Origin of the sequence: Micromonospora sp. NPDC048830 (assembly GCF_043198215.1) — a bacterium.
Classification (GTDB): domain Bacteria; phylum Actinomycetota; class Actinomycetes; order Mycobacteriales; family Micromonosporaceae; genus Micromonospora.
The window spans coordinates 1-49560 of record NZ_JBICUP010000046.1 but is presented as its reverse complement, the minus strand read 5'-3'; the positions used below and the strand labels follow the sequence as shown (position 1 = coordinate 49560).

Annotated in this window: 47 protein-coding genes and 6 pseudogenes; 29 read left to right on the top strand and 24 right to left on the bottom strand. The window is 70.9% G+C overall.

Translation table 11 applies throughout. From position 1 onward, the window contains the following. From ACGFIZ_RS28535 to ACGFIZ_RS28510, 6 genes are all read right to left on the bottom strand, one after another. The coding region (locus tag ACGFIZ_RS28535; RefSeq protein ID WP_393424473.1) for a hypothetical protein at positions 1 to 463 on the bottom strand (463 nt) is incomplete at its 3' end. After that, positions 460 to 1197, bottom strand: coding sequence for an ATP-binding cassette domain-containing protein (locus ACGFIZ_RS28530; protein WP_393424471.1), 738 nt, complete (start codon positions 1195 to 1197; stop codon positions 460 to 462). The genes ACGFIZ_RS28530 and ACGFIZ_RS28535, both read right to left, overlap by 4 nt. A gap of 104 nt (positions 1198 to 1301) precedes the next feature. Next, positions 1302 to 2732: an FtsX-like permease family protein gene (locus ACGFIZ_RS28525; RefSeq protein WP_393424468.1), complete on the bottom strand. Its 1431-nt coding sequence runs from the start codon at positions 2730 to 2732 to the stop codon at positions 1302 to 1304. Next, entirely contained in the window at positions 2729 to 3511 is a 783-nt protein-coding gene (locus ACGFIZ_RS28520; protein WP_393424465.1) for an ABC transporter ATP-binding protein, read from the bottom strand. Before ACGFIZ_RS28520 ends, ACGFIZ_RS28525 begins: the two co-directional genes overlap by 4 nt. Next, positions 3508 to 4044: a PadR family transcriptional regulator gene (locus ACGFIZ_RS28515; protein ID WP_393424462.1), complete on the bottom strand. Its 537-nt coding sequence runs from the start codon at positions 4042 to 4044 to the stop codon at positions 3508 to 3510. Before ACGFIZ_RS28515 ends, ACGFIZ_RS28520 begins: the two co-directional genes overlap by 4 nt. A 45-nt stretch (positions 4045 to 4089) precedes the next feature. Beyond that, positions 4090 to 4662 carry a TIGR03086 family metal-binding protein gene (locus ACGFIZ_RS28510; protein ID WP_393424459.1) on the bottom strand — a complete coding sequence of 191 codons (573 nt, stop codon included), beginning with the start codon at positions 4660 to 4662 and terminating at the stop codon, positions 4090 to 4092. Between the two features lie 31 nt (positions 4663 to 4693). Between ACGFIZ_RS28510 and ACGFIZ_RS28505 the strand changes: the two genes are divergently transcribed. Next, on the top strand, positions 4694 to 5497 hold the full coding sequence (locus ACGFIZ_RS28505; RefSeq protein WP_393424456.1) for a DUF6597 domain-containing transcriptional factor: 804 nt from the start codon (positions 4694 to 4696) through the stop codon (positions 5495 to 5497). Here the strand turns inward: ACGFIZ_RS28505 and ACGFIZ_RS28500 are convergent. The 3 genes from ACGFIZ_RS28500 to ACGFIZ_RS28490 all read right to left on the bottom strand — a co-directional run bounded on the left by ACGFIZ_RS28500 (position 5478) and on the right by ACGFIZ_RS28490 (position 8213). Continuing rightward, positions 5478 to 5663, bottom strand: coding sequence for a DUF397 domain-containing protein (locus tag ACGFIZ_RS28500; RefSeq protein ID WP_393424482.1), 186 nt, complete (start codon positions 5661 to 5663; stop codon positions 5478 to 5480). The genes ACGFIZ_RS28505 and ACGFIZ_RS28500 overlap by 20 nt on opposite strands. A 20-nt stretch (positions 5664 to 5683) precedes the next feature. Continuing rightward, a complete protein-coding gene (locus ACGFIZ_RS28495) occupies positions 5684 to 6493 on the bottom strand; it encodes a Scr1 family TA system antitoxin-like transcriptional regulator (protein ID WP_393424453.1) in 810 nt (269 codons plus the stop codon). Between the two features lie 178 nt (positions 6494 to 6671). Next, positions 6672 to 8213 carry a SpoIIE family protein phosphatase gene (locus ACGFIZ_RS28490; RefSeq protein WP_393424450.1) on the bottom strand — a complete coding sequence of 514 codons (1542 nt, stop codon included), beginning with the start codon at positions 8211 to 8213 and terminating at the stop codon, positions 6672 to 6674. Positions 8214 to 8485: 272 nt separating this feature from the next. On the opposite strand from ACGFIZ_RS28490, the gene ACGFIZ_RS28485 reads away from it, so the two are divergent. Next, a complete protein-coding gene (locus ACGFIZ_RS28485; protein ID WP_393424447.1) occupies positions 8486 to 8842 on the top strand; it encodes an STAS domain-containing protein in 357 nt (118 codons plus the stop codon). Between the two features lie 7 nt (positions 8843 to 8849). On the opposite strand, the gene ACGFIZ_RS28480 is transcribed toward ACGFIZ_RS28485, so the two are convergent. Next, on the bottom strand, positions 8850 to 10271 hold the full coding sequence (locus ACGFIZ_RS28480) for an MFS transporter (protein ID WP_393424444.1): 1422 nt from the start codon (positions 10269 to 10271) through the stop codon (positions 8850 to 8852). A gap of 50 nt (positions 10272 to 10321) precedes the next feature. Between ACGFIZ_RS28480 and ACGFIZ_RS28475 the strand changes: the two genes are divergently transcribed. The 4 genes from ACGFIZ_RS28475 to ACGFIZ_RS28460 all read left to right on the top strand — a co-directional run bounded on the left by ACGFIZ_RS28475 (position 10322) and on the right by ACGFIZ_RS28460 (position 12287). After that, the gene (locus tag ACGFIZ_RS28475; protein ID WP_393424441.1) at positions 10322 to 11014 is read left to right on the top strand and encodes a FadR/GntR family transcriptional regulator; all 693 of its coding nucleotides are present in this window, start codon (positions 10322 to 10324) and stop codon (positions 11012 to 11014) included. Positions 11015 to 11053: 39 nt separating this feature from the next. Next, positions 11054 to 11527: a large conductance mechanosensitive channel protein MscL gene (gene mscL, locus ACGFIZ_RS28470; protein ID WP_393424438.1), complete on the top strand. Its 474-nt coding sequence runs from the start codon at positions 11054 to 11056 to the stop codon at positions 11525 to 11527. A 79-nt stretch (positions 11528 to 11606) separates the two neighbouring features. Continuing rightward, a complete protein-coding gene (locus ACGFIZ_RS28465) occupies positions 11607 to 11867 on the top strand; it encodes a hypothetical protein (RefSeq protein ID WP_393424435.1) in 261 nt (86 codons plus the stop codon). Positions 11868 to 11912: 45 nt separating this feature from the next. Continuing rightward, complete coding sequence (locus tag ACGFIZ_RS28460) at positions 11913 to 12287, top strand: hypothetical protein (RefSeq protein WP_387228442.1); 375 nt, start codon at positions 11913 to 11915, stop codon at positions 12285 to 12287. On the opposite strand, the gene ACGFIZ_RS28455 is transcribed toward ACGFIZ_RS28460, so the two are convergent. Continuing rightward, positions 12229 to 13554, bottom strand: coding sequence for a benzoate/H(+) symporter BenE family transporter (locus ACGFIZ_RS28455; RefSeq protein ID WP_393424432.1), 1326 nt, complete (start codon positions 13552 to 13554; stop codon positions 12229 to 12231). The two genes, ACGFIZ_RS28460 and ACGFIZ_RS28455, sit on opposite strands and share 59 nt — an antisense overlap. Positions 13555 to 13612: 58 nt before the next feature. Here ACGFIZ_RS28455 and ACGFIZ_RS28450 point away from each other — a divergent pair, with 58 nt between their 5' ends. Beyond that, the gene (locus ACGFIZ_RS28450; RefSeq protein WP_393424429.1) at positions 13613 to 14173 is read left to right on the top strand and encodes a helix-turn-helix domain-containing protein; all 561 of its coding nucleotides are present in this window, start codon (positions 13613 to 13615) and stop codon (positions 14171 to 14173) included. Positions 14174 to 14306: 133 nt separating this feature from the next. Here the strand turns inward: ACGFIZ_RS28450 and ACGFIZ_RS28445 are convergent, their stop codons facing one another. Beyond that, positions 14307 to 15332 carry an AAA family ATPase gene (locus ACGFIZ_RS28445; RefSeq protein WP_393424426.1) on the bottom strand — a complete coding sequence of 342 codons (1026 nt, stop codon included), beginning with the start codon at positions 15330 to 15332 and terminating at the stop codon, positions 14307 to 14309. Between the two features lie 63 nt (positions 15333 to 15395). On the opposite strand from ACGFIZ_RS28445, the gene ACGFIZ_RS28440 reads away from it, so the two are divergent. The 5 genes from ACGFIZ_RS28440 (at position 15396) to eis (ending at position 19530) form a co-directional block, all read left to right on the top strand. Then, positions 15396 to 16115 carry a PP2C family protein-serine/threonine phosphatase gene (locus ACGFIZ_RS28440; protein WP_393424423.1) on the top strand — a complete coding sequence of 240 codons (720 nt, stop codon included), beginning with the start codon at positions 15396 to 15398 and terminating at the stop codon, positions 16113 to 16115. A gap of 238 nt (positions 16116 to 16353) precedes the next feature. Beyond that, complete coding sequence (locus tag ACGFIZ_RS28435; protein WP_393424420.1) at positions 16354 to 16692, top strand: PadR family transcriptional regulator; 339 nt, start codon at positions 16354 to 16356, stop codon at positions 16690 to 16692. Then, complete coding sequence (locus tag ACGFIZ_RS28430; protein ID WP_393424417.1) at positions 16689 to 17540, top strand: ATP-binding cassette domain-containing protein; 852 nt, start codon at positions 16689 to 16691, stop codon at positions 17538 to 17540. The genes ACGFIZ_RS28435 and ACGFIZ_RS28430 overlap by 4 nt, the downstream gene beginning before the upstream one ends. A gap of 55 nt (positions 17541 to 17595) precedes the next feature. After that, positions 17596 to 18225, top strand: coding sequence for an ABC transporter permease (locus tag ACGFIZ_RS28425; protein WP_393424414.1), 630 nt, complete (start codon positions 17596 to 17598; stop codon positions 18223 to 18225). Between the two features lie 126 nt (positions 18226 to 18351). After that, positions 18352 to 19530 carry an enhanced intracellular survival protein Eis gene (gene eis, locus ACGFIZ_RS28420; RefSeq protein WP_393424411.1) on the top strand — a complete coding sequence of 393 codons (1179 nt, stop codon included), beginning with the start codon at positions 18352 to 18354 and terminating at the stop codon, positions 19528 to 19530. A gap of 101 nt (positions 19531 to 19631) precedes the next feature. Here eis and ACGFIZ_RS28415 read toward each other — a convergent pair whose 3' ends face one another. The 3 genes and pseudogenes from ACGFIZ_RS28415 to ACGFIZ_RS28405 form a co-directional block, all read right to left on the bottom strand. Then, on the bottom strand, positions 19632 to 20714 hold the full coding sequence (locus ACGFIZ_RS28415) for an NAD-dependent epimerase/dehydratase family protein (RefSeq protein WP_393424408.1): 1083 nt from the start codon (positions 20712 to 20714) through the stop codon (positions 19632 to 19634). A gap of 45 nt (positions 20715 to 20759) precedes the next feature. Next, positions 20760 to 21059, bottom strand: a complete 300-nt coding sequence (locus ACGFIZ_RS28410) for a hypothetical protein (protein ID WP_393424406.1) — start codon at positions 21057 to 21059, stop codon at positions 20760 to 20762. Positions 21060 to 21515: 456 nt separating this feature from the next. Further along, positions 21516 to 22121 (bottom strand): annotated as a pseudogene (locus tag ACGFIZ_RS28405) (exo-alpha-sialidase); the annotation flags it as partial. Between the two features lie 38 nt (positions 22122 to 22159). On the opposite strand from ACGFIZ_RS28405, the gene ACGFIZ_RS28400 reads away from it, so the two are divergent. Together ACGFIZ_RS28400 and ACGFIZ_RS28395 are read left to right on the top strand one after the other, a co-directional pair. Further along, entirely contained in the window at positions 22160 to 22498 is a 339-nt protein-coding gene (locus ACGFIZ_RS28400; RefSeq protein WP_393424479.1) for a nucleotide-binding domain containing protein, read from the top strand. Positions 22499 to 22613: 115 nt separating this feature from the next. After that, positions 22614 to 23318, top strand: a pseudogene (locus tag ACGFIZ_RS28395) (PdxA family protein); the annotation flags it as partial. A 44-nt stretch (positions 23319 to 23362) separates the two neighbouring features. Here the strand turns inward: ACGFIZ_RS28395 and ACGFIZ_RS28390 are convergent. Further along, on the bottom strand, positions 23363 to 24205 hold the full coding sequence (locus ACGFIZ_RS28390) for a hypothetical protein (RefSeq protein ID WP_393424403.1): 843 nt from the start codon (positions 24203 to 24205) through the stop codon (positions 23363 to 23365). Positions 24206 to 25164: 959 nt separating this feature from the next. On the opposite strand from ACGFIZ_RS28390, the gene ACGFIZ_RS28385 reads away from it, so the two are divergent. The 5 genes and pseudogenes from ACGFIZ_RS28385 to ACGFIZ_RS28365 all read left to right on the top strand — a co-directional run bounded on the left by ACGFIZ_RS28385 (position 25165) and on the right by ACGFIZ_RS28365 (position 27438). Beyond that, a complete protein-coding gene (locus ACGFIZ_RS28385) occupies positions 25165 to 25815 on the top strand; it encodes a type IV toxin-antitoxin system AbiEi family antitoxin domain-containing protein (protein WP_393424401.1) in 651 nt (216 codons plus the stop codon). Then, a pseudogene (locus tag ACGFIZ_RS28380) lies at positions 25812 to 26252 on the top strand (nucleotidyl transferase AbiEii/AbiGii toxin family protein); the annotation flags it as partial. The gene ACGFIZ_RS28385 and the pseudogene ACGFIZ_RS28380, both read left to right, overlap by 4 nt. A 74-nt stretch (positions 26253 to 26326) precedes the next feature. After that, positions 26327 to 26734, top strand: a pseudogene (locus tag ACGFIZ_RS28375) (nucleotidyl transferase AbiEii/AbiGii toxin family protein); the annotation flags it as partial. 63 nt (positions 26735 to 26797) lie between these two features. Next, positions 26798 to 27133 carry a type II toxin-antitoxin system RelE/ParE family toxin gene (locus tag ACGFIZ_RS28370; protein ID WP_393424398.1) on the top strand — a complete coding sequence of 112 codons (336 nt, stop codon included), beginning with the start codon at positions 26798 to 26800 and terminating at the stop codon, positions 27131 to 27133. Between the two features lie 32 nt (positions 27134 to 27165). After that, positions 27166 to 27438, top strand: a complete 273-nt coding sequence (locus ACGFIZ_RS28365) for a helix-turn-helix domain-containing protein (RefSeq protein WP_393424395.1) — start codon at positions 27166 to 27168, stop codon at positions 27436 to 27438. Positions 27439 to 27810: 372 nt separating this feature from the next. On the opposite strand, the gene ACGFIZ_RS28360 is transcribed toward ACGFIZ_RS28365, so the two are convergent. Next, the gene (locus ACGFIZ_RS28360) at positions 27811 to 28947 is read right to left on the bottom strand and encodes a hypothetical protein (RefSeq protein ID WP_393424392.1); all 1137 of its coding nucleotides are present in this window, start codon (positions 28945 to 28947) and stop codon (positions 27811 to 27813) included. Between the two features lie 24 nt (positions 28948 to 28971). Next, positions 28972 to 29283 (bottom strand): calcium-binding protein, encoded by a 312-nt coding sequence (locus tag ACGFIZ_RS28355; protein WP_393424389.1) that lies wholly within the window; start codon positions 29281 to 29283, stop codon positions 28972 to 28974. Between the two features lie 102 nt (positions 29284 to 29385). Here ACGFIZ_RS28355 and ACGFIZ_RS28350 point away from each other — a divergent pair, with 102 nt between their 5' ends. Both ACGFIZ_RS28350 and ACGFIZ_RS28345 read left to right on the top strand, forming a co-directional pair. Continuing rightward, a complete protein-coding gene (locus ACGFIZ_RS28350; protein WP_393424386.1) occupies positions 29386 to 29880 on the top strand; it encodes a DUF6933 domain-containing protein in 495 nt (164 codons plus the stop codon). A gap of 160 nt (positions 29881 to 30040) precedes the next feature. Then, positions 30041 to 31099: a DUF2293 domain-containing protein gene (locus tag ACGFIZ_RS28345; protein WP_393424383.1), complete on the top strand. Its 1059-nt coding sequence runs from the start codon at positions 30041 to 30043 to the stop codon at positions 31097 to 31099. 157 nt (positions 31100 to 31256) lie between these two features. Here ACGFIZ_RS28345 and ACGFIZ_RS28340 read toward each other — a convergent pair whose 3' ends face one another. Continuing rightward, positions 31257 to 33332, bottom strand: coding sequence for a helicase-associated domain-containing protein (locus ACGFIZ_RS28340; protein WP_393424380.1), 2076 nt, complete (start codon positions 33330 to 33332; stop codon positions 31257 to 31259). A 2457-nt stretch (positions 33333 to 35789) separates the two neighbouring features. On the opposite strand from ACGFIZ_RS28340, the gene ACGFIZ_RS28335 reads away from it, so the two are divergent. Next, entirely contained in the window at positions 35790 to 36257 is a 468-nt protein-coding gene (locus tag ACGFIZ_RS28335) for a hypothetical protein (protein ID WP_393424377.1), read from the top strand. Positions 36258 to 36518: 261 nt separating this feature from the next. On the opposite strand, the gene ACGFIZ_RS28330 is transcribed toward ACGFIZ_RS28335, so the two are convergent. Next, positions 36519 to 37898, bottom strand: coding sequence for an IS1380 family transposase (locus ACGFIZ_RS28330; RefSeq protein ID WP_393424374.1), 1380 nt, complete (start codon positions 37896 to 37898; stop codon positions 36519 to 36521). A gap of 304 nt (positions 37899 to 38202) precedes the next feature. Here ACGFIZ_RS28330 and ACGFIZ_RS28325 point away from each other — a divergent pair, with 304 nt between their 5' ends. The 6 genes from ACGFIZ_RS28325 (at position 38203) to ACGFIZ_RS28300 (ending at position 43878) form a co-directional block, all read left to right on the top strand. Next, positions 38203 to 39744 (top strand): hypothetical protein, encoded by a 1542-nt coding sequence (locus tag ACGFIZ_RS28325; protein ID WP_393424371.1) that lies wholly within the window; start codon positions 38203 to 38205, stop codon positions 39742 to 39744. 8 nt (positions 39745 to 39752) lie between these two features. Then, positions 39753 to 40136, top strand: coding sequence for a hypothetical protein (locus ACGFIZ_RS28320; RefSeq protein ID WP_393424368.1), 384 nt, complete (start codon positions 39753 to 39755; stop codon positions 40134 to 40136). Positions 40137 to 40334: 198 nt separating this feature from the next. Next, positions 40335 to 41390, top strand: a complete 1056-nt coding sequence (locus ACGFIZ_RS28315) for a Swt1 family HEPN domain-containing protein (protein ID WP_393424365.1) — start codon at positions 40335 to 40337, stop codon at positions 41388 to 41390. A gap of 407 nt (positions 41391 to 41797) precedes the next feature. Further along, entirely contained in the window at positions 41798 to 42070 is a 273-nt protein-coding gene (locus ACGFIZ_RS28310; protein WP_393424362.1) for a helix-turn-helix domain-containing protein, read from the top strand. A gap of 101 nt (positions 42071 to 42171) precedes the next feature. Then, positions 42172 to 42552 carry a DUF6933 domain-containing protein gene (locus ACGFIZ_RS28305; RefSeq protein WP_393424476.1) on the top strand — a complete coding sequence of 127 codons (381 nt, stop codon included), beginning with the start codon at positions 42172 to 42174 and terminating at the stop codon, positions 42550 to 42552. 201 nt (positions 42553 to 42753) lie between these two features. Continuing rightward, a complete protein-coding gene (locus ACGFIZ_RS28300) occupies positions 42754 to 43878 on the top strand; it encodes a reverse transcriptase family protein (protein ID WP_393424359.1) in 1125 nt (374 codons plus the stop codon). A gap of 123 nt (positions 43879 to 44001) precedes the next feature. On the opposite strand, the gene ACGFIZ_RS28295 is transcribed toward ACGFIZ_RS28300, so the two are convergent. From ACGFIZ_RS28295 to ACGFIZ_RS28280, 4 genes and pseudogenes are all read right to left on the bottom strand, one after another. After that, positions 44002 to 44955 (bottom strand): hypothetical protein, encoded by a 954-nt coding sequence (locus ACGFIZ_RS28295; protein ID WP_393424356.1) that lies wholly within the window; start codon positions 44953 to 44955, stop codon positions 44002 to 44004. A 242-nt stretch (positions 44956 to 45197) separates the two neighbouring features. Continuing rightward, entirely contained in the window at positions 45198 to 46724 is a 1527-nt protein-coding gene (locus ACGFIZ_RS28290; RefSeq protein ID WP_393424353.1) for a hypothetical protein, read from the bottom strand. A gap of 248 nt (positions 46725 to 46972) precedes the next feature. Continuing rightward, positions 46973 to 47424, bottom strand: a pseudogene (locus tag ACGFIZ_RS28285) (SitI3 family protein). A 15-nt stretch (positions 47425 to 47439) separates the two neighbouring features. Then, positions 47440 to 47598, bottom strand: a pseudogene (locus ACGFIZ_RS28280) (hypothetical protein); the annotation flags it as partial. Between the two features lie 408 nt (positions 47599 to 48006). On the opposite strand from ACGFIZ_RS28280, the gene gltX reads away from it, so the two are divergent. Continuing rightward, positions 48007 to 49416 (top strand): glutamate--tRNA ligase, encoded by a 1410-nt coding sequence (gene gltX / locus ACGFIZ_RS28275; protein WP_393424350.1) that lies wholly within the window; start codon positions 48007 to 48009, stop codon positions 49414 to 49416. Positions 49417 to 49560: the final 144 nt, after the last annotated feature.

Below are 49560 nucleotides of genomic sequence, written 5' to 3'. Positions count from 1 at the left end.
TTGGCGGCGAATGGGCTATCCCTGACCTGCTCCGCAGGGGTTCCGTTTCCTCCCCACGGCTAAAGCCGGGGGTTTCCACGGAAGACATTCGATGAGTGGCCTTCGGTGCCGTCTTCGCGGTCACGAACCCGAGTACGGCGAGGTAGCCGAGAAGACTTCCCGCACCCACGGAAAGGAGTGCAGCCGCGTAGATCCGCGCCTGCGAACGGGCGGCGGCCTGCACAAGCGGGAGGCATCCGTGTCGACGAGGGGCCGCCACCACCCAGGCCGCGGCGGCCGCGGCGATGCAGGTGCCCCAGATGGTCGCCCACCCGACAACGGCGCTACTGCTCGCCCAGTTTCCTTCCCATCGTTCCGCCTTTCCCGCCACCAGGAAAATGCCCTGAGCGGCAGTAAGGGCAGCGACGGCCGCGGCTACCAGGATTTCCTGGTAGCCGAGTCTCCCTGGAGTGAAACTCCTCATGATGCGCCACTCACCACCTTGTGGAAGGCGGTGCGTAGCGCGGCCAGATTCGAGTCCTCGCCGCCCAGCAGCGACAACTCGGGCAGACTCCCCGACCACCGCACTGCACCCTGATCGATGATGACCACCCGACCGGCAAGGGCCTCGACATCTTCGAGAAGGTGGGTCGCTACGATGACGGTTTTGTGTTCCTTGAGGCGTTGCACCAATTGGTGGAACGTGTCTCGCTGCTCAGGATCCAGCCCGGCCGTCGGCTCGTCGAGGATCAGTACGGCCGGGTCGCCCGCCAGCGCCGCGGCCAGCCCCGCACGCCGCAACTGCCCACCCGAGAGCGAACCCAGGCTGCAACCGGCTCGGTCTCCGAGGTCCACGACCTGCAGTGCGAAATCGACCTTCTGCGGGATGGTCTTCGGCGGGGCCGCCTTGAGCCAGGCGGCATATGCGGCGAACTCGCGCACGGTCATCCGCGGCGGATAGCCGAAGTCCTGCGGTAGCCATCCGATGTTTCCCAGCAGACGCCGTCCGAGCCGGGTGGAACCGCCTGACAACTGCCCGTTCAGGAGAACCGTGCCAGCGGTGGGCGCCATGGCGCCCGCGAGGATCCTCAGGAGCGTTGTCTTGCCGGCGCCGTTGCGTCCGAGCAGGAGGTTGGCACCCGTGGCGAACTGGAGTGAGACGTCCGCCAGGACCGACCGGGCTCCGTAACGGAACCCCACACCTTTGACTTCAAGCACGCAAACCCTCTTTACAAAACCGGATCTGTACCGAAAAGCTCATCAGGGCTTGTAGATGGTGGACAACCGCGAGCTATGAAGCCGTGCATCGCGGCCACCACCTGTCAGGTCGCCCGCAGTTCCTCCAAGGCCGTGCTGGCGCGCAGGAAGAACAGCCCGACCGCGACCGTGAGCGCCACCGCGAGCAGAGCGCCGCCGCCGACCAGCGCGAGCTGCTCGATCGGTACGGCCGGCATGACGTCACCGCCCCCGGCGTGCACCTCGCCCGTCAGGCTTCGCCCGAGCAGCAGCCCCACGGCCAGCGCGAGGAGCACCGCCGGCACCGCCGGGGCCAGCGCCTGCCAGGCGACCGAGCGGCCCAGCACCGGCCGGGGCACGCCGGTGGCGACGAGCGCCGCGTACGCCCGGCGGCGGGCCACGATCCCCTCGACCAGGGCCACCAGGAGCCCGCCGGCGGCGATCGTCACGGCCACCGCGACCGCCAGGTCCACGAGGTTCATAGTGTCGAGGTAGAACCGGTTCGGCTCGCTGACGCGGTCGACCAGCCGGGACTCGGCGCGCAGGACGTCGTACCGGGTCTGGAAGTTGGCCCGGAAGGCCGCCGCGCCGCCGCCGACCAGCACCGCGGCCAGCAGCGCGGCGAACGTCCGGCTGCCCGCCCACGGGTCGGCCATGAGCCGGCGGGCGGCCAGCAGCGCGGCCGGCCCCCGGGCGAGGCGGTGCAGCCAGCGGCCGGCGGTGTACGAGAACCAGCCGGCGGCGACCACCACCCCGATCGTCGGGGCGAGCCCGCCGACGACGAGCAGCGCCGGCGGGAGCAGCAGCGGCGGCTCGACATGTCGGTTGTCGTACCAGTTCAGAACCGGGAAGAAGGAGGCGAGCGCGCCCACGCCGGCCGGGATGAGCACCGCGAACCAGGGGCGGGGCGGGCGGTCCCGGCGGGCCCGGCGGACCACGCCGAACGGGGTGGTGGTGACCCGGCGCAGGAGCAGCGCGGTGCCGGCCGCCGCGACGGCGGGCAGCCCGAGCACCACCGCCGCCAGCGCGAGCGGGGCGGGCAGCACGTCGGTGGGGAGGGCGAGCAGGCCGCGCTCGTCGGGCCGGTGCAGCAGCTCCCGGGCGGCCAGATAGGCCGCCAGCGCGACGGACGTGCCGAGCAGGCCGGCCGCCCCTGTCTCCAGCGCGGCGATCCGGGTGACCTGCCCGGGGGTGGCCCCGGCCAGCCGCAGGGCGGCCAGCCGGCGGTCGCGGGCCGGGGCGCCGAGCCGGGCGCACTGCCCGGCCAGCGCCAGCACCGGTACGGCGAGGAGCAGCAGCGTGAACGCCGTCCCGCCGCGCAGCCCCGGCTCGCGCAGCAGCGCGTTGGCGTACTGGCTGGACTCGGCGCCGCCGGGCGGCTGCGGGATGGCCAGCACGGTCAGCGCGGCAAGCCCGGCGAGGGCGGCCAGCGCGGCGCTGAACGCGGTCAGTGTCACCCGCACCGTGTCGGCCCGGGTGCCGGCGAGGGCGAACCGGACGAGGACCGCCGGCCTCACCGGTGACCGCCCGCCAGCGGCAGCCGTGGGCCGCCGGTCACCGACAGGTCCGTTCCGACGCCGCCGGTCGGCAGGCCCACCCCCGGGCCGCCCGCCACGGGCGGGTCCAGCCCCAGGCCGGTGCCGTCGACCGCGCCGTCGCGCAGCGTCACCTCGCGGTCGGCGTACCCGGCGATCCGCGGCTCGTGGGTGACCAGCACGACCGACGTCCGCTGCTCGCGGGCCAGCCGGACCAGCTGGGTGAGCACCTGCTCCCCCGCGAGCGTGTCGAGCGCGCCGGTGGGCTCGTCGGCGAAGAGCACCCGGGGCTCGGTGACCAGGGCCCGGGCGAGGGCGCAGCGCTGCTGCTGACCGCCGGACATCTCGCCCGGCCGGACGGCGGCGACGTCCGCCACGCCCAGCCGCTCCAGCCAGGCGAGTGCCGCCGTCCGCGCCGCTCGCCGCCCCGTGCCGGCGAGCAGTAGGGGAAGTGCGACGTTCTCCGCCGCGGTCAGCTCGGCGACGAGCTGGCCGAACTGGAACAGCACCCCGAACTCCGTACGCCGCAGCCGGGACCGGGCCGCCTCGGACCAGGTGTCGATCCGTTCGCCACGCCAGGTGACCTGCCCGGCGTCGGGGCGCAGTATGCCGGCCAGGCAGTGCAGCAGGGTGGACTTGCCGCAGCCGCTCGGGCCGGTGACGGCGACGATCTCCCCCTCGGCGACGTCGAGGGTGACCCCGCGCAGCGCGGGTGTCGGCCCGTACGCCTTGACCACGCCGCGAGCCTGAAGTTGCGTCACGAGTGCACCTCCCGGTGCCAGTCGACGACCCGCTCCAGGGTGGTGTGCAACCACCTCAGGTCCGCGTCGAGGTGGGCGATGGCGAAGTCGGCCGCCACGACGTCGTCGAGGGTGGCCGAGGGGTCCGTCTTGACCGCGGTCAGCTCGCGGAGCCGTTCGGTGTGCGCCCGGCGCTGGGCGGCCAGGTACGTCCTGGCACGGTCGGCGTCGGCGACCAGCAGCGCCACCACGACCTTGGCGAAGAGGCTGCTGCTGACGTACGGCAGGGGCGGCTCGACCTCCGCGAGCCAGGCGTCGAGCGCGTCCCGGCCGGCGCCCGTGAGCGCGTACGCCGTGCGGTCCGGGCCGCCGTCGCGATCCTGGCCCGCGGGCGCCACCAGCCCGTCCCGCTGCAACCGGCCGAGCGTGGCGTAGACCTGGCCGAACGCCAGTGGACGGGCCCGGGGCAGCCGCCGGTCGTGAGCCCGTTTCAGCTCGTAGCCGTGCCGGCTGCCCTGGGCGAGCAGGGCGAGCAACACGTGTGGGGTCGACACCCCGCCACTATTCACTGAGCGAATAGCGGGCGTCAACCCCGTCCGTCACGCCGGCGGCGACCAGCCCGGGTGGCGGCCCATGCGGGCGAGGAGTCGATCGAGCGGCGTGGCGTCCGGCGGGGCGTCGACCGGCGCGCCGAAGGCGCCCATCTTCTGCCCGGTCTCGCCCATCGCGTCCATGAAGCCGTGCAGCGTGTCCATCGCGGCCGGCTCGGCGTCGTACGGCTGGCCGGTGGCCCGGGCCAGGTCCCACCCGTGCACGGTGAGGTCGACCAGCGCCATCGCGCCGACGGTCCGCTGCGGCAGCCCCATGCCGGGCGACACGCCCTCCTCGGCGGCCGGATCGGCCCACGCCTCGACGAGCCGTTCGGCCTCGGCGGCGAACCGCTCCCGCCAGCCGTCGTCCAGGTAGTCCGGCTTCTCCGACCAGTCCACCGCCTGCCGCGCGGCCATCGTCTGGAAGTTGACCACCACCTGGTAGATGTGGTTGAGCAGTTCCCGGACGGTGTACTCCACGCAGGGGGTCGGCAGGTCGAGCTGGTCGTCGCTGATCGCGCGGACCACCGCGACGGTGCGCGGCGCCGCGGCCGCCAGCAGATCGCTAGTCTTCGTACCCATAAGGGCAGCGTACGAGGGCAGTCTTGAAGAAATGCGACACGAACCGCGCGCGGACAGCCGGGGCATCCTCGATCCCGGCCGGCTGCGACGCGAGGTCCGCTTCCGGCGCCGCCTGCCGGCCGTCGCCCTGCGCCCGTACGTCGAGCACTACTGGCTGATCGACTGGGAGCTGGACGAGCCGTTCGAGCAGCGGGTGGTGCCGCACCCGGCGGTCAACGCGGTGTTCCAGCGCGTCGGCGCCGGCCCGGAGACCGCCGAGGTGGCGGGCGTCGGGCGGGAGCTGTTCCGGATCACGCTGGCCGGCGCCGGTCGGGTCAGCGGCGTGCAGTTCCGCCCGGGCGCGTTCCGCCCGTTCTGGCGGCGGCCCGTCGCCGAGCTGACCGGCCGGCGCCGCCCGCTGCCGGCCGGCCTCGTCGCGGGCCGGCAGGCCTGCGCGGGTACGGACGACGAGCGCTGCGCCACCCTCGACGAACTGCTGCTCGCCTGGGATCCCCGGCCCGACCCGGCCGCGGCGGAGGCGACGGCGCTGGCCGAGGAGATCCGCGTCGACCGGGGACTGCTGCGGGTCGCCGACCTGGCCCGCCGGCACGATCTTTCGGTACGCCGGCTGCAACGCCTCTTCCTCGACCACGTGGGCGTCGGGCCGAAGTGGGTGATCCGCCGGTACCGGGTGCAGGAGGCGATCGAGCAGGCCGCCGGCGGGCCGGTCGACTGGGCGCGGCTCGCCGCCGACCTGGGCTACGCCGACCAGGCCCACCTGGTCCGCGAGTTCACCGCCGCGACGGGGATGGCCCCGGCCGCGTACGCGCGGTCGGTCAGCGGCCGAACTCCGTGAGGAAGGCCCGCCAGGCGGCCGGCCGGAACGCCAGCACCGGCCCGCCGCGATCCTTGGAGTCGCGTACGGCCACCACGCCCGACAGGTTGCCGGCCACCTCGACGCAGTTGCCGCCCGTGCCGTTGCTGCGGCTGCTGGTGCGCCACCGCGCGCTCGTCAGGTCCACGCCGCCCACGCTCACGCCGGTCAGGTCCACGATTCCGCCTCCGTCATCCGCCTGATCAGCTCGATCGACTGCTGGTGGGGCAGCGCCTCGCCCCGGATCGACTCCCAGACGTCGACGATCCGGCGCAGGTCCTCGGGGCGGTCCGTCACCTTCCCGCCGAGCTGATCCTCGACATAGACCATATCCTCCCCGACCGGAGGCGTGGCGATCACGAACGGGCCTTCGAGCCCGGCGTAGGCCCCGACCGCGAGCGGCACCACGTGGACGCGCACCCGGGGCAGCGACTCCCCGGCCTTGACCAGGTGCCGCGCCTGCTCCCGCATCACCTCCGGGCTGCCAACGGTGCGGCGCAGCACCGACTCGTCGAGCACCACGGTCAGCGTCGGCGGGTGCTCCCGGGTGAGGATCTCCTGCCGCTCCAGCCGGGCCGCCACCTGCCGCTCGACCTCCTCGGTCGAGAGCAGTCCGCTTCCCGAAAGAACCGCGCGGGCGTACGCCTCGGTCTGGAGCAGGCCCGGGACGTACAGCGGCTCGTACCCGCGCAGCGCGACCGCCTCATCCTCGATCCCGGCGTACTCGCGGAAGTACGGCACCACGGTCTCGCGGCTGATCCGGCGCTGGATGCGTGCGAGGCGGCCCTCCGTGCCAAGCACCGTGTCGCAGCGCCGGGCGAAGTCGGCGCTCGGCCGGCGGTCCCCCTGCTCGATCTTGGCGACCAGCGCGGCCGAGTAGCTGACCGCCTCGGCCAGGGCCGCCTGGGACAGCCCGGTGACCGCCCGGGCCAGCCGCAACTCCTCGGCGAAGTGCTCGAGCATGGGCGACAGTTCCACGAACAGCCTCCGTACCGGGTCGGGACGTGCGGGGATGACGGCCCCGACGCGCCGGCGATGCGCGCGTGGCCGTGCGCCCACGGTAACCGTCCGATGAGCACGGCGTGACCCCGACGCGCCCGCACGGCGTGCCGCCGCCGGGATGGCGGCGGGTGTCAGGAAGGGGCCCTTCCGCCGCTCAGCGGCGGCGGACGGCGACGACCGCCACGTCGTCCTGGATCTCCGTGGGGGCCAGGTCGACCACCAGCCGCTGGCAGAACGCGTCCAGGTCCTCGTCCACCCGCTCGGCGCAGCGGGCCAGCGCGGCCAGCCCCTCGTCGATGGTGGCGTCCCGGCGCTCGATCAGCCCGTCGGTGTAGAACACCAGCGTCGCCCCGGCCGGCAGGAAGAACTCCAGGTCGGCGGGGCGCTCGGCGCGGACCCCGAGCAGCGGCGCGGCGTGCCGGACGTACTCCACCGCGCCGTCGGAGATCAGCAGCGGCGGCAGGTGCCCGGCGCTGGCCAGCCGGATCCGGCCGGTGCCGGGGTGCAGCAGCAGCACGCAGACCGTGGCCAGCTCACCCGGCAGCAGGGCCCGCATCAGCTCGTCGACCCGGTCCAGGATCACCCCGGGCTGGTGACCCTCGATCGCGTACGCCCGCACGGCGTGCCGCAGCTCGGCCATCACCGTCGCGGCGTGCAGCGAGTGGCCGGCGACGTCGCCGATCGCCACCAGCAACTCGTCGCCGAGCATCACCAGCTCGTAGAAGTCCCCGCCCACCTCGGTCTCGGCGCTCGCCGGCTCGTACCGGACGGCGAGGTCCAGCCCGGCCACCTGCGGCAGCCGGCGGGGCAGCAGGCTGCGTTGCAGCGTCACCGCGATCCGGTGCTCCTCGTGCAGCGACCGCTGCGCCTCCACCGCCGCGGCCAGGGCCTGGGCGAGTTGGCGCACCACCGGTGCCTCCTCCACCAGCGCCCGGGGCGGCACCGCCACGTAGATCGGGGGGCGGTCGGCGCGCGGCCGGGCCACGCCGACCGCCAACTCCTTCTCCCCCTCCCAGTCGTGCATCGGCCACTCGGCCGGGTCCACCCCCTCGCGCAGGGTCGACCCGATCGGGGCGTCGTCCTCCTCCAGCGGCCAGGGACGCAGCACCGGGACCGCACCCGGGCCCCTGATCGTCGCGGCGAGGGACATGCCGTCGATCGTCTCGGCCAGCACCACGGCCGGGGTGCCGAACATGTCGGCGGCGCCGGCCGCCGCGGCGGTCATCAGCTGCGGAAAGTTCGGCGCCGAGTTGACCGCCAGGGTGGTCTGCGCAAGTCTGGTGAGCCGGTCGGCGAGCAGCTCGGCCCGCTGCCGGGCCTGGTAGTAGCGCAGCACCGCCTGGACCGTGGCGACCAGTTCCTCCGGCTCGATCGGCTCAGCCAGGTACGCGTCCGCGCCCCGGGCCAGACCCTGGGCGCGGTCCGCCACCCCGACGGCGTGCGCGGAGACGTAGATCACCGGTGTCGCCGGGTGGTCCGTCTTGATCCGCTCGCAGACCTCGTATCCGCTCAGGTCGGGCAGTAGAACGTCGAGCACGACCAGGTCGATCGGGTCCGCACCGATCCGGGCCAGCGCCTCGGCGCCGGTCTCCGCCTCCAGCGTCGCGAACCCCGCCTGGCTGAGCCAGCTCACCAGCACGTACCGCCTGGCGCTGCTGTCGTTGACCACCAGCACGGTCGCCAGGCCGTGCGCCACGTCACGCACCGCGCGCCGGCAGGGCGACCGTGACAGTGCTGCCCGAGCCCGGCTCGCCGGCCAGCTTCCGGGTGCCGCCGAGCCGGCGCTTCGCCTCCGTACTCAAGGCCACGGCAAACCCCCTCCGGCCTGGGTCGGGCGGACTCTACCACCGGGCACCCGCCAACTACTTGCCGCGCTGCAACGGAATGGCGTCGAGCACCCGCACCCGCGCCAGTTCTGCGGCACACCCCCGTTGTGGGATACGGTTTCCACCGATAACAGGAGGTCGAATGTCCCTGACGGTGCACACGGAACAGCGCGGCGACGTGGTCGTCGTGTCGGTCGCGGGCGAGCTGGACATGGCGACGGCACCGCAGCTCCAGGACCAGATCACGGATCTGCTCGACAAGAACCGCAGTCGCCTCGTCTTCGACCTGTCGGACGTCTCGTTCTGCGACTCGACCGGGCTGTCCGTGTTCGTGCGGGCCAAGAACAGCTGCGACGAGGCCGGCGGCGTGGTCCGGCTGGCCGCCCCGCAGCGCGGGGTGCTGCGCATCCTGGAGGTCAGCGGGCTGGTCGAGGTGCTGCACACGTACCCGACGGTCGAGCAGGCCGTCGCCGGCGACGCCACGCCCGCCTCCTCCTGAGCCGTCCTCAGCGCTCGTCCTCGATGAATCGGGGACGGGCGATGACCAGGCCCGCGGCCGTCTGCACGGCGAGGGCGACGAGTAGGAACCCGATCGGGGCTGTCCAGCCGCCGGTGGCCTCGTAGAGGACGCCGACGAGCAGCGGGCCGAGCGCCGCGATCAGGTACCCGGTGCTCTGCGCGAAGGCCGACAGCGCGACCGTCCCCTCCGCAGTCCGGGCGCGCAGCCCGATGGTGGTCAGGATCAGCGGGAACGCGCCCTGGCCGAGGGCGAGCAGAGCGACCCAGAGCAGCGCCGCGCCGTGCGGCGCGACCGCCAGCCCGAGGTAGGCGGCCGTGGAGGCGGCGGTCAGCCCGAGCACGAGCGGGCGCAGCGTGCGCATCCGGCCGGCGAGCGCCGGCATCAGCAGCGCCACCGGCACACCGAGGGCGGTCACCCCGGCGAGCAGCAGCCCGGCCGTCTGCGGGTGGAAGTCGGCGTCCCGGAAGAGCTGGGCCAGCCAGCCCATGATCGCGTACCCGCTCAGCGACTGCGCGCCGAAGTAGACCGCCATCGCCCAGCCGAGCCGGGTCCGTCCCGGCCGGATCCAGGCCGGCGCGGCGGCCTCCGTCCGGGTTCCGCCCCGCCGCGCGGCGCGGGCCCGCAGCGCCAGCGGCACCCACGGCAGTACGGCCAGCGCGGCCAGCGCGGCCCAGACCCCGAGCCCGGCCCGCCACGAGCCGAACGCGTGCGCCACCGGCACCGCCGACGCGGCGGCCACCGACGTCCCCAGCGTCAGAGCCATCGTGTACGCCCCGGTGACCAGCCCGGTGCGGTGCGGGAAGTACTGCTTGACCAGCATCGGCAGCAGGATGTTCGCCACCGCGATGCCGGCCAGCGCGAGCGCGCTGGCGACCAGGAAGACCGGCGCCGAGCCGGTGAGCACCCGCAGCACCTGCCCGGCGGCCAGCGCCAGCATGGCGACCACCAGCACCCGGGCCGGGGCGACCCGGCGGACCAGCCACGGGGTCAGCGCGCCCAGGCCGGCGAACGCGATCGTCGGCAGGGTGGTGACGAACCCGGCCATCGCGCCGGACAGCCCCAGCCCGGTGCGCACCTCGTCGAGCAGGGCGCCGAGGCTGGTGACGGCGGCGCGCAGGTTCACCGCGACCAGCAGCATGCCGACCAGCACGAGCAGGCCGGCCCGCACCGGCCCCGCCTTCGCCGCGGCGGCGTCCGCCGCCGTCTCCGTCGACGCTGCTCCTGTCGAGGCGTCGTCCGTCGACCCGGCATCCGTCGAGGCGGCATCCGTCGAGGCGGCTCCTGTGGGGGCTGCCCCGAGGGCCTGGCCGGGAGCGACGCCGACAGCGTGCGCGGGACGGTCGGTGGCGGTGGGCGCAGGACGGTCGGTGGCGGTGGGCTCCGCGAGGGCGGTCGGTGGCGGGGTCATGACCTCGAACCTACAATCATGGGATGAATTTGGGGCAGGGGATGTAACCAGTGACACCGTCTGTGGATTCCGTGGGTTCCGTCCCCGTGCCGCCCCGCGGTCACCGGGTCCGGCAGACCATCGAGCAGCTCCGGGCCCGCATCCTCGGCGGCGAGTGGCCCGTCGGCGGGCGCATCCCGACCGAGCCGCAGCTCGTCGCCGCGCTCGGCGTCGGGCGCAACACGGTCCGGGAGGCGGTGCGCGCCCTGGTGCACGCCGGGGTGCTGGAGTGCCGTCAGGGCTCCGGGACGTACGTGGTGTCGACCGACGAGCTGGCCCCCGTGGTGGCCCGCCGGCTCACCGACGACCGGATCGCCGAGGTGACCGAGGTCCGCCGCGCGTTCGAGGTGGAGGCGGCCCGGCTGGCGGCGCTGCGGCGTACCCCCGAGGACCTGGCGGCGCTCGACGCCGCGCTCGACGCCCGGGACACCGCCTGGCGCGCCGGCCGGGTCGACGAGTTCGTGGAGGCCGACGCGGCGCTGCACACGGCCGTGGTGGCCGCCGCGCACAATGGCATGCTCGCCGAACTGTACGCCTCGGTCGGCGCGGCGCTGCGCTGCACGGTCGCGCAGGCGATGGGCGACGCGCTGGAGCCCGAGCGGTACGTCGACCACGCCCGGCTGGTCGCCGCGATCCGCGCCGGCGACCCGGCCGGGGCGGCCCGGGAGGCCGGTGCTTTTCTGGAGCCGGCCCCCGGGGCATAGGTTGCTCCCGACGGTAAACCGGACAGCACGGGAGTACGGATGCTCAAGGGCTTCAAGGACTTCATCATGCGCGGAAACGTCGTCGACCTCGCGGTCGGCGTCGTCATCGGCGCGGCGTTCACCGGGGTGGTCACGCAGCTGACCAAGTCGTTCCTCGAACCGCTGGTCAGGGTCTTCATCGCGCTGATCACCCGCAGCAAGAACGGGATCACCGGCTCGACCCCGAAATTCCGGGACGTCCCGTTCGACTGGGTGGCCTTCGTCAACGCGGCGATCACCTTCCTGCTGACCGCGGCGGCCCTGTACTTCCTCGTGGTGTTCCCGATGAACAAGCTGGCCGAGCGGCGGCAGCGGGGCGAGGAACCGCCGCCGAAGGCGCCGAGCGAGGAGATCAAGCTGCTGACCGAGATCCGGGACGCCCTGGTCGCCGCCGGTCACGCCACCCCCGCCCAGCAGCGCGGCGCCCTGGACGACGTGCTCGGTCGCCGCGCGGAGCCGCCCGCCCCGCGCTGACGCGCCCCCGCACACCGGCCCCCGTGGGATTCCCGCGGGGGCCGACTCGTGTCGTACACGTGTTCGGTAGAGTCCGGGGGTGGAGCAGCGCAGGCACTGGTGGAACGGCAGGTGGGGGCGGCTGGCCCGGCGGGACGTCTTCCTCCGGGTGGACGCCGACCGGTGGCACGTCGAGCAGCGGGCCGGCGGCGCCGAGGGAGTCTCCCGGTTCTACGAGTACGACAGCGTGGAGGAGGCGGAGGAGACCGTACGCGCGCTGCTCGCCGGCACGGACGGCTGGCGCGAACTCTCCCCCCGCCCGCCGGGCGCGTGGACCCCGACCTCCGACGGGCACGCCTGACCGGCCCGGCGTTTAGCGGGGCGGCCGGTCGGGAACCGCGCCTGGATGAAGCAGCGCGGCATCGATCAGCAGGCGGGCATCTCCCGCGTCACCACCGGGATGCCGGTGGTCGACGTGACCGGCGCCGAGATCGGCACGGTGGACCTCGTCCAGCGGGGCGACCCGAACGCGGTGACGGTCCAGGCGCCGACCGTCGACCCGGGCGGCAGCCTGGACGAGTTGATCGGGGCAACGGCCGTCGAGGAGCCGGACGTCCCGGCCGACCTGGCCGCCCGCCTGCTGCGTACGGGCTATCTGAAGGTCTCCACCGACCTCGCCCCGACGGGCGCCGTGTACGTGCTCGCGGACCAGATCACCGCCGTCACCGACGGCCGGGTACGCCTCGACGTCCCCGCCGCGAGCCTGCCCCGGGAGGAGTGACCCGCCACGACGCCGACGCCCCGGCGGTCGGCGCGGCGTTGATCGACTCCAGGTCGCCGTCATCGCGGTGTCCGGGCGCCCCGGATACCGCCATGTCGCCGACATGGCGCGCCGGGTTCGCGCGGCGGCGGAAGAGCAGCAGCACGACCCACCCTGCGACCAGTCCCCAGAACGCGCCGCCGACGCCGAACAGGCTCACCCCGGAGGCGGTGACCACGAAGGTCACCACGGCTGCCTCCCGGGCGTCCGGATCGGCGACCGCCGCGGACACCGCCCCGGCCAGCGCGGCGAGCAGCGCGAGCCCGGCCACCGCCTCGATGAGCACGGGCGGGGACAGCAGCACCAGCGCCGTGGCGACCCCGGCGGTGAGGCCCAGCAGGGCCAGGCCGACGCCGGCGGTGACCGAGGCGACCCAGCGGCGCTCCGGGTCGGGGTGGGCGTCCGGGCCGGCCGCGAGCGCGGCGGTGATCGCGGCGAGGTTCACCGCGTGCCCACCGACCGGGGCGCCGAGCGCGCTCGCCAGGCCGGTGACCCGCAGCGCCGAACCGAGCGGCGGGCGGTAGCCGTACCCGGCGAGCACCGCCATGCCGGGGACGTTCTGCGCGGCCATGGTGACCAGGAACAGCGGCAGCGCCAGCCCCACGACGGCCGGGACGGTCCACTCGGGCGCGGTGAGGGCCACCACGGGCCGCAGGCCGTGCGCGGCGATCCCGCCGGGTGTGGTCAGCGCGATGGCGACCGCCGCCACGACGAGTGCGGCGGGCACGGCCCAGCGCCGCGCGAACCGGTGCAGCACCAGCCAGGTGACGACCACGGGCGCCGCCAGCCGCGGCACCTCGACCAGCGCGTGGACCGGGGCGGTGCACAGCGGCAGCAGCACGCCGGCCAGCATCGCGCTGGCGACCGGGCCGGGGATGGCGGCCACCGCCCGGGAGAGCGGGGGGAACAGCCCGGCGGCGACGATCAGCGCCCCGCAGACGACGAACGCGCCGACGGCCGCCGGCCAGCCGCCCGGCACCGGACCCGTGGCCACCAGCAGGGCCGCGCCGGGCGTGGACCAGGCCACGGCCATGGGCAGCCGGTGCCGCAGCCCCAGCCACACGGCGCAGACCCCGGACACGACGCAGACCGCGAGCAGGCCCGAGGCGGCCTGGGCCTCGCTGGCGCCGACCGCCCGCAGCCCGGCCAGCACGACGGTGAACGAGCTGGCGAAGCCGACGAGCGCGGTCACCACCCCGGCGAGCACGGGTTGCAGCAGGCCGGCCACGTCTCCCCCTCCCGATCGTTCCGTTTACGGAACGCAGAGCGTGTAGCACCATAGCGGGGTGGAGCTGCCTGCACCAGCCCGGGGACGGGCCATCGACACCAGCGCCGGCCCGGTCGGCCGCCGCGTACGCGAACTGCGCGAGGAACGGGGGATGTCCCTGTCGACCCTGGCCCGGCTGGCCGGGGTGGGAAAGGCGACGCTCTCCGGCCTGGAGAACGGCACCCGCAACCCGACCCTGGAAACCCTGTACGCGGTCACCGCCCAGCTCGGGGTACCGCTGACCGCCGTGCTCGCCGGGCCGGCCACCACCCCGACCGTGAGCGGCACGGCGGTGAGCGCGACGCTGCTGGAGGTGTTCACCGAGGCGGACGCGACGTACGAGCTGTACCGGATGCGGGTCGCCCCGGGGCCCGGCCAGCTCTCCCCCGCGCACCAGCCCGGGGTCACCGAGCACGTCACGGTCTTCGCCGGGGTGCTCCGCGCCGGGCCGGCGGACGCCCCGCTGACCGCCGGGGTCGGCGGCCACCTGCGCTGGACGTCCGACGTGCCGCACAGCTACGCGGCGGTCGGCGACGAGGAGGTGTCGGCGAGCCTCCTGCTGCGTTACCCGCGCAGGTGAGCCGGCGCCGCGCAGGTGAGCCGGCGCCGCGCAGGTGAGCCGGCGCCGCGCAGGTGAGCCGGCGCCGCGCAGGTGAGCCGGCGCCACCATGCAGGTGAGCCGGCGCCACCATGCAGGTGAGCCCGCCGCCGCCTCAGCCCGGCCGCGCCGGCACCCGGTGCTGCACCGCCCACAACGCCGCCTCCGTACGCGACGCCGAACCGGTCTTGCGCAGCAGGTTCGACACGTGCACGGTGACCGTCCGCACCGAGATGCCGAGCGCCCGGGCCGCCTGCTTGTTGGACATTCCCGCGACCAGGCAGCCGAGCACCTCGACCTCCCGGCCGGTCAGCTCGGCGTCGGGCGGGACCGCGGGCCGCGGCGCCGGGACGCGCAGGTGCTCCGGCAGCGGGTGCCGCAGCAGCGCGTCCGGTCCCTGGCCGGCGTGCGCGGCGAGCAGTTCGGTCAGCATGTACGGATTGCCGCCGGTGCGCTGCCAGACCGCGTCGACGAGGCGGGGCGCGGGAGGGCTCCCCGCGTACACCTGGGTCAGCACCTCGGCGACTCCGGCCGGGCCGAGCGGGCCCAGGTGCTGGCGGACGGCACCGCGTACCCCGCAGAGCCGGGACAGGACGCGGGCCGCGAGGTCCGGTGCGACCGCGTCCGCGGCGGGCCGGCTCGCCACCAGCAGCAGCGCCGGCAGGTCCGGCGCGGCGGCCAGCTCGCCGAGCAGGTTGAGGCTGGCCGGGTCCAGGGCGTGCAGGTCCTCCACCACCAGCACCGCCGGGCCGGCCCCCACCAGCAGCCGGACCGTGCGGACGGCGAGCCGCAGCAGGGTGCCCGGGGCGTAGCGCTCGCGCGGCGCCGTCGGGTGCTGGGCCAGCCAGGCGAGCGCGTCGGACGGCAGGCCGAGGCGGCTGGTGCCGCGCCCGCTGAGCACCGCGGCGAGCCAGTCGTACGGGGCGGGGCTGTGCAGCCGGGCCGCGCCGCTGAGCAGCACCGCCGGCCGCGGGGTGAACGCCTCCAGCGCCGCCGCGACCAGCAGGCTCTTGCCGACACCCGCGGCGCCGGTGAGCACCGCGACGACCGGGCCGGGCCGGCCGTCGACCGCCAGTGTGGACCATGCCCGGTCGAGCTCCGCCAGCTCTCCGGCGCGCCCGACCATGGACACCGGCATCATTCTTTCCACACTACGCACTAGTGCGTACAGACGGCGCGAGGGTGATCTTGGCAAGCTTGACCCATGACGATGATCCTTCGCTCGGCGATCCTCAACGACGTCGGCCTCGTCCGGAGCAACAACGAGGACTCCGCCCTCGCCGGTAACCGCCTGGTCGCGGTGGCCGACGGCATGGGCGGCCTGCCCGCCGGGGAACTGGCGAGCGAGATCGTCGTCCGCATCCTCGACGAGCTGCAACCGCCGACCGCCCCGGAGCAGGCCGCCGACGCGCTGCGGGCCGTGGTGAGCACCGCCAACCAGCGCATCCGGGCCGCCATCTCCGCCGACCCGGCCCGCGAGGGCATGGGTACGACCCTCACCGCCGGCCTGCTCGCCGGGGACGTCCTCGTCCTCGCCCAGGTCGGCGACTCCCGCTGCTACCTGTTGCGCGACAACCAGCTCACCCAGCTCACCCGGGACGACACGTTCGTCCAGGCGCTGGTCGACCAGGGCGCGCTCTCCCCGGACCAGGCGCGGCACCACCCGCAACGGTCGCTGGTGACCCGGGCCGTGCAGGGCGCCGACACCCCACCGGCGATCGGCACGATCACCCTCCTGGCCGGTGACCGGCTGCTGCTGTGCAGCGACGGGCTCTCCGACTACGTGGAGGACACGGCCATCGCCGCCACGCTGGCCCTGTACGGCGACCGCCAGCAGTGTGGCGAGCAGTTGGTGAAGCTCGCCCACCAGGCCGGCGCGCCGGACAACGTGACCGTCGTCGTCTCCGACGTCACCGCGGCCTGACGGCCCCGCACCCGGGCCGGCGCCGGTCGGGCGTCGGCCCGGCGACCCGCCCCCGTCCGGGTCGGCACGCCCGGTACGGGCACGCCCGGCTCACCGGCACTTCGGCACAGGCACGCCCGGCACGCCGGCACAGGCACGCCCGGCACGCCGGCACAGGCACGCCCGGCACGCCGGCACAGGCGGGGCCGCGCCCGGCTAGGTAGTTGTGCAATATAGATGGTGTCGCTAGTGTCGCCGCGTGGACATCGAGCGTCGGGGCCAGTGGCTGCGTGGCGTGCTCGACCTCTGCGTGCTCGGCCTGCTGCGCGACCGCGAGTCGTACGGCTACCAGCTGGCCCAGGCGCTCGACAAGGCCGGGATCGGGCCGATCCAGGGCGGCACCCTCTACCCGGTGCTGCTGCGCCTGCAACGCACCGGGCTGGTCACCGCGCAGTGGCGGGAGGGCACGGCGGGGCCGGCCCGCAAGTACTACCGGATCACCGATCTCGGGCGGGCGGCGCTGCGCCAGGGCGGGCGGGACTGGGCCGCGTTCGTCACCCCGGTGACCGGGCTCCTGACGGAAAGGGCCGAGCGATGAACCCCGACGAGTGGCTGCGCGCGTTCGCGGCCGAACTGCACCACCGGCGGGTCCGCCCCGACGACGCCCGGCACGTCGTGGCGGAGGCGGCCACGCACCTGCGCGACGGCGGCGGCGACCCGGCCGTCGTGTTCGGGCCGCCCGGCCGGTACGCCGCCGCTATCGCGGAGAGCATCGGCGCGCCGCCGCCGGCGCCCGCGGCGCCCGGCCCGGTCCGGCTGCAGGCCCACGGCATCACCAAGCGGTACGGCCGCCGCACCGTGCTCCGCGACGCCGGCCTCACCGTACGGGCGGGCCAGATCGCGGCGATCGTCGGCGCGAACGGCTGCGGCAAGAGCACGTTCCTGCGGATCTGCGCCGGCCTGATCTCCCCGGACGAGGGCGAGGTGACGGTCACCGGCCGGCTCGGGTACTGCCCGCAGCAGGGCGGCACCTCCGACTTCCTCCTCCCCGACGAGCACTTCGTGCTGGTCGGGGCCGGGCAGGGCCTGGCCCGGGGGCAGGCCCGCCGGGCGGGGCGGGCCGCCGCCCGGCAGCTCGGCTGGGACGCCCCGGGCGACGTGCTGACCCGGCACCTGTCCGGCGGCACCCGGCAGAAGCTCAACCTGACCATGTCCACCCTGACCGAGCCGGACGTGCTGCTGCTCGACGAGCCGTACCAGGGCTTCGACCGCGGCACGTACGTCGACTTCTGGGAGCAGCTCGGCCGGCTGCGCGACGCCGGCCGGGCGATCGTGGTGGTGACCCACCTGCTCAACCAGCTCGACCGGGTGGACGTCGTCCTCGACCTCACTCCGGCGGGCGGGACGGCGCGCGACGGCGGGGCCGGGTGGGGAGGACGGGCGTGAACCGGATGGTCACCGTCGCCGAGATGACCCTGCGGGAGCTGCTGCGCCGCCGGGCGTGCTGGCGCTGATGCTGCTGCTCCCGCTCACCTTCTACCTGATCCGGCGGGACGCCTACGTCGGGCAGTCCGTGCGCTCGCTGCTGCTCGGAATCAGCTGGGCGGTGAGCACCGCCGCGCTGTTCGCCACCAGCGCCGCCCGGGAGCTGGAGCCGCGGCTGCGGCTGGCCGGCTACCGCCCGCACCACCTCTACCTGGGGCGGATGCTCGGGCTGTGGGTGGCCGGGCTGGCCATCGCCCTGCCCTTCTTCCTGCTCGTCGCGTTCGACGCGCCCGACCTGCGGTACGGCGGGGTGGCCGTCGCCATGCTCTGCTGCGTCGCCGTCGCCGCGCCGCTGGGCATCCTGATCGGCGCGCTGCTCCCCCGCGAGCTGGAGGGCACCCTGCTGCTGACCATCGTGACGGTGCAGATGCTGATCGACCCGGCCGGCACCGGGGCGAAGCTGACCCCGTTCTGGTCGAGCCGGGAGATCGCCACCTGGGCGGTGGATCACACCGACGACGAGTACCTGGCCCGCGGCTCGCTGCACGGGCTGGCGGTCACCGTCGGGATGGTCGTCGTCGTGGCGGCGGTGTTCAGCCTCCGGCTCCGCCGCCGTCGGCACCTGCGCCACCTGCCGCTCGGCTGAAGCCGCCGCACTACCCTGCCGCTCACCCGTGCCGGTCCGGGCCGCCGGCCCCGCCGGGCGACCCGCGGCAATTGCGGTTGCGCCGGCCCGCCGGGCGGGTTGGTATGGGGGATGACCATCCGCCGGGTGACCGACGAGGAACGACAGGCCACCTCCTTCCCGCTCCAGGCGTACGCCTTCGAGGCGTCCCCGAAGCGGCCCGAGCGGATCGAGGCGTTCCGCCGCTACCTGCCGTACGGGGCGGCGAACCGGACGCTGGTCGTCGAGGAGGACGGCGAAGCGCTCGCCACGGCCTCGGCCATCCCGATGCGGCAGAACCTGCGCGGGTGCGTGCTGCCGATGGCCGGCATCTCCGGGGTGGCCAGCCATCCCCTGGCCCGCCGGCGGGGGCACGTACGCGCCCTGCTGCACCGGCTCCTCGACGAGATGCGCGACGAGGGGCACCGGCTGAGCGCGCTGTACCCGTTCCGCGCCTCGTTCTACGAACACTTCGGCTACGTCGGGCTGCCCATGTCGCGTACGGTCGCGTTCTCCCCGGCCGGACTGGCCCCGCTGCTGCGCGCCGAGCTGCCCGGCAAGCTGGGCTGGGAGCGGATCGGCACCGGGTACGCCGACCACCGGGCGTTCACCGAGCGCTGCCTGGCCGAGCGGCACGGCTTCGCCCTCTTCCCCGAGGTCCGCGCGGTGTCGCTGCGCGACGACGACGCCCGGTGGCTGGTCACCGCCCGCCGCGACGGTACGACGGTCGGCGTGCTGACGTACACGATCGACGACTACGGCGGCGAGCTGACCGCCGACGACCTCCTGGTCACCGACCCGTACGCGCGGGCCCTGCTGCTGCAGTTCCTCGGCCGGCACGTCGACCAGGTGGAGCGCGTACGCCTGCGGGTGCCGCCCGACGAGCTGCCCGAGCTGTGGCTGACCGACCTGGACGTGCACGTCGAGGCCCGCCTCGCCCAGCCGGGGTCGTCGGCGCCGATGGCCCGGCTGCTCTCCCTGGACGCGCTGGCCGGCCTGCCGGCGGGCCCGGGACGGGTCCGCGTCGAGCTGACCGGGGACCGCTGGCTGGGCGGCAGCCACCTGCTCGACGGCACGACCGGCCGGCTGGAGCTGGTGGCGGGGGCCGCCGGGGGCGACGCGCCCGCCGCGACGCTCACCGCCGCGGGGCTCTCCGCGCTGGCGTACGGGGTGCTGGACCCGGCGGAGGTGGACGTCCGCGGCCTGGGCCGGGTGCCGCCGGACGCCGCCGCCGAGCTACGCCGCCTCTTCCCCCGCCACCTCCCCCACCTGCACGCCACCTTCTGACCCGCCCTTCTTCCCGGTGATCATGGGGTTGGCGGTCCCCGCCCCGGCGTGTCGCACCGCCAACCCCCATGATCAACGGGGACATGTCCGGCCGGGGCACGTCAGTACGGGTTGCCCTCGCCCGCCGGGCGGGCCTTCAGGAGGCCGGCCGGGCGGCCCGGGAGGGCGGGGGCGGCGGACAGCGGCGGGCTGCCGGTGTGGGCCCGCTCGGCCATGCCGGTGAAGAGGTCGCGCAGTGCCGTCACGGAATCCACCGCGGGCCGCCAGCCCAGCTCGGCCTCGGCCCGCCCGCTGGACATCAGCGGCGCGTGCAGGGCCAGCTCCACCCAGCCGGCGTCGATCGGTTGCAGCCGGGCCAGCCAGGTCAGCGCCGCCGCGCCCCGCAGCACCGGGGCGGCCACCGGCACGGTCCAGCCGTGGAAGTGCCGGGCCACCAGCTCCGGGGTGAGCACCGGGTCGGCCGCCAGGTTGAACGCGCCCCGCGCGTCCCCGAGCACCGCCCGGGCGTACGCGTCGGCCAGGTCGTCGGCGTGCACCGCCTGCATCCGCAGCCGGCGGTTGCTGGGCACGAGGGGGATGCGGCCGTACCGGAGCAGGCGCACCGGGGCCAGCGGCCCGAGGAAGTACCGGGTGATCTGCGTGCCGGCGGCGCGCTGGAACGTCAGGCCCGGCCGCATCCGCACCACCCGCAGCCCCGGGTGCTCCCGTTCCACCTCGTCGAGCAGCGCCTCCACCTCGGCCTTGTGCTCGCTGTACGACGACCCGGGCACCCCCGTCGCCGGCCACCGCTCGCTGACCGGCTGGTCCTTCGGGCCGGACGCGTACGCGCCGACGGAGGACGCGTACACCAGCGCGCCCACGCCGGCGCGCAGTACCGCCCCGACCACCGCCCGACTGCCGTCGACGTTCGTTCGGCGCAGTATCCGCTGGTCGTGGCTGGGCTGGATCTGCCAGGCCAGGTGCACCACCACGTCCGCCCCGGCGAAGATCACCCCGAGCTGGTCGGCGGCGCCCGGCGCCCCGATGTCGCACGAGTGCCACTCCACCGAGTCGTACGGCTCACCAGCCTCCCGGCCCGGCAGCCGGCGCGCCACCCCGACCAGCTCCACCCCCCGCTCCCGGCGCAGCCGGCGCACCAGCGCCGTCCCGACGTTGCCGCTGGCCCCCACCACCACGATCCGCATGCCAGGCCCGGTACCCGCTGAGCCGGAAGCAAACCCCGCAGCCGGTCAGGGACGCGGCGAGGTGCGTACCCAGCTCTGCTTCTGCTTCCGGTCCCGGCGGCCCCCCGTGGCGGCCAGGCAGCGCGGGCAGACCCACCCCACCGGGTCCGCCTCGGTAAAAACGTCGGTCGAGGAATACTCGAATGGGACGTGCGGAAACCGGCGCAGCCTGGTCCGGCTCAGCGGCAGCCCGCACAGCGTCTGGTTCTGGCCGGGCAGCCAGGCGTGCACCTCGCCGCCGGGCTGGCGGACCCCGTCGGGGCCGGTCTGCTCGCTCGACGCCGCCACGGCCGGGGTGCTCGTCATCCTCATGCCGCTCCCGGTTCCCCGGGAACGCCCGGCCTATCCATCGCCGTGCCGCCCCGCACGCCGCTCCGGTTCCCCGGGAACGCCCGGCCTGTCCCTCGCCGTGCCGCCCCGCACGCCGCTCGCGGGTTCCCTTCGACCCGCGCGGTCCCAGCGTCCCGCGGGCCACCCCCGCGTCGGACCTTCATCGGCCGTTCGGGGCGATGCCCCCCGCCGGGACGTGCACGTACCGGATCGCCCTGCGGTGGTGGGTGAACGCCACATGCAGGTCACCCGCGGCGTCCACCACCAGCGACGGGTAGCTGAGCTCGCGGTTGATCCCGTCGCGCGAGTTGTTCGACAGGGCGTACCCGTCGCCGTCGGCCAGCAGCCGGCGCAGCGGCCAGGTCGATCGTCGTCGGCGGAGACGGCGAGTGCCAGGGGCGCCCGGGGAGCGCCCCAGAAGGCGGTCCGCTCACCGTCGCCGTCCCCGACCGGCCGCACCTGCGGGACGGCGTCCTCGACGATCCCCGCCGCGTCGGTCTCGTCGTAGAGGGAGACCCGCCGGGCGACCGCGTCGCGGCGACTGCTGTCGTTGAACGCCAGGGCGGTCCGGCCGTCGGGCAGCGCCACGGCCTGGATGGAGGAGTTGTTGTTCGGCAGGCCGGTGGGGTGCGGCGGCGCCCAGGTGATTCCGTCCGGCGAGACGCTGCGGTACACGTGGTCCGCCCAGCGGCTGCGGAAGTACGCCGTGAAGTCCCCGCCGGGCCGCGGCACGTGGACCCTTCCGGTCGACGCGGGCACCGGCGGCTCCCGCCAGCTCTCGCCGCCGTCGTCGGAGAACCACACGCTGCTCGTGTCGTGTTCCCCGCTCCACGCCCGGCCGGGCACCCGCGGGCAGGCGAACGTCGGCAGCAGCCACCGCCCCGACGGCAGGGCGACCGGGGGCCGCCGGACGAAGATGCCGCCGTGCGGGGACGACAGCAGCTCCCGCACCGGCCCCCAGGTACGGCCCGAGTCGACGGACACGCGGGCGCGCACCACGGCGGTGTCCTGGTTCCCGGCGTGCTGCGCGGTGTGCAGCAGCCACAGCTCACCGCCGGGGGCGGCGAACCGCCCGCCTGGGCGGCGCGCGCTGCGCGGCGGTCAGCATCGACGGTGAGGTCCGCCCCCACCTCGCGACGCGTCTCGCATCCGCCCTCGCCGACGCCGCGGCGCCGTCGGCCGTGGACGGACGCGCCCTCGTGCTGACCGGCGGTGAGACCGCCCGCGCGGTCCTCGACCGGCTCGGCGTCGCACGCCTGCGCCCCGTCACCGCGCGGGAGGGAGCCGTGCTCTCGCGTACCGAGACGGGGCGCCTCGTGGTGACCCGCCCCGGCAGCTTCGGCGGCCCGGCCTCCCTCACCGACCTCGTCCGCATCGTGCTGTCCGAGCCCGTGACTCCGAAGGAGCCGAGATGACCAGCAGTCCCTATCTCGCCGTCACCATGGGTGACGGCGCCGGAGTAGGCCCCGAGATCATCGTGCGGGCGCTGCTCGACCCTCAGGTCTCGGCGACGGCGCGGCGCGGTGCGTCGTCATCGGTGATGCCGCGCGCTTGCGGCAGGCCGCCGGCCTGGTCGGGCTCGAACCCGAGATCGTCCCCGTCGCCGGGGTGGCCGACGCCGACTTCGCCCCCAACCGGGTCAACGTCATCGACCTGGGGCTGCTGCCGCCGGACCTGCCGTTCGGCCGGATGTCGCCGGTGGCCGGGGACGCGGCGTACCACTACGTGCGGGTGGCCAGCGAACTGGCGATGGCGGGCGAGGTGCAGGCCATCTGCACCGCCCCGCTGAACAAGGAGGCGTTGCACGCCGGTGGCCACGCCTTCCTCGGCCACACCGAGCTACTCGCCCAGCTCACCGGGACGGCCGAGGTGTCGATGATGTTGTCGACGCCGAAGGTCAAGGTCATCCATGTGACCACCCACATCGGCCTCATCGACGCCGTGGAACGCATCGAGCCGGGGCTGGTGGAACGGACGATCCGACGCGGTCACCGGGCCATGGTGGACGCGGGCGTGTCCGCACCCCATATCGGTGTCTGCGGCATCAACCCGCACGCCGGCGAGAAGGGCCAAACTGGGCCAGGCGCCCTTCCACGCCTGGGCGGTCATGCCCGCCCGGTGGACCCTCGTCACGGACGACTCCGCGCCCGCCGCCGAGGTGAACAAGTTCCGCGACAAGGGCATCCAGGTGGTGGTCGTCGATCCGACCCCGGCCGACGCGGCATGACCAGGTAGACGGGACCGGGTCCGAGCATCCATGGCGGTATCCGCCGCCGGCCCTACAGCCCGGGGAAGACCACGTCGAAGAACACCACCAGCGCCATCGCCCAGATCAGCGAGCCGACGAACGCGACGACCCACGGCTGGCGGCTCTTGACGATCAGGAACGGCGCGTGGACCAGGAACGCGAACGCCTGTCCCAGGTGGCCGCCGGTCTCCTTGATGACGTCCAGGAGCTGATCCGAGACATTGTCCCGGTGGCCGGCCTGCAATCGCGCTTCCATCCGCAGCGCCACCAGCCCGTAGTACCCGAACACGCTCGGGAACAACCAGTACGGCGAGATCCGCACGAGCTCGGTCTCCGACAGTCCGTCGAACAGAACCGTGTAGATCACGACGGCGGAGCCGAGTCCGAGGACCAGCAGCGCGATGTAGATCGTCAACTGCGCCCTGTGCATCGGCAGCGGCGGCGCACTCTCCACGACCGCCGATTCCGGCTCGTGCGGGCAGCCGCAACGCGGACACGCGCTCGCCTCGACCGACATCCGCCACTGGCAGGCCCGGCACGGGTGGAAGCGGGACGGCGGCGGCGGTTCGGCCGCCGAGGCGAGTTCCTCGGGCTCCTCGACGGTGGCCGCCCGGCGGCGTCCGGTGAACAGCAGCACGATGCCGGCTCCGGCGCCGACGACCGCCACGCCCAGCAGCCAGTTGCGGCTCTGCTCGGCGTCCTGCTGCCGGTACAGGGTGCTCTCGGCGTAGTCCGCGAAGTCTGCGCGTACGCGTGGATCCGAGGCCGACGCGGCCTGCTGTAGCTGCCACGCGCGGAGGCCCGCCTCCCGGTCGGCCTCCTTCCAGTCCCGGATGCCCAGCATCAGCAGCGGGAAACTCAAGACCAGCAACACCAAGCCAGAACCGCGGTTGGACATGTGCCCCCCAGGGCGACTCGCGACCGCCTTCGATGATTCCAGGGCGCTGCAACCGCAGGCGTGAGGCCGCGGGTGGCCCTGGTGCCAGTACGCCGACCTCCGCACTCGGACCAACGAGCCGGCTATTTCCGTAGTGCCGACAGAAGTAGATCCGTGACCATCGCCGGCTGCGTGACCATCGCCAGGTGGTCGGCGTCCATGCGCCGGACCCGGTACCCGCGTTCCTTTGCTGGCCAGGGTCGGGCAGGAGCTCGTCGATGGAGTTGGCGGAGAACCAGGTGTCCCACGTCGGCAGCCGGCCCGACACCGCTATCTCCCGCAGCCAGGCGGCGCGTTCCGGCGGCAGCGACCCGACCCAACTGGTGCCTGGGTGCGGCAGCCGGGTTGGTTTCGCCAGTACGTAGGCGGATGGCCGGGCGACGCCACGCAGGATGATCCAAAGACCATCCGCCGCGTGACCAACAGGCACCGGGGGCGGGCCGACATCCGACCCCCGCGGCGGTTCGCGCACTGCCACCTACGGAGGCGGGCCTCACCCCACACAAACCGCAAAAACGCCCGTCAGCAGCGAGATCAAGTCATGGAGTGGGCCGCCTGGGACTCGAACCCAGAACCTAAGGATAAAAAGCACCCAGAACATGACAAGGCACTCCTCGTTTACCTACTGTCCGGATTCCAGATACGTCGTCCGGCCGCGTCTGTGCTGGTCCGCGCAGTGCCTACGTGGAGTTGCGTCGTGGTGAGTGGGGCGGCAGAGATGGGAGTCCGGGAATCGTGCCGTGAGTCCGTCCGGCGTCGGGACATCCGAGCACCCGTGGAGCACCCGTGATGCCGAATGCGGCCCGCTCGTTGCCCGTTCCGCCGCGACCCCGGGGGTCCGCCACTACCCCAATTCCCGGATGGAGCGATCGTCGCAATAGTGTTACGATTGCTCCATGTCGAGGCGTACCGCGTTGGCTGCGATCAGCCCGGTGGCCAGCGAGCAGTGGGGCATGATCACAGCGGGACAGGCTCGCGGTCTTGGTGTGTCCCGGCAGGACCTGAAACGACTCGTCGATGACGGCACGCTTGCCATCGCGGATCAGGCTGCGCGCGTGTATCGGCTCACGGGCGTGCCCGAAGACCCGGAGCTGGATCCGCTACGCGCGGCCTGGCTGCAACTCGGGGGCGCCAAGTCGTGGCACGAACGCGCCGCCGTCCCCGATGCCATCGTCAGCCACCGCAGCGCCGCACATCTGCGCGGCCTCGGTGACCTGATTCCACACGAGCACGAGTTCTACGCCACCACTCGGCTGCGACCTCGCCGCAACGACATCAAGCTACGCGTACGTTCGCAGATCGCCCCGGATAGTTGGGAGGTCTGGGGCGGTCTGCCGGTACGGACCGTGCCAGCGATCATCGACGATCTGCTCACCGACGGGGAGGACGAGTCCGCAGTGGCACAGGTCGTGCAGGACGTCCTCGCTCTGGGCCTTCTGCACAAAGACGCGCTCAAGGCCATCGTCGCGCCACACGCGGTCGCCTACGGCCACTCCGACCCGGCAGAGCTCTTCCGGGTGCTCGTCGGCGGGGGGACGCGTAGGTGAGCGGGCGGCCCACGTTCCGGTATGAGACGCCTTCGGCGTTCCGGACGGCACTCAAGGAACGTTTCGGGCAGATCGCGCGAGTTGACCGGCGCTACCGCCTCGACGAACTCCAGCGTCAGTTCGCCTACGACCGGGCACTCGCCCGGTTGTTCAGATCCGATGACGCCGACCGGTGGGTACTCAAGGGCGCAGGGGCGCTGTTGGCCCGGCTCGCCACGGCCCGGCACAGCAAGGACGTCGACGTGTTCTTCAACGCTACCGACGCCGATGTCGATGACGCCGTTGACGCACTGCGCGCCGCGCTCCGGATCGACCTCGGCGATCACTTCGCCTTCGACGTCACACGCGTCGCTCCCCTCCAAGAGGAAGCCAAAGGAGCCCGCGTACACGTCAACGCCCGACTCGGCCCGACGTCGTTTGCCGGCTTCCACATCGATGTTGTTGTCGGCACCGTCATGACAGACACACCAGACGTCGTTGCTCCGCTGACGCCACTGAACATCGAGGGACTCGTTCGGCCGAACATCGCGTCTTTCCGATCGCCGACCACCTGGCCGACAAGCTCTGCGCGACCATCGGTACCTACGCCCGAGACGGGCAGCCCGCGAGCAGCACCCGGGTCAAGGACCTCGTCGACATCGCCATCATCGCCATCACACACGCCATCAACGCCGATACGCTGCGCACCGCTGTCGTCAGCAACGCGGCGATGCGCAAGATCGAACTTCCCGAACGATTCGTCGTGCCCGACGCCATCGGCTGGGCCGCACGCTACCCTAGAATCGCAGCAGAGGCACCCGGCACAGTCCCTGATTACGACACCGCCATAAGCCTCGCGAGCCAGATTTTCGACCCCGTGCTCGATGCAACAGCGATCGGCGTCTGGAACCCGTCAGCGCGAACCTGGATCCCGCAGTGATCTCGCTGTGGGATCGAGCGCCCGCCGCCGGCGCGTCCCGCGCTCGTCTGCTGCTTCGTCCGGATGGATCGGCCTGAATGCCCGGTGGCGTCTGAGCCCGACTCCGCTGAGCAGGTCGCTGCGGCCATAGATCTGCTCGCCGCCGAGGGCCCGGCGCTCGGTCGGCCGTTCGTCGACCGAGTCAAGGGCTCGAACTACAAGAACATGAAGGAATTGCGGTCCGGCTCGGCAGGGGGGACCGAGATCCGCATCCTGTTCGCCTTCGACTCTCAGCGGGAAGCCATCCTGCTGGTGGCGGGTGACAAGAGCGGCAACTGGAAGGGCTGGTACGAGACCAGCATTCTCGAAGCCGACAAGAAGTTCGCCGAGCATCTGCGAGAGCTGAAGGGACAGCACTGATGGCGCGTAGCTGGCGGGATGTCCGCTCTCGCATGAACCTCGACGAGGACAAGGTTGAGCAGCACAAGGAGCGCATGCGCGGCGAGGTACGCGCAGCGCGACTGCGTGAGATGCGCGAGAGGCGCGGCCTGACTCAGCAGCAGGTTGCCGACCGCATGAACGTTTCCCAGCCGCGCGTCGCCGCCATCGAGAGCGGCGAACTACCGAAGGCGGAGGTCGGCACGGTCGCCCGGTACATCGCTGCCCTTGGCGGCAAGGCTGAGTTCGTTGCCGAATTCGACGGCGAACGTGTGACCCTTAGTTGACGCGAGGGGCACGAGGGCGTCTCTGTCGTTGCCCTCATGCTTGTCGCGCACGTCGCGAAGCCCCGGCTGATGCCGGGGCTTCGCCGTTGAACGGGAACCCAGCTGCGGCATTGATCTCGCCCGCCGCCTGCGAGTCGGCCGCTCGCTCGTCGCCCGGCTCAGGACCAGCATGATCGCCCGTCTCGTGCCAAAGGATCTCAAGAAGGTCCTTGCCTCCCTTGCCGACCCGCCCGCCGACGGGCCACCGCCGAGGTCCACGACTACGTCGACGAACACGTCGGCGTGCTCGCCGCCGTGTGGCGCAAGCGATCCCGCTCCTACGCCCAACTCGGCTTCACCGCGGTCGACGGCGGCAGTTGATCGGCTGTCGAGTCAGCGGAGCCCGGCCCGGTCGAGGCGATCCAGCAGGCTCGGCTTACGGGCATGCCGCTCCCGCAGCTGCCGCACCTGCCGGTGGAACGCCTCGGTGTCGTCGTTCCGCTCGGCCAGTGCCTTCAGGTCGGACAGCAGCGCGACGGCGGCGTCGTACTCCTTCGGCTTCTTCGTCTCGATCATCGTGGCCACCCGCTGCCACGCCTGTTCTTGCCGTCCGGCGAGCGCGTTCAGGTGTTGCTCGCGGGCGGCGGCTGCAGCCCGCTCCCGGCGCTCCCGCTCGGCCGCCTCGCGCTCGCGGGCCAGCCGCTGCCGTTCCAACCAGCGCTCCCCTGCGGCGGCCAACAGCTCCCCGACCGTGCGGCGACCGCCGGTGCTCTCGTTCGGGGTCGTGCCATGGAGACGAGCCAGCAGCTCCGACCGCAGGCGAGCGTCGTCGCCGCGCAACAGCCGTAGGACAACGTCGTCCTTCTCCGATTCGGGCAGCGACTTCACCCAGCGGGCCAGCGCCGCCGTCGACGGCGTCTTTTCCTTCAGCGGCATGCTGGTCTCGGCTGCCACGGCGAGCAGGTCCGGGTCCAGCCGCAGGAAGTCGACCAGGGCGTGCAGCGGCCCGGAGAGGTCCTGCAGACCGGGTGGGACGGGTGGCTCTGGTTCGTTGTCGTCCAGCTCCCGGCCCTGTACGCACAGCAGCCACGCCAGGTACAGCAGCCGCCGATCGCCGGCGGCCAACTCGGCCCGCGCGGGAAGGATCGCGGCGAGGTGACCCCCGCCCTCGTAGACGTCGTCGCCGTCCTCGTCCTCGCTGTACAGGTCGACGATCACGTGCGTACGGGTCGTCCACGAACAGGCCGAATCCCCGACGCAGTACTGGGCGGCCGTGCGCGGATCGAGCACCGCGATCGGTAGCCGCAGCGCGATCCGGTGGGTCCCCCAGTTCGCCAGGTACAGGAACGCGTCGAAGTACCGCTGCATCCACTCCCGCGGGTCACCCTTCAGGTCACCCCACTGATAGTCGTTGACGAAACTCGACGACGTGATCCGCGCCCGCGTCGACGACGCTCGCAGCTCCCGCTGCTGCGTCGACGTCAACGGCCGGTCGACCGCCACGAACTCGTAGTACTGGTACTCACTCACCGCCGGCCCCCTCCGCCATGATGATCATCCGGCCGCCCAGTGCCGGTACGCCTCGATCCACTCCGCGCCGCGCGGCGGCGGCTCCGGCAACGGAAGATCCAGAATCCCGATCGCCTGACGAATCCGACCGCGATGGCAGATCGCGACCATGTCGCCGTGGCGCAGGTCAACCCGCCGCACCATCACCTCGACACCCAGAACCTGCGTCGTGAACGGCACCGCCAGATTGTCCTCGATCATCGTGTAGAGGCCAGTCAACTGCTCGTCATCGTCGTAAGCGTCGACCGTCGCCTCGCCGACCAAAGCATCCAACTCGGCCCGGCTGAGTGAACCCACCGCAGCACCCTACGACAGCCCCCGCGCTACGTCCCGAGCGACCGGATCCACCGAGCCCATCGCCACCCTCGGGGCGGCGCGCACAGGCTGCAGGATGGGCGGATGTTCATCCTGCGAGCGACCGCGAAGCTACGCCAACGCATCGGCCCATCCGCCCCGCATGACGGCGAGCGGTCCACGACGGTGCTCGGCGACTGGTACGCCACCGCGCTTCCGCGGCGACCGCAGGTCGCGCTGCTCGTCAACGAGCGCACGTTGCTGCCGGTGCTCATGCCCCTCGCGCCGGCCGCCACCATGCCGGGCCGGGTCGCCGACCAGGTCGGCGAGGTGCTCACCGCCCACGGCGTGCCCGACCCGGTGATCCGCGCCGAGGCCGACCAGATGCGCCAGTGGCGGATCGCGCCGACGGCCAACCGCGGCATCGTCGGCATCATGACCGACTTCGCCTTCCTCGCCGACACCTGGCGCAACGCCGCCAAGCCGAACCTCCTCGATCTCGCCGTACGGCTGGCCGCGACACCGTGCAGCCCGCTCTACCAGCGCCATGTGAGCCCCGACCGGGAGCTCGCGGCCATCGTGCAGCAGATCAGCTCGTGAGGATCATGGGGATGCCGGTGACGGTCACCAAGCCCTCGTCCGACGCTCCGTCGGGGTAGCCCTGTGCAGAGTCTGACGGCAGAACAGCGGGCCGGCTGAGAGACTGCCCACGGGCGGCGCTGCCGACCGGCGGAGCGTCGTCCCGGGTAAGCTGCCGTCCATGCAGCCCGCCTCGAAGCTGGAGCGCCGGGTGGTGACCGCTGCCGAGCAGGCATTGCGGCACAAGCGTTACGTGAGCCCGCTCGACGTGCTGACCGGGATGGGCTGGGTGCCGCTCGGGCTGGTGACGGACTGGCGGCAGGGCCGGGCGCCGCACCTGGAAGCGGTCGCGGCGGTGTCGGCGGACCGGCTCGCTGACGCGCTGGAGGTGTTCCGCCGCTGGGTAGCCAGTCGTGGCCTGAGCCCCAGCCAGGTCGAGTATCTCGCCGCCACCCGCGACCGGCGGCCGCTGCGCTTCACCGCCGCCGGCGATCTCACGCTGGAATTGACGTACCGCACGCACTGGACGCCGGCGGACCTGCCGGAGCGGCAGCGGGAGCGGCTGGCTGCCCGGCAGAGCAAGCCGCCGGACCTGGTGGTGGTGCAGCCGCTGAAGGCGTTCACCTGCGTCGGCTGCGGGCGCATGGACGCCGACATGCTGATGATGGAGGACGCCGGGCCGGCGTGTCTCACCTGCGCTGACCTCGATCACCTGGTGTTCCTGCCAGCCGGCGACGCGGCGCTGACCCGTCGGGCCAAACAGGCCAGCCGGCTCTCGGCGGTGGTGGTGCGGTTCAGCCGCTCCCGGAAGCGCCACGAGCGGCAGGGACTGCTGGTCGAGGAGGCCGCGGTCGAGCAGGCCGAGCGCCAGTGCCTCTCCGACGAGGAGGCCCGTGCCCGCCGCCGCGAGCGGGACCGGCAGCGGCGAGCGGCCGCGGACGAGCGGTTCCAGCAGGATCTGGCCGAACGGATCGGCCGGCTGTTCCCCAGCTGTCCGCCGATGCGGGCGGCGGCGATCAGCCGACACACCGGCACCCGCGGCAGCGGCCGGGTGGGGCGCAGCGCAGCCGGTCGGGCCCTTGACCCGGACGCCGTGACCCGGGCCGTGGTCGCCTCCGTGCGGCACGAGGACACCGCGTACGACGAGCTGCTGATGGCCGGTGTGCCCCGGGAGCAGGCCCGGGAACGGGTCCGGGACGACATCGATCGGGTCCTTGAACGGTGGCGGCGCCCGGCCTGAGCGCCGGACCCCGTCCCGCCCCGAGCCTCGCTGGTCGGCTCGCAGTTCTGCTGAGAAACAGCAGGTCGGACGCGTTGTAACCGGAGGTGGCACCTGGCTACAGCTAGGCGGCCGGGAAACGACTCGGCCCGCTCAAGGTAGTCCGGGTGGCGGGGGATCAGCGGTTGCCGAGCAGGGCCCGTGCGACGTCGGCCGGGTCGCTCAGGCGTGGCAGCGGAAAGTTGTCACCACTGTCCGGCTCGGTGGGTGATGGATCGGCGCGGCGTCGTTGCGGGATCTCGATCGCTGGGCTGCCGTCGAGGCGGAGGCCGGCCGGGGCGTGGCCGGCGGCGCGCAGTGCGGCCAGGGTTTCGGCCTGCGATTTTGCGGTGGCGAGCACGGTCGGGGCGAGCCGGACCAGGTGCAGGGCCTGCAGCGAGCGGGTGTTGAGGATTTCAGTGAGCAGCGTTTCGTCGTCGCTGCACAGGCAGCAGCCGGCTGGGCGTACCTGAACGCGGCCGTATCGGCGGGCTACGTCGTTGATCAGGTACGTGAGTGTCTGCGGCACCCGGCCGCCTTCGGCCACCTCGGTGATCCGGGCCAGCAGATCCGCCGGGGTGCTTCCGGCGTCGAGTGCGCCGCGGACGCTGGCCGGCGAGAAGCGCCAGGTCCAGGCGCCGCTGCGGGACTCCGGCCGGGCCGCGCCGTCCAGCAGCGCCAGCAGGTTGGCCGACGGGGTGCCGGTCACCACCGCGGTGAGGTCGTTCTGCAACAGGACCGTGCTGCGGGACCGGGGCAGCATGGCCTGAGCGTGCCGATGAGTCGCGTCGGCGTCACCGGTCAGCAGGCTACGGCAGAGCCTCGTCGCTGTTCCGTGAGCAAGCAGGCCGAGCCGGTGGGCTTCCCGCCAGATGCCGGTGACATATCGGTGCAGATCCTCGTCGGCCTGGTCGGTCAGGACGGGGCTCTGCCAGGCCAGCCGGTCGGCGAGCGCGCCGGGGTCGGTGGCATGCCCTTCGGGTAAGACATCGGCGAGCGTACGCAAGGCCAGGGCACGCAGACCCGTCAAAATCATCTCCTCGCCCTCGTTCCAGTAGAGGACACGGGAGGAGACCGCGGTGGAGTCGGCGGGGGCGAGCGGGCACGCGGGCATCGTCAGCCAGGTGTCGACGAGGTCCAGCAGCTGGTCCGCGGGTTCGGTGGCGGCGAACTCGTCATAGGCCGCCGAGAGGGCCAGACCGGTGTCCGAGGCCTCGGTGAGGCCGCCCGCGGCAAGCAGTTCGATGATCAGGCGGATATGGTCCTCGTCCAGGCCGGACGACTTGGCGATTCGGCGGACCTCCCGTACGCCCAGACCGCCGGTCTTGAGCAGCGGCACCGGGCCGCCGCTCATGGTTCCGGCGATCGCGGTGATGGCGGCGAGGGTCTGCGAGGCGGCGGCTGCGGCCTCCCGTTCGGCGTCCCTGGGCTCGACGGGAGTGGTAGGCAGGGCCGGCGGCTGCGGGTCGAACGCGACGTAGCCCTCCCGCAGCGCGAGCGCGACCTCGCGGGGCATCTCCTCGACGCCCCACGCGGAGCCGACGACGAGACCACGCTCGGCGGCCCACGGCAGCCCCACCCCGGCCGACCCGAACATGATCCCTCGCACATCGAAGGACGGTGCCGGCCGCGAGGCGAGCGCGGCGAGCCTGGCGCGAACATCGGCGGGGGCCTGCGCCACGAGTCGGCGCACGTTCTCCGGCCGCGCCAGCCAGCCGACCAGCGCAACGATCAACTCGTCCTTGCCGCGGCCCGCCACGGGGATGCCGTACACCTTCGCCAGCCTGCGCAGCTCGTTCATGTTCCGTCCGGCGAGCAGCTCGGCGGCACCGGGTCCGAGGCCCAGCGGGCGCGGCCACATCGGGCTCAGATGTGCCGCCGCGAAGCCGTCGGCGTACGGCCAGATCAGGGCGAGCCCGGTGAGCCGGCGCAGCGCCGCGGCCAGGTCCGCGTCGCCCTCCGGTACGCCCAACAGCGCCGCCAGCCGCGCAGTGGTGCACCCATCGCCCAGCGCCGCGGCGGCCTCGCCCACCTGGAGCTGCGGCAGGGTAAGCAACGCACAGGCAGCCACCATCGACGACGGGTGAAGCAGCCGTACGGCGAGCTGGTCGGCGGTCTGCGGCGCAGGCTCGATGGTCGCGTCGCGACGTTTCGCGACCAGAGCGGTGAGCTGCTCCTGGGTCAGGGCGCAAAGGTGAGCGGCGAGGGACTGCACCCCGCCAATCTACGACGCCCCTCCCCGCCGGACGCGACAAGTACGCCATGCGGGGGACCGTGCCGCAAGGTGTGGATCATCAGCGCGACCCGGCTTGTGGCGCGTGCTGCCGGTTTGACCCCCTCCGTTGAGTATCCGTTTTGGGTGGACTCAATGTGCCAGAACCCGAACCGCATTCCGCAGCTCAGGGGCCAGTCGTGACGGTTTCACCGGTAGTCAGGCGGGTCGCCTGACGGGGACTACGCCACCCTGCCCCTGCCGGACATCTCCACCGTGGCGCTCGACAGCCGCCGCGACGCACAGACCGGCCGCCCGGGGACGCCACCGGCCCGGCCTGGCCTGGCAGCCGTCGGACCTCGTCTTCGCCACCCGCAACGGTCGGCCGGTCGAGCCGCGCAACTTCAACCCGCTTCAGGGACCGGCGCTGCGATGTGGCGGGAGCCCGGCGGATCACCGTCCGGGATGCCCGGCGTACCTGCGCCTCGCTCCTTGCAGACCTGGACGCGCATCCCGGGTGGCGACACAGATCCTCTCGGCACGCTCAGTTCGCCATCACCATGGAGATCTACACGGGGGACTGTGTCGCCTCGCGGCGCCGGGACGCACCCCTGACCAGCGGCGACGCGTGATGTCGCCAAGCGTCATTCCAGGGTTGGGTGCTCGGTGGGCGCTCGCACACTAAAGCCAAAAACCCGACAAATACCCCGACAGGAAGAGGCAAAAGGTGGTGATGGTGGGCTATTTTCCCAGTTCAAAGGTGGGCCGCCTGGGACTCGAACCCAGAACCTAAGGATTAAAAGTATCCCAGATGGCTCCAAAGTCGTCTTAATCGCCCACAGTAGTCGAGTAAGCTTCGGACGTCCGGCTGCGTCGGGCCGCGTCCATAGCGGTTCGGGCTGTTCCGCGTTGACGACCACGCGGGGTCAGGTAGCAACTGGTCGTCGGCTGGGGTGGAATCCGGGGTTCATCTGGCGCGTCCGTCAGGGTGGGGGAACGTCCGAGCACCCGCGGAGCACCCGAATCCGTGGGCCGTCCGATGCCGGTCCGCGTCGCATTCCGTCACAGCAGGGCGGTGCGTGTCGGCGTACGGGTTCCGCTACAGAGTCAGGTACGCGCTTGACGGTACAAAGATCCGCATGCCCCGAGGAACAGCGTGCCGCTGACCATCGGCCCACCAGTCTCCGTGTCAACGCCTACGCTCAGTTACCGGCACGCAGTCGGCCGACGCCCGGATCGCGGCAGACCAATGCACGAACGGGTCCGCAAAATCCCCCTCGGGCTGCACCGAGGTCTTGGCCTAAGATCCTCGTCTACCGGGACGAGGGGAAGCGCCTACAGCGATGGAAGAGTTCCAGCCAGGCTACCCGATCGATTTGCGATCGAATGATATGCGGATGCGTGAATTTCGCAGCTACCTAGGTGACTTTGAGTTCCATGCGGCGCGCGTTGTTGCGCGACTAACCGGAGAACGAGTGGTTATTCAGGACGACAATAGCGCCCGGGGCATGGCTGACCTTCGCATCGAATATAGTGATCGACCGCCGGCGTACGTTGAGGTCGTAGCAGATGTCGAACCCGCATATGCGCAAATGACGCAATTGATTCTCGGTGACCAAGAAATAGTTGCCCCTGAGCTTCGCAGAGTCTGGTATGTCACGCTTGCAAAATCTGCCAGACTCCGGCCACTTAGGCCTACGTTGGTGAGGCGCCTTCAAGGACTCGAAGATGCAGGCGTCTTTCTGGAGCTCGTGCGGCCTGAGGGTAGCCTTGCCGTCTCCGCCGTCGAAGAGGTACGCCAGCTCGTCACCTTGGGTGTCGTGCAGCTCGCGTCCCGACCGGCGCAGCCCGGAGAGCAGCCGAAGGCTCTTTTATATCCTCAGGGGGTGGGAGGGCCTGCAAAGCAAGACTGGCCAGCGTTCAACGCTTGGCTGGGTGCGTTCCTGAAAGCGCCGGAAAGAGGCGACGTTCGACGAAAATTGGCGGCAACGGGGGCATCTGAACGTCACGCTTTTGTAGGGTTAACATTCAGCACCCCCTGGCCGGCACTTCACAGCTTAAGCGAGGACTACGACAGCTTGCCGGACCAGGCGCCACCTCTACCGGGTGAAATCACCCATGTTTGGGCGTGGGCAAGTCCGATTGGAAGGTGCATCGCTTGGTTTCCTGGGCGTGGGTGGTTTGATCCCCGGGCGCATTGGGCTACCGCATGAGACCAATGTGCCGACTGACTTCGGCGTCGTTGGGCGCACTCAACTCGGCACATCCGCGCGCCGCCACCCGTCAGCCGTCTGCACTCTGCGAGGCGCGGTCTGCGGCTACTTGTGCATGTGCGGTGTTCTGATGATCAGGGCGAAGCGGGCCTGCAAAACGCCGGTCAGGCGGCTACCGTCAGCGACCAGAAGACGAGACGGCTCCCCACCTGATCATCGGTAACTCTTCCTGAGGCAGAATCACGGCATGAGCCTCACTCTGGTAGAACTCGATCGTCCAGTGGGCGAGCGGCTTTGGTTCCCGTTCACGTACGAGGAAGCGGGCCTCGGATTTAACAACCAATGGTGGTACGATGGCCCCGTCTACCTCGATTCCAAGAGCATCTTTCTGCGAGTCCTAGAGAACAACAACGAGGTTGCGCGGGTTCATCTGGACAACGAGGTTGGAATAATCGATCACTACGCCGACGTTCCGCCACTTGGAGCCACCGCACTCGAGATCCAGTTCATTGAGGTGCACAACGATCACCGAGGCCGCGGTATCGGCCGCGCTGTCATCGACCTCCTCCACAACAGCTACCCAGGCCGTCGGCTCGTGGCCTTCTCCGAGGGTGCCGACGGCTTCTGGTCATCTCTCGGTTGGCGTCGGCACCTTCACGCCGATCCCGAAGAGGCGCGGTTCGTCCGACCCCTCTTCATCCAGCCACAGGTGTAAGGCTTGCCGCCGCGCGGACGAGGCTCCCGGTCCCTGGGGGCGTCATCGGCTCGTGGTGAGCGGTGCCGCTGCCTCTGCCGGGTGCGCGCTCATCGACTAGCCTCGACGATTTGCGCCTGACGTCGGCTCGTTCCGCCCGGCGACTCTGATCGCTGCTGATCGATGTTGTGGGGTTCCGGGCATGGTGGTGGGCCGTCTGTCGCGGCGGCGGGCGTGGTCTCCTGGGGTCCTCCGGGTTGTTGGGACGGCGGCTGAGCGGGGTCAGCCGGGGGCGGGGATGGCCGCGATCCGGTGGAACGCGCCGGTGATCTGTTCGGCCCAGGGCCAGGTGGACGGGATGCGTAGCCAGCGGCGGCGTTGGCCGTGCACCAGTCGGGCGGCGGTGTGCAGGATTCGGTAGCGCAGCCGTTTCGGTTCGGCTTTGGCCAGGTCGCCGTCGAGGGCGATGAGTTGCAGCCATGCGATCAGGTCGGCGGCGATCGCGGCTGCGGTGCACCATGCGGCGTTGATGGCGAACTCGCGTGATGGCAGCCGTCCCAGGCCGGTGTCCTTGGCGCAGCGGATCCGGTCCTCGACGCGGGCGTGGGCGCGGTGTCGGGCCTCCAGCCACTGCAGGGCGCCGGTGGTGGTGTTGGTGACGAACGCGGTGTAGCGCCAGCCATCGCGGTGCTCGAACAAGGTCAGTTGGGCGCCGGGGTGGGGGCGTTCCCGGCGGACGATGACGCGCATCCCGGGCGGCCAGCCGGCCAGGGTGAGCAGCCCGGTGAGTTCGGCGACGTGCGCGCCCTCGCGCACGCCGCCGTCGGCGTCCAGTGCCGGTGTCCAGGCCGCGGTGGGCAGGGTGGTGATCGCGGCGCGTTCGGGCTCGCCGATGGACCAGCCGATCGAGTACTCGACCTGCCGGCGCGGGCTGTTGCGTCCGGTCAGCCAGTTCAGCACGGCATGTGTGGCGGCGGCGCTGTCGGCGCGGATGAGCAGCCGCTTCCGGTGCGTGGCGGGGATCTGCGCGACGGCGTCGGTGAGCACGTCGAGGTGGTCGGCGGCGGTGTTCGCGCCGGCGTTGCCCGGCCGCAGCGTGACCGCCAGCATTTCACCGGTGTTGTCGCAGGTCACCAGCATCGGGTGGAAACCGAAGCTGTGTTTGTAGGTCGGCGCGGCGCCGTCCTTGTCGCTGTGCGCGATCACGATGGTGGAGTCGACGTCCAGCACCACCACCCCGGCGCCGATCTCCCGGCCGGCCGCCCTTGCCGCCGGTGGGCCGCCGAACATCCGCCAGAGTCGGGCCCGCACTCGTGCCCGGGCGGCGGCGATCCGGCGCAGCTGCACCGGGCCGAGTTCGTCCAGCATCCGCCACACCGTGGTGTCCGAGGCCACCGTCCCGAACACCTCGCCCTGGTGACGCAGCACGTCGATGTCGGCGATCGCCTGCCCGCCGTCGGCGATCAACACGGCGAGATCGACCAACACCCGGCCACGGTCGTGCACCGGCCACCGACCCCGCCGCGCCACAGCAGCCGACAACGCCCCGGTCAACCCGGCCCGATCGGCCAGCATCCGCAGCAACACCGATCCGGCGTGCGACACCACACCGGCACCGTCCGCGGTCACCCGCAGATCCTTCGACCACGCCGTAGACTGCACCTCGGAAGTGCCTCCCCTGCAGAGAAACCTGTAGATGTCGCAATCACAAGTTTCCCCTGCATCAGAGGCACTTCCGCTTATCTACACGCCGACCAGCGGCGCATCTTGACGATCACCATGAATCGCCCAGGCTAGATCCGCACGTCGAGGAACGACTGGCTCAGCAACACCCGTCACGCAATGTTACCGACTTGGATCGTCGCCAGATTCAGGGGGCCAGTCGCCGGACGCAGACCGAACTCCGCGCGGTGTGCACTTGCAGCCGTACTTACTCTGCACTCAAGCCCTGTACGCCGACAGGTAGGTGGGTGAGTACTCGCGCGGGATCCAGAATCCAGCGCAAGACTCCGGGGAGCGTGGGTGGGGGCGCCGAAAAGTGTCGGGGCTCTCCGTTAGCGTAGCCATGCAGGGAAGCGACGAAAGGCTGGGCGACGTGGTGACGGACGGCGAGAAGGTGGATCCCGCCGCCGGTATTGTCAACCCGCGCCTGAGTGACGTCTTCGGCTTGGTGATCCGGCAGGACGAGGTGGACTTCGTCGTTCCCCACCTGCGCGAGGACCTCCCGCTCTATCTCGACCCGTTCCTGCTTTGGAAGTCCGACGACCCGGAGTACCAACGGCTTCACGCCGACCTGCTCGGCTTCGTAGACGAAGTCCGCAAGCACGCCGCCGACGGGCGGGCCACGCGAGCGAGAATGCTCCTGTCAGAGGTCAGTGAGCCGGTCGAGCTCGGGTTGGGCTACGCCGCCGGGACCAAGCGGGGCTCAGCGCTCGGTCCCGGCACCATCGACGGCATCGTCCGCACGTTCCAACAGGTCCCGCAGCTCCAAGCCGCTGGCCTGGACCACCTGGAGGTTCTCTCGCTGCTCGTGCCCGGCATCGCCGAGGACCGCATCAGCGACCTGACCGCCTCAGTCATCAAGCGTTGGCTCACCGAGTTCACCGAGCGCCGCTGCGAGGACTGGGGAATCCCGACGACCCCCCGCCGCCTCCTGGGCTGGGACGCCGCAGCGCTTGATTGGCGACCGTTCGACGCCCGCCTTCCGCACAACCCCTCCGACGGCTCGCCCGTCCTACTCGCGCCGCTGAACCTGCTCCGCCGGCTGCCCTGGATCAACTACGGCGACTACTACCGCACCGCCTACGCACCGCTCGTGCTGCCGCCGGGCCGCACGGGCAGGACCGTCGCCAAGCAGGACGTGCTCGCCTACAACCGTGCGCACTTCGACACCGTCTGCGGCTACGTCACCGAGCGGGAGGCCGCAGCCGCCGCGTGCGCCCCAGACCCGCTCTTCACGCCGCTCAGACTCGCGACCGTCAAGAAGAAGGTCTCGGAGATTAAGGCGCTGCCGACCGGCCGCAGCGACGGAGCGGACAAGAAGTTCGAGGAACTCGCGTTCGACGTCCTGTCCTCCGTGCTCTACCCCGAGCTCGACCTCGCCGGCCAGCAGGAACGAACGATCAGCGGCGCCCACATCCGGGACGTCATCTTCCACAACGACGGCAAGACACCGTTCCTGACCGACCTCCGGGACCAGTACGGCGCGCGCCAGCTCGTCTTCGAGCTCAAGAACGTCGCAGAGCTCGACACGGAGCACGTCAATCAGCTCTACCGCTACCTCGACGACGAGGATATGGGCCGCTTCGGCGTCCTTGTCGCGCGCAACCCGCCGAAGACCCGCGTCCAGCGCAACATCGTCGACCTGCACTCGTCCAAACGCCGCGCGGTCCTGTGCCTGGACGACTCCGACCTCGACCTCATGGTTGCCCTGCTCGACTCCGGACGGCGCCCCATCGAGGCCCTACGCAAGAAACACGTCGAGTTCACCCGCCGCCTCCCGAAGTAGGAGAACACATGCCCCGCACCGCTCATCCAAACGACGGCTCCTCGCCGTCACCAACCGACCAGCAGGCAGCGACCTATGACCGGCTCGTTCCTATGCTGGAGGCCGCCCACCGCGAGATGACCGAGCTGTCCAAGAAAAAGCAGGATGGCATCGTCAACGCCCTCAAGATTAAAATGCTCAATCGTCTCCTCAGCGAGCTCAGCAAGGTCATCGAGAAGGACCCCAGCCATGCCTTCGTCGACATGCTCGACGAAGAGACCCTCCCGCAAAACAGCGACGCGGTCCTCGTCCTCAGCCAATGGCACGCAGCGCTTCAGCAATACAAGCGCCGCCACCACCGCTACGACTCGTCAATCCGTAAAGACCGATGGTTCACCGTGGAGAACCCCTGAGGTAACTATCGCTGACGCGGCCGAACTGGCCGCGAAGTGCAGAACAATGCTCCGCCTCGCCATCATGGCGGAGCACGGGGAATGCGGCAAGTGGTACTTGCCTTGTCAGATCAACACGGCCACCCATCGGAAACGGTGTACGTGCCCGCAGGGCGCCGGTTAGTGCAGAAGCTAGTAGTCATCGCCGTGGAGAAAGTAATGGAGCCTGACGAGCAGTCCGTCGCGCCGCCCGACCATGACCTTCTTGAGTTAACGCTTGAAGTAGCACCGGACGTGCCGCGGCGCGTCATGGCTAGCTATGCGCGACTCTGGCAGCTCGAAACATGGCTACGGCAGATGGTCTACGTCGAGCTGCGGGCGGCCTTCGGGAACAGCTGGCAGCAGCAGGTTGCAGCGCTTCCGGGACATACGCTAGCCAACGACCTTCGCTTGACTCACATGCCGACGCCAGAACAGAACCCGATCAGCTACGTAACGTTTAGCGTCTTATTGAAGACAGTCGCAAACAACTGGAAGCTATTCGAGCCCTACCTGCCGCCACAGAATCTGTGGGCGTCCAAGCTGGAGGAGGTCTCGCAGATCCGCAATAGAGTGGCACACTTCCGACTCGGCCACGGCGACGATCTCGACCGCGTCCTCCGTTTTTTGCGCGATATCGACCAAGGGTTCTGGAAATTTTGCACCAGCTACAACAGAGAAATACCCGTGTTGCCCCCGACCAGAGATCCCGTCGTCAAGCGATTTCACCCGCTCAACCAGTTCCCCTTCGTTGAGGTCGAAAAGCGGAAGTGGGCGATGTCCGGCACCGTGGGGTCAGGCGAAGCCTTTACCGTGGCCATTAATGCAATAAGACGGCCGTGGCGGACGACCTCTGCAAGTGGCCGCATCTCTGGACAGGAGGGCTACCTCTATGATGTGAATATAAGGGGATTAGACAGGCGCGGGTTTGACTACCGCCGCTTTCTGCAGGACACTCAGCACCTTCATGGTGACGTTGTCCACATCTGCCTGGAGTCGTTCAATACTAGCATCCGCATAACCATTCCGGCCGTTCTTGGCGCTCGGCGGGTAAGTAAAACGATACAACGCCTTATCGACTGGGCGCCAAACTCGCTACAAAAAATCTCAGATATGGACGACCGGACTGCGGAAAACGAACGCCTTGCTCAGGAGTGGCCGGAGTATGTGCTGGGTCCGGGCAGTCCTCTGTGCTTCCTTACGTCCGACATGCCTTGCTCGTTTTTTAGCGTGTAGGAGCACCGGATCGAATCCGGCACGTCGTACCCGGTCCACTCCCCGGCGTATGTATGGCCAGGCATTTGACATCCTGACTCTTTCGTAGCGAGCCCACCCACCCGCGGATAGTCCGATAACTGCACAACTGAAGCGTGCGGGGTGTCGATGTTGTAAGCGTGACCGTTCCAGAATCGGCAGAATTGACGTGAAGCGGTGCCCCTTTGACAGTGCAGACCCTATAGGGTTTTATTTTTGCCATGATCCGGTGCGCTCAACTCGGCAGTTCCGGGCGCCTGCCGGCGTACCGCCCACGCTCACGTTATGTGGCGCGCGAATCGCGGCAGACATAAGAAGTTCGCCGAGCATCTGCGAGAGCTGAAGGGACAGCACTGATGGCGCGTAGCTGGCGGGATGTCCGCTCCCGCATGAACCTCGACGAGGACAAGGTTGAGCAGCACAAGGAGCGCATGCGCGGCGAGGTACGCGCAGCGCGACTGCGTGAGATGCGCGAGAGGCGCGGCCTGACTCAGCAGCAGGTTGCCGACAGCATGAACGTTTCACAGCCGCGCGTCGCCGCCATCGAAAGCGGCGAACTGCCCAAGGCTGAGGTCGGCACGGTCGCCCGGTACATCGCTGCCCTCGGCGGCAAGGTTAAGTTCGTCGCCGAATTCGACGGCGAATGCGTGACCCTCAGTTGACGCGAGGGGCACGAAGGCGCCTCTGCGCTGCCCTCAAGCTTGTCGTGCACGTCACGGAGCCTCGGCTGATGCCGGGGCTTCGCCGCTGAACGGCAACCTGACTGCGGCTCCGATCTCGCCTGCTTGTCAACGAGCGCACGTTGCTACCGGCGCTCATGCCTCTCGCGCCCGCCGCCACCATGCCGGCACGGGTCGCCGACCAGGTCGGCGACGTGCTCGCCGCCCACAGGGTGCCCGACCTAGTGATCCGAGGCGAGGCCGACCAGATGCGTCAGTGGCGGATCGCGCCTGTGGCCAGCCGCAGCGTCGTCGGCATCATGGCCGAGTTCGCCTTCCTCGCCGACACCTGGCGCCACGCTGCCAAGCCGGACCTTCTTGATTTTGCTGTTCGGCTGGCTGCGACACCGTGTAGCCCGCTCTACCAGCGTCACGTCAGACCCGATCGGGAGCTCGCGGCCACCGTGCGGCAGATCAGCTCGTGAAGATCATGGGCATGCCGGTGACGATCACGAACTACCGCGACCTGTTCGCCAACCTGGCGCGACACCCGCGCATGTACCTGATCCGAGACGACTTCTCGACCGCAGTCGCCTACACCGAGGGCTGTGCGATTCACGAGGGCGCCGACCCGCCCTGGGACGTCAGCTGCCGATGCCAGGTCCGGGACTCATTAAGCTGCGTGGATGGCGGCGTGTTCCGAGCTGACCAGACCGCTCCCCTGGGTGGGGCGCGGTCATAGTCTCTCCGGGGTAACCCCGGGGACGCAGCCCTCACCTCGGCACCACACCACAAACATCGAACACCTCGACTGGTACGCCGACCGGCGCGGACTGAATCGCCGCGCCACCGACCAGCGGCTGCACCACTACCGCTACCGGTGGACCGACCGAGGACGACTCATCGAGGCACCCAAGCCCCGGCTGCGTGCCCTGCAGCGGCGGATCCTGGCCGAGGTTCTCGGTCCGATCCCGGTGCACTCCGCCGCGCACGGCTTCGTACCCGGCCGCTCGGCGCACACCTTCGCCGCGGTCCACGCCGGGCAGCCGGTCGTCGTCCGGATCGACCTGCTCGCCTTCTTCACCCACATCCCCGCCACCCGCGTGTACGGACTGCTGCGCACCGCCGGCTACCCAGAACCCGTCGCCCACGCCCTCACCGGACTGTGCACCCCCCGCACCCCGCACACCGTCCTACGCCAGGCACCCGACGACCTGCCACACCGGCCGGCGCGACTCACCGCCCTGCGCGCCGGCCACCTGCCGCAGGGCGCGCCGACGTCACCCGCGCTGGCGAACCTGTGCGCCTACCGCCTCGACCGGCGCCTGGCCGGCCTCGCCGACGCCTTCGCGGTCACCTACACCCGGTACGCCGACGACCTCGCCTTCTCCGGCGGCCTCACCACCCGACGCACCCGCGACCTCATCACCGCCGTCACCGCGATCGTGCGCGACGAGGGTTTCCGGATCCACCCCGACAAGACCCGCGTCCGTGGCCAAGCCGACCGGCAACTCCTCGCCGGACTCGTCGTCAACCACCGGCCCGCCGCATCCCGCGACGAATACGACCGGCTCCGCGCCATCCTCCACAACGCTACCCGCACCGGCCTTGAGGCACAGAACCACGCCGGCCACCCCGCCTTCGCCGAACACCTCACCGGACGCGTCGCCTGGATCGCGCACCACCACCCCACCCGCGCCGCCAAGCTGGCCAGACTGCTGGACCAAGCACTCACCGCACCACGCAGCCAATCAACCACAGCGACGCGGCAGGCCCCAGCAGAACTGGACGCCGGCGAAGCCGGACATTAGCCCGGGCCGGATCCGGCCAACCGGCACGAGTCGCGAACCTACTCAGCCAGCGCCTTCCCACCATCCACCTCCCGCCCCGACCACGGACGCCAGCCGAGGACGTCGCGCCTGGGCGCATCGCCGCTAAGTATCCTCCTGGAGTTCGCGGATGAGGGCTTGCCGCTCCTGCCTGGTCAAGCGTCGCCTCAGGTCACTGGCGGCCAGAGCAACCGGGTCCAATGGCGCAGGGGCCGGCTTCGGCGTGCGGATCTTCCCCAGCACTCCAAGCCACCGGACGTTGCGTACTTCTCGCTGGTCGCATGCTTGGTCGATGCAGTGAAGCCCCTTGTGGTGGGGGTGTTGGGCTCGGTATGCGGCGGGATCATGCTGGAAGCTGACCGGGATGAAGTAGTCGGTGCCGAGGTGCCCGCAGCTCAGTTCCACCTTCCAGTTTTGGACCATCACGTCGGGAAGGCGTTCGCCGAGCGCGACGATCTCGACATCAGAGTCGGGATCGTCCCGTGGGCATGTGCGGCACACCATGAAGTCGCCGGCACGGGACTCCTCGTCCTCCATGCGCAACACGTCGCTCTCGTGCCCGCAGGCTAGCGTGACCGACCATCGCGTCATGCCGAACCCGGCGTGCTCCGGCTCGGGCTCACCCGGCTCGATATAGCGGACCACTGTCCTGCCGTCGTTGAGCTGACACGACCAAGAGATCGGGCACGGGGCCCGCTCGGGTGGTGGCTTGGGTGCGTCGGAGCGCTTGACCAGCCAGAAGTCCTCGTGCCCGCATTCGGGTTGGAGGGCGTAGGCAACGACCTCCGTTGGCGGCGGTAGCTCCGGTAGGTGGATGTCGAGGAGGACCTTGGCCACGATCGGGCCGAACTTCTCCATGGCGGCACGGCGGCCCTTCTCGCGCCGGTCGTTGTGCGCCGCTTCCCACTCCGGCCACCTGGCCCGAGCCTGGGCAAGGGTCACCCTGAACGGCGGAGGACCCGCCGCCGCTTCTTCCAGCCGGCGAAGGATCTCCCGCCGCTGCTCGCGATTTCGCCTGCGCCGCTCGGCGGCGGTTGTCAGCTCTCCCCGGACGCTCACAGTCTCACCAACGAACGGGCAGCTCCACCCGCACCCCCGCCTCCCGCCTCGGGCCTCAGTGCCCGGGCGCTCGCCGGGGCGGCTGCTGGATGCCAACCCGGACGTGGCACATCGATCTCACCCCGTGATGGAGCCAGCGGGATCGCGCAGGGGGCCATGCCGTGCGCCTCTGGGTGTCGTGAGGTGTGCGAATGCCCTTCGCGCTGCGGCCGTTTACCGTGCTGCCCTCTGCCGGACCCGTTTCAGCTGCGCCACCGCCATGCCTGTGGGTTGCCGCGCATGCCGTGGTGCCAGGTCTTCTCGTAGGCAAGGATATCGGCGTACTGGGTGCGGGTCTCCTCCGAGCGGTACGCCTTCTCCGGCCTCTCTGCGCTCCACTCACCCATGAACGGCGCCAGGTCCTTTGGCCTTGGCGTGATGTCGAAGTCCACCTCTGCGAGCATTGCCGGGTTGATCGTGGGGTCCAGGCGGTCGGCTTTGTTCCTCGCCCAGGCCACCCACTCTTCAAGATTCTCTACGGACGCCTCGTCTGCTAAGGCGGAAGCTTCGAGGGCGGTGCAGAAGCTTCGGATGGCGTCCGCCGCCACCCAGTTGTCGAACGCGGCACGGAACCGGTCCGTGCGCAGTTTATCTGCGGCCTGGACCGTGGCGGTGGCCTTGACCTGCTCCCACTGCGCGCGTTCTTCGGCCTTCCGCCGCTCCCAGCGCTCCGTCTCCTCCCTGCGGGCGCGCTCCCGCTCCTCGTGCTCGCGTTGGTCGGCGAGATATCCCGCCTCCACCTCCTTGATGATTTTGTGGACGCGGCTCTCGAGCGTGGTGCGCTTGTCGTCCTTCCATGTGTCTGGCTTGCCATAGCCGGCGCGGTTGACCTCAAGGACAAGACGGCCGCTCGGCACCCGATCGAACTCGGGCAACGAGATCCAGGGCTGCCGCTTCTGGCGCCGCCGCTCGTCATTGGTGAGTACGTGCGGGACCTCGTCGTACTCCTCGCTGATCCTCACCGCGCGTTGTGACTTCTCCAGCCGCAGCGACAGTGTGGGTCGGGCGCCCTTGGTGTTGACGACCAGACGGTGCCCGCGGCTACGGGCTGCCCCAGCGAGCAAGCGCACGAACTCCAACGCCCGGGGCAGGAGATCGGCCGAGACGGTGAGCGCCGAGGGGTTCTTCTGGAGCGCTGCGACGATCTCCTCGTCGATCGTGGTTTGGTGCCGCGAGGCAATCCGGAAGGCGTCCCACCCGTTGCTGGCGGCGTTTGTCTTGTCGTAGAGCCTGACGACGATGTCACCTCTGTCGCGGCCGGTGTGCCGAAGCTCGCATCCGTCCGGAACGAGCTTGTGCTGCTTCGCCGCGTGGATGGCCCGCCGGTATCGCGCCCGGGTCTGCTCATCGGGTTCCTCGATACGGACGACACCGTCACCTTGGGCCAGCTGGTCGATGAGTTGCTGCGCCAAGGTAACGGTCGCCGACGCCGTGCTGCCGGCTGCCGGCTGCCTTCCGGCCCCGCCTGCGGTTGACTGCGTGGGCGACGGCCTGGCTACGTGGGCGGGGTCCTCGGGGTGGAACCCGTGCTGCAGGTAGAACTGGCCCGACTCCGTGGCCGTCGCTCGCCACGTCCCGCCCTTGCGCGTGATGTCCACCAAGCGCCGACTCTGCAGCGCACGGGCGGACCCTCGATGAGGAACACCCTCGGCTGTACTGAGATCGTCGCCGTCGGCAATCCGACGCAGTAGATCCACCTGGCGCTCGTTCAGTCGATCCCAGCGCTGCATCAGATAACCGTGCCCGGCGGATACACCCAGCGCAATGGCTAGACACGCACAGTGGCCAGGCGCGGTCGTCTCACTTCCCGCAGTCAGCCGCAACGGAGGCGCGGCTGAGAGCCGGGGAGGCGATCGGTATCGAGGACAACGGATGCGGGTCGGTACTGGCGCGGGTCGATCAGCCACGTCACGCGGACGGTAAGTCGTAGTGACCGTGCTCGCCCTGGTTGGCATACCGGTCGGGAACAGCGGTCCGCTCACTCGGAGATCATGTCGCCGATGCCGTAGTTGTCCCACCACGACGGTCGGTGCTTGCGTACGGTCCCGGCGACTCGCGTGAGCAGTAGCCAGTTTCCGTTCAGTACCAGCGCGGCGTCTTCCTCCTGGCTGGCGAGTGCGCGGCCAACAGCCGACACCATGGTGGGGATCGCGGCCTCGGGCTGGTCGTTCTTGCGCATGTGGAAGACGACGCTGACGTACACGTCTGGTTCCCACTCCCATTGGGTTCCGTCGTTGTCCTCGGCGTCGAAGCAACCGTGGCTGCCCCGGAGACGGTGATGGTGTACCCGAGTTCGTCCTCGAGGCCGCCGCTGAGCAGCCGAGGGTAGCCGGGCAGTGCCGACTCCTCGACGCCTTCAGGGGCGACGACCGAGGCGACCTGCTCCAGCGGGATCTCACCCGCCAGCGTCAGCCGGTATTCGATACCCACCTGCTGCCTGCCTTCTCAGTCTCGCCGGACGACCTGAATGATCGCACCGCTTCGGGTCACCGCCGCCAGTTCCTTGAGGTGCTCGATCGGCCAGTCGTCGAACTGCTTCTGCAGAGCGGCGAGGTCACCGCGCCAGTCCCGCAGGTTCAACACCACGCGTTGGGTCTGTTGGCTCGAAAGAAGGCGACTGGAGGCGATCGGCTGCGTTTGTTGATACCGAGGCGCGGTGGACCGAGTTTCTCAGCTGGTTCGAGATGAACGGCCGCAGCCCGGCACGGGCCGAACCGCTCCTGGACCGTGCCCACGGCTTGGCGATTGAAGCGGAGGATCAGCACCTCCCGGCGTACATCTCGGGCGCTGCTCTTGGTGCACCGTATGGCGGCATACACAGACTCGGGGGTGATCGGCACGTCGTCGGCAGGTTCGGCTGAGAAGGGGCGGCTCCTCCTCGACAGCCTGGTCGGCGCTTTCAAGGAGCATCTTGATGCCCTGACCGCGAAACTGTGAGCCATCGGCCTGGCGCCGCACCGTTTTGGTGGATATGCCGACGGGCCGGCTGGCATCGATGGGTACGCTGCGTGCATGACGTCCTCTCCTTCCGGCGTTCGCGTTCGGTTCGCCCCGTCGCCGACGGGGATGTTCCATGTGGGTAATGCCCGCTCGCTGCTGTACAACTGGGTGCTGGCAAAGCAGTCCGGGGGCACGTTGGTGCTGCGGGTCGAGGACACGGACGCCGAACGCAGCAAGCCGGAATGGGTGCAGGGCATCCTCGACGCGATGGCGTGGTTGGGCTGCGGGCCGGACGAGTACGAAGGGCCGCTGTTTCAGTCCGCCTTCGTGCAGCACCATCGCGACGCAATCGACAAGCTTCTCGCCGCTGGTCGCGCCTATTACTGCGACTGCGCTCGGGAGCAGGTTGTGGGCCGCACCGGCAGCGAGCACAAGGGGTACGACGGCTTCTGTCGGGAGCGTGGCCTGGCCTCCGCGCCGGGCCGCGCGGTGCGGTTCCGTGTCCCCGATGAGGGGCAGACGGTCGTGCGAGACCTGGTCCGGGGCGAACCGACCTTCGACAACGCGACGATCGAGGACTTCGTCGTTGCCCGCGGTGACGGGTCGCCTGTGTTTCTGCTTGCCAACGTCGTCGACGACATGGTCATGGGGATCACCCATGTGATCCGCGCCGAGGAGCACTTGCCAAACACGCCCAAGCAGCAGTTGCTGTGGCAGGCGCTCGGGCACGAGCCCCCGGTCTGGGCGCATGCCCCGATCCTGGTCAACGAGAAGCGGCAGAAACTGTCCAAGCGCCGCGACCGGGTCGCCTTGGAGGACTTCCGCGCCGAGGGTTACCTCGCAGACGCGATGCGCAACTATTTGATGTTGCTCGGCTGGGCGCCCTCCGGCGACCGCGAGATCGTCCCGTGGGACGACATCATGAACGAGTTCCGGCTATCGGACGTCAACCCTTCGCCAGCGTTCTTCGACGTGAAGAAGCTCCGCGCCTTCAACGGTGAGTACATCCGGGCGATGAGCGTGGAGGAGTTCATTTCCGCCTGCCAGCCGTGGCTGCGCGGTGAGTTCGCGCCGTGGCGGCCGGGGGACTACGACGAGGCCGCGTTCGCTGCTGTCGCACCGCTTGCGCAGACCCGGGTTGCCGTACTCGGCGAGATCGTCCCGATGGTGGACTTCCTGTTCCTGCCGGAGCCGCCGTCGGATGAGGCGGCTTGGGCCAAGGCCATGACGGGCGAGGCTGTGGGTCTGCTCGGCGAAGTGGTGGCCGCCTTTGAGACGGTGGCCTGGGATACCGACTCGCTGAAGCGGACCGTTGAGGAGTTGGGCGCTGCTCGCGGGCTGAAGTTGGGCAAAGCGCAGGCGCCGGTGCGGGTGGCCGTGACCGGCCGGACCATCGGTCTGCCGCTGTTCGAGTCTCTCGAAGTCCTCGGCCGTGAGCGGACGACGAACCGGCTCCGGGCGGCGATCACCCGACTCGGATAGGGGTCCTCAGGAGACGCGACGCGCCGGGGCGGTACCGCGTTCGGGGCTGAGCCTCTATCCACCGATGAGTGTCGGGGCGGTGGTACCCCGGAGATAGAAAGTGCCCTCTGAGCTGGAAGGATAGGAGTTCTGACGCTTCTATTC

What these genes read in the sequence shown, in the direction of transcription:
- ACGFIZ_RS28350 (WP_393424386.1), top strand. Translation starts at nt 29,386, where the DNA reads ATGTTCATCCTGCGAGCGACCGCGAAGCTACGCCAACGCATCGGCCCA.
- ACGFIZ_RS28320 (WP_393424368.1), top strand. Translation starts at nt 39,753, where the DNA reads ATGCCCCGCACCGCTCATCCAAACGACGGCTCCTCGCCGTCACCAACC.
- ACGFIZ_RS28345 (WP_393424383.1), top strand. Translation starts at nt 30,041, where the DNA reads ATGCAGCCCGCCTCGAAGCTGGAGCGCCGGGTGGTGACCGCTGCCGAG.
- ACGFIZ_RS28485 (WP_393424447.1), top strand. Translation starts at nt 8,486, where the DNA reads ATGTCCCTGACGGTGCACACGGAACAGCGCGGCGACGTGGTCGTCGTG.
- ACGFIZ_RS28310 (WP_393424362.1), top strand. Translation starts at nt 41,798, where the DNA reads ATGAACCTCGACGAGGACAAGGTTGAGCAGCACAAGGAGCGCATGCGC.
- ACGFIZ_RS28365 (WP_393424395.1), top strand. Translation starts at nt 27,166, where the DNA reads ATGAACCTCGACGAGGACAAGGTTGAGCAGCACAAGGAGCGCATGCGC.
- ACGFIZ_RS28510 (WP_393424459.1), bottom strand. Translation starts at nt 4,662, where the DNA reads ATGGGTACGAAGACTAGCGATCTGCTGGCGGCCGCGGCGCCGCGCACC.
- ACGFIZ_RS28460 (WP_387228442.1), top strand. Translation starts at nt 11,913, where the DNA reads ATGAAGCAGCGCGGCATCGATCAGCAGGCGGGCATCTCCCGCGTCACC.
- ACGFIZ_RS28385 (WP_393424401.1), top strand. Translation starts at nt 25,165, where the DNA reads ATGTCGAGGCGTACCGCGTTGGCTGCGATCAGCCCGGTGGCCAGCGAG.
- ACGFIZ_RS28430 (WP_393424417.1), top strand. Translation starts at nt 16,689, where the DNA reads ATGAACCCCGACGAGTGGCTGCGCGCGTTCGCGGCCGAACTGCACCAC.
- ACGFIZ_RS28300 (WP_393424359.1), top strand. Translation starts at nt 42,754, where the DNA reads ATGGCGGCGTGTTCCGAGCTGACCAGACCGCTCCCCTGGGTGGGGCGC.
- ACGFIZ_RS28440 (WP_393424423.1), top strand. Translation starts at nt 15,396, where the DNA reads ATGACGATGATCCTTCGCTCGGCGATCCTCAACGACGTCGGCCTCGTC.
- ACGFIZ_RS28410 (WP_393424406.1), bottom strand. Translation starts at nt 21,059, where the DNA reads ATGACGAGCACCCCGGCCGTGGCGGCGTCGAGCGAGCAGACCGGCCCC.
- mscL (WP_393424438.1), top strand. Translation starts at nt 11,054, where the DNA reads ATGCTCAAGGGCTTCAAGGACTTCATCATGCGCGGAAACGTCGTCGAC.
- ACGFIZ_RS28445 (WP_393424426.1), bottom strand. Translation starts at nt 15,332, where the DNA reads ATGATGCCGGTGTCCATGGTCGGGCGCGCCGGAGAGCTGGCGGAGCTC.
- ACGFIZ_RS28290 (WP_393424353.1), bottom strand. Translation starts at nt 46,724, where the DNA reads ATGCAGCGCTGGGATCGACTGAACGAGCGCCAGGTGGATCTACTGCGT.
- ACGFIZ_RS28370 (WP_393424398.1), top strand. Translation starts at nt 26,798, where the DNA reads ATGGATCGGCCTGAATGCCCGGTGGCGTCTGAGCCCGACTCCGCTGAG.
- ACGFIZ_RS28335 (WP_393424377.1), top strand. Translation starts at nt 35,790, where the DNA reads ATGAGCCTCACTCTGGTAGAACTCGATCGTCCAGTGGGCGAGCGGCTT.
- gltX (WP_393424350.1), top strand. Translation starts at nt 48,007, where the DNA reads ATGACGTCCTCTCCTTCCGGCGTTCGCGTTCGGTTCGCCCCGTCGCCG.
- ACGFIZ_RS28315 (WP_393424365.1), top strand. Translation starts at nt 40,335, where the DNA reads ATGGAGCCTGACGAGCAGTCCGTCGCGCCGCCCGACCATGACCTTCTT.
- ACGFIZ_RS28480 (WP_393424444.1), bottom strand. Translation starts at nt 10,271, where the DNA reads ATGACCCCGCCACCGACCGCCCTCGCGGAGCCCACCGCCACCGACCGT.
- ACGFIZ_RS28505 (WP_393424456.1), top strand. Translation starts at nt 4,694, where the DNA reads ATGCGACACGAACCGCGCGCGGACAGCCGGGGCATCCTCGATCCCGGC.
- ACGFIZ_RS28415 (WP_393424408.1), bottom strand. Translation starts at nt 20,714, where the DNA reads ATGCGGATCGTGGTGGTGGGGGCCAGCGGCAACGTCGGGACGGCGCTG.